The sequence below is a fragment of the Bradyrhizobium sp. SEMIA genome (assembly GCF_014844175.1).
GTDB classification, from domain to species: Bacteria; Pseudomonadota; Alphaproteobacteria; order Rhizobiales; family Xanthobacteraceae; genus Bradyrhizobium; species Bradyrhizobium arachidis.
In genome coordinates this window covers 3,581,473-3,639,143 of sequence record NZ_CP046601.1, presented here as the reverse complement: position 1 = coordinate 3,639,143, position 57,671 = coordinate 3,581,473, and the positions used below count along the sequence as shown (strand labels likewise).

Here is a 57,671-nt window from a genome sequence, read left to right as displayed (position 1 = left end):
CCGAGCGCCTGGATCGCGTCGACATGCAGGAGGCCGCCGGCCTCGTGGACGATCCGCGCCGCTTCAGCGACCGGCTGAACCGCGCCGGTCTCGTTGTTGGCCGCCATGATCGAGACCAGCGCCGGCGGACCGTCGCCCAGCTGTTCCTTCAGATGATCGAGGTCGATCACGCCCGAGCGCGTGACCCGGATTTGACCGATTCTATTGGCCTGGAATCGGCCGCCTGCCAGCACCGAGGCATGCTCGATCGCCGAGACCAGCAGCCGTTCGACAGGACCGCCAGACGGACTCTTCAGGCCCGGCGCGAGCGCCAGCGCGTTGGCTTCGGTTCCAGCGGAGGTGAAGACGACGTTCCGCGGCAGCGCACCGGTGGCCGCTGCAAGCGCGCTCCGTGCCTCCTCGACCAGCCGTCGCGCCTCGCGCCCCTCGGCATGAACCGACGACGGATTGCCGATCAGGTCCCAGGCAGCGAGCATCGCGGCCCGCGCTTCAGTGCGGAGCGGCGTGGTCGCATTCCAGTCGAGATAAACGCGGCGCGGCATTGAGTATTATGTTACCTTGTTTTCCGAGGCCTGGTCGGCTCGCCTCGCCGCCCCGACATGGGCCGCCGCCACGCTCTTGGCAACCGTGATTCCGAAACCGCGGTCGGCGATGACGCCGCCATGACGCGCTAACGTCTTGAGCGCATTGACTGATGTTGAAGATGCTTGCTTTTTGCCCCGCAGCCTATGTTAGAACGCGGCCGTCAAGTCACCGCGCGCCAATCGCGCATCACCGCGAGGCGCACGCCTTCTCATCCTTCATTCGCGCTTCGTCGGCATCAAAGTCGATGAAGCCACAATCGGTTGATTGCCGAGGAACCTCGCTCCAGCACATCAATCAAGAGATCATCGATGCCTGAAGTCATTTTCGCCGGCCCTGCTGGCCGTCTCGAAGGCCGCTATCACCCGGCCAAGCAGAAGAACGCGCCGATCGCGATGATCCTGCATCCGCATCCGCAGTTTCACGGCACGATGAATCATCAGATCGTGTACCAGTGCTACTACGCCTTCGCGCATCGCGGCTTCTCGGTGCTGCGCTTCAACTTTCGCGGCGTCGGCCGCAGCCAGGGCTCGTTCGACCACGGCACCGGCGAATTGTCGGATGCGGCCGCCGCGCTCGACTGGGCGCAGACCATCAATCCCGAGGCACGCGCCTGCTGGGTCGCCGGCTTCTCCTTCGGCGCCTGGATCGGCATGCAGCTCCTGATGCGCCGTCCCGAGGTCGAGGGTTTCATCTCGATCGCGCCGCCGGCCAATCTCTACGACTTCTCGTTCCTCGCACCCTGCCCCTCGTCCGGCCTGATCGTGCATGGCGAGAAGGACGCAGTGGTGCCGCCGAAGGACGTCAACACGCTGGTCGAGAAGCTGAAGACGCAGAAGGGCATCGTGATCGACCAGCAGATCATCCCCGGCGCCAACCACTTCTTCGACGCCAAGCTCGAGCCGCTGATGGAGACCATCACGGCGTATCTCGACATGCGCCTCGCCAACGTCCGATAAGAACGATATGGCCGCGTTCGTAGCCCTGCTGCGCGCGGTCAATGTCGGAGGCACCGGCAAGCTGCCGATGACCGAGCTCAAGGCGATGTACGAAGAGCTCGGTTTTGGAGCCGTGCGCACCTACATCGCCAGCGGCAATGTGGTCTTCACCAGCCGCAAATCGGAATCCGCAATCAAGGCCGCACTGGAAAAGCGCTTGCACGCCTTCGCCGGCGCGCCGGTCGGTGTGCTCGTGCGCAGCGCCGCCGAGATGGCAGAGGTTCTGGCTGGCAACCCGTTTTCCAAAATGGCGCCCAACCGCACGGTCGCGATCTTCCTCGACAAGGCGCCGCCCGCCGATACGCTCGCCGGAATTCGCGGTCAGAAGGACGAAGAGGTCAAGCTCGGCCGCCGCGAGATCTACGTGCATTACGGCGACGGCATGGGGACGTCAAAACTCGCGATCCCCGCCGCCAAGACCGGCACCGCGCGCAACATGAACACCATCGCCACCCTGGCGAAGATGGCCGCGGAGCTTTAGGCCAGCTTGAGCGCGGTAATCCCCATCAGCACCAGCACGATACCTACGAGCTTCATAGCGCTGAGCGTTTCCCCGAACAGCACGACTCCCAACAGGAACGTGCCGGCAGCCCCGATGCCGGTCCACACCGAATAGGCAACGCCGACTTCGAGCACCTTCAGCGCGCGCCCGAGCAGGAACACGAAGGCTGCGAGCAGCACCAGCGAAGCGATGCTCCAGCCGATGCGCGTGTAGCCTTCTGCGTACTTCATCGAGATCGCCCAGCCCACATCGAGCGCGCCGGCGATCACCAGCATCAGCCAGGCCAAAGACTGCGACATCGGCTGTGCTCAGGCAGCAAGCTTGAGCAGATGCGCATCGTGCCGCACGAGGAAAGCGCGGAGCAATTGCGGATAGTCTTCGCCGACGGCAGTGCGTACGCTCGGGCGCTTTGCGAGCTCGGCGCGCCAGGCGCGGACCTTCGGCACATCCCTAAAGATGCCATGCTCGGCCAGCTCGTCGAACAGATCGAAATAGCGAAAGACCGGCGCGAACACCGCATCGACCAGGCTGAACGCTTCGCCAGCGAAATAAGGCCCTGCGCCGAGCGCGGCTTCGACGCGCGCGAACTTCGCGACAAGCGCCTGGCGCTTGCTTTCGAAGGTCGCCGGATCCGTCGTGGTCTCCAGGCCCCAGAGATCACCGAGGATCGCCGAACCGAATTCCATCCAGGCGCGGTGCTCGGCACGCTTCAAGGCATCCGCCGGATGCAGCTTGGCGCCGGCTTGCGTCTCCTCGATGTACTCGCAGATCACGTTGCTCTCGAACAAGGCCACCTCGCCCTTGTCCGTCGTCACCACCAGCACCGGCACCTTGCCGAGCGGCGAGATCCTCAAGAACCAGTCGGGTTTGTTGGCGAGATCGATATCGATCCGCTCGAACGCAATGCCCTTCTCTTTGAGCGCGATCACGGCGCGCTGCACATAGGGGCAAAGCTTGTGGCTGATGAGTTTCAGTGAAGCGGTCATGGCAACGATCCTGGCGGTTAGATGCAACTGCATCTAATATAGATGCATTTGCATATATCCGTCAAGATCAATGCATCTGCATTGAACCAGCTTCGGTTACGGCCGAACCGGGGTCGGATTGATAGCCATTCCGATCGCGATAAAGGCGACGCAGACCGCCAGAATGGCCAGCAGGACGCGGGAACGAAACAGCCCCGGAGCCCTGCGGTGCAGCCAGCCGAAATACAGACTGTTAATCATCCAGATGACCGTCATCCCGGCCAGCAAGACCAGCACAAACAGCCAGACCGGCCGATCCGCCAGGAAGGGAAAATCCGGCGGAAGACGATCATCCAGTTTCATTGTCAGCCCCCAGGTGCCCGGTGCCCAAGATACATGGTCTTGAGCGCTCGCGCGATCAGGGCCGCGCGATCACCCCGCCGGTCATCGGCATCGGCACGCCCGTGGTCGCCGGATAGGACAGCGGCAGGCCCTTGAGGCCGCGCGCGGCGAGGAAGCCGAAGGCCTGCGCCTCGATGGCGTCGGAGGCCCAGCCCAGCGTCTCGGCCGCCTCGACGGTGGCCGAGCCCACTCGCTCGCGCAGCATGCGGAGCATGGTGAGGTTGCGGGCGCCGCCACCGCAGACGATCCAGCTCCGCGGCCGCCGCGGCAGCAGCGGTATGACGCGGGCGATCGCCGCCGCAGTGAAGGCCGTCAGCGTCGCCGCGCCATCGGCCGGCGCGACCTCGCCGAGCTTGAGCGCGGCGAAATCGTTGCGGTCGAGCGATTTCGGCGGGGGGCTTGCGAAGAACGGCAATTCCAGCGCCCGCGCGATCCAGGCGTCGTCCGCCTTGCCGAGCGCGGCGAACTTGCCCTCGGCATCGAACGCCTGGTTCATGGTGCGGTACATGAAATCGTCGAGCAGCGCATTGCCGGGCCCGGTATCGCAAGCGATCAGCGTGTCATTGCCGTCGATATAGGTGATGTTGGAGACGCCGCCGATATTGACCACGACGATCGGCCCTTCGCGCTCCAGCGATTGGCGAGCGCGCGGTGGTAGACCGGCACGAACGGCGCGCCCTGCCCGCCCGCCTCGACGTCGGCGGCGCGGAAATCATGCATCACGGGAATATGGATCGCCCTGGCGAGCGCCGGCCCATCGCCGATCTGGACCGTCATCCGCTTCTCGGGACGGTGCAGCACGGTCTGGCCGTGAAAGCCGACGATGTCGATGTCCTCCGGTCGCATCCGGTTCTGGGCGACGAAGGCGGCGACCGCCTCGGCATGCGCCTGCGTCACCGCGCGCTCGGCCTCGGCCAGGATGCCCGGCCGGGCATCGCGCCGCGGCAGGTGCACGGCCTCGGACAGCGCCTGGCGCAGCAAATTGCGCTCCGCCGGGCCATAGGGCCGGTAGCCGGACGGTCCGAACGCCTTCACCTGTTTTCCATCGGTCTCGATCAGCGCGACATCCACCCCGTCCAGCGAGGTGCCGCTCATCAAGCCGAGTGCCGTCAACATCATCTCAAGCGGGCCTCGACGTCCCCTACCCTGACGCCTGACTTGTATCAAACAAGTACATCTTATAATGCCACAGCGCGCATTTTTGCGGCAGCCCGGCTGGCGCTGGTTCCGCAACTTGCCGCAATGATCGTAAAATAAGAATGATCAGGCACGCCGACAGATGACTGCATTTAAATCGGATTTCCTCAACACCCTGCAAGAGCGTGGATTCATCCACCAATGCTCCGATTTCGAGGGGCTGGACGCGCTCGCCGCCAAGGGCGAGGCGACCACCTATGTCGGCTACGATTGCACGGCCCGCTCGCTGCATATCGGCAACTACCTGACCATGATGATGCTGTACTGGCTCCAGCAGTCCGGCAACAAGCCGATCACGCTGATGGGCGGCGGCACCACGATGGTGGGCGATCCCTCCGGCAAGGACGAGACGCGTGCGATGCGCACCGTCGCCGAGATCGAGGCCAACAAGGAATCGATCCGCGGCGTGTTCGCAAAGGTGCTGCGCTATGGCGAGGGCAAGAGCGACGCCATCATGCTCGACAATGCGGAATGGCTGACCAAGCTGAACTGGATCGAGATGCTGCGCGACGTCGGCCGGCACTTCTCGGTCAACCGCATGCTGACCATGGACTCCGTGCGGCTGCGCCTCGAGCGCGAGCAGGAGATGAGCTTCATCGAATTCAACTACATGGTCTGCCAGGCCTACGACTTCGTCGAACTTGCCAAGCGTACCGGCTGCCGGCTCCAGATGGGTGGCTCGGACCAGTGGGGCAACATCATCATGGGCGTCGATCTCGGCCGCCGCATGGGCACGCACCAGCTGTTCGCGCTGACGACGCCGCTCTTGACCACCGCCTCGGGCGCCAAGATGGGCAAGACCGCGCAAGGCGCGGTGTGGCTCAACGCCGACCAGTTCTCGCCCTATGATTTCTGGCAGTACTGGCGCAACACCGAGGACGCCGACGTCGGCAAGTTCCTGAAGCTGTTCACGACGCTGCCAATGAGCGAGATCAAAAAGCTCGAGGCGCTCGGCGGCTCCGAGATCAACGAGGCCAAGAAGGTGCTCGCGACCGAAGCGACCGCTCTGCTGCACGGCCGCGACGCCGCGAACGAAGCCGCTGAAACCGCGCGCCGCACGTTCGAGGAAGGCGCGCTGGCCGAAAGCCTCCCGACCGTGGAAATTCCGCGCGGCGAATTGGACGCCGGCCTCGGCGTGCTCAACGCTTTCGTCAAGGCGGGCCTTGTTGCCTCCAACGGCGAGGCGCGGCGCCAGATCAAGGGCGGCGGCCTCCGCGTCAACGATGAGCCCGTGACCGACGAGAAGATGGCGCTGTCGGCCGGCAATCTGACGCCGGAAGGCGTGATCAAGCTGTCCTTCGGTAAGAAGAAGCACGTCTTGATCAGGCCTGCATAGGCGTATGAGCTTTTGATGCTTGTCAGGGCGCGCCGAAGCGCGCTCCCTGACGGGCAATGGATCAGAACACGCCCAAGAAAACGACGGCGGAAACGAGCAAGGATAGCACTGCGGGGATGCCGCAGGGCGCCGTTCGCATCGCGCTCACCGTGCTCGCGCTCTGCTTCACGCTCGCGGTTCTCGGCCGCGGGCTCGGCGACAGCTTTACCGTGTTCCTGAAGCCGATCTCCGAAAGCTTCGGCTGGGACCGCGCGCAGATCGTGTCGGTCTATTCCCTCACCTGGCTTGCGAGCGGCCTCACCGCCCCCTTCGTCGGCCGCCTGTTCGACCATTCCGGACCGCGCATCGTCTATGCGCTCGGCCTGCTGCTGCTCGGCGCGGCGTTCCTGATCGCGGCGCATGCGCAGCATCTATGGCAGTTCCAGCTCTCGATCGGCCTCTGCGTCGGCATCGGCGTCGCTTTCATCGGTATCGTGCCGAACTCGATCCTGCTCGGCCGCTGGTTCGGGCCGCGTCTGCCGACCGCGATGTCGGTGGTCTATTCGGCAATGGGCGGCGGCGTGCTGGCGCTGCTGCCGGCCTCGCAGCTCCTGATCGACCACATTGGCTGGCGCGACACCTACCAGCTGTTCGGCTTCGCAGCCTTGGGCCTGCTGGTGCCGCTGTTGCTGCTGCCGTGGCGGCTGTTCGCCGCGGGCTCGCCTCATGTCGTGAAGAAGACCGATCCGAACTTCGTCGACAATGGCTGGACGCTGCTCGGCGCGATGCGTCATCACGCCTTCTGGGCGCTGTTCTCGACCTTCTTCTTCACCGCCGTCGGAATGTATGCGATCGCCGCGCAGATCGTGGCCTATCTGATCGATGCCGGTTTCCCGCCGCTCCAGGCCGCGACCGCCTGGGGTTTTTCTGGCGTCGTGCTGGTGTTTGGAATGCTCGGCGTGTCCGCGCTCGACGGCCTGATCGGGCGCCGACCCTCGGTGCTTTTGAGTTACGCGATCTCGATCCTCGGCATCGTTCTGCTGTGGCTGCTGCAGTACTCGCCCAACATCCTGCTGCTGACCGGCTTCGTCGTCTGCTTCGGCAGCATGATGGGCTCACGCGGCCCTCTGATCAGCGCGACCGCGATGCGGATCTTCCAGGGCAAGCGCGTCGGCACCATCTATGGCACGATCTCGATCGGCAGCGGGCTGGGCTCGGCATTCGGCTCCTGGAGCGGCGGCCTGATCCACGATGCGACGCACGGCTACAACGCGTTGCTCGCCTTCGCACTTGCGAGCGTGGTGCTCGGGATGATCCCGTTCCTGATCGTGCCCGCCTTGCGGCGCTAGGTTTCGCAGGAGTAACCTAAGCGCATTCGCGTCACCGGAAAATTACGGATGGGCACGACGCGAACGCGCGCAAAAATCCGAATCGCAGGCGGCTAAAACCCCGGCATGCGGTGTTTTGTCCAACATGACGAAAATGTCAGCGCGAAAATTATGCCGGGTGGCTTGCGAGGCGGAACCGAATGCGGTCCAAGTCGCGCATTGGATGGAGGGCACAAACCAATGGACTTTCCCTATCTCGTTCGCTTTCAACCGGTTCTCTTGAGCCTGTTTCGCTTCTTCACCGGCTTGCTGCTGTTCCAGTACGGCGTCGCCAAGCTGTTCAAGTTTCCGGTGCTTCCCTACTTCGCGAACATCCCGCCGCTGATCTATGTGGCCGGTACGCTCGAGCTCGTGCTCGGAGCGCTGCTGATGATCGGCCTGTTCACGCGCCTCAGCGCTTTCATCCTCTCGGGTGAGATGGCCTTCGCTTACTTCATGGGCCACATGTTCAAGGGCGAGACGCCGGTGTTCCTGCCGCTGCTCAATGGCGGCACCGCGGCGATCCTGTTCTGCTTCGCGTGCCTCTATCTCTCGGCGGCCGGCGGCGGCTCGGTCAGCGCCGATGCGGCGATGGGCAAGAAATAACGGCTTGATCGGCGGCGCGTTCGCGCGGCGCTGACGCACGCGGTTGACGCGCAAGTAAACGACGGCACCGGCAGTTTCGCCGGTGCCGCCTACCGCGAGCCCAGCACGTTCCAGATCAGAACGAGGGCCGCGACCAGCAGCACGGACATGATGAGGCGGTGAACGAATCGATTCATTGCACGTCCGGCCAAGCCCAATCAGCACTAAAGTCTGAGAACGACGTCCACCCGCAAAAACACGGGTGCGCGGCGATGCATCGCGATTTGCCTGCACACTTGCGCATAAGGCTGCAAATGCCGTGCTGCGCGACGGGCCGTCGCATGCCTACGTTCATGATTGGTAAGAACTTCATGCTACCGATACGAGCAATAACAACCATTCCGTAGAGGCCGCGATGAAGCTGCTCAGTCACCTGAAGATCCGCACCAAGCTGACCAGCATGGTCTGCCTCGCGGCGCTCACGGTCACGGCTATCATCGGCGTATCGGCGGTGCTCAGCAAGAGCCGCATGATGGAGGACCGTGTCCAGCAAATGCGGACCGCGGTGGAACTCCTCTACAACTACGCACAATCGCTTCAGGACGAGGTCACCGCCGGCAAGCTGACGCAGGCCGAGGCGAAGGCCCAGTTCCACCAGAGCGGCCGCCGCATGAGCTTCAACGGCGGCCAGGGCTATCCCGTCGTCTACAATCCCGACACCTCGCTGTTCGTGAACGGCGCCAACCAGCAGCTCGAAGGCAAGATCACAGGCGCCATCGACTCCAATGGCGTCCTGATCGCCGACGCGATCATGAACACCGCCAATCAGAATGCCCAGGGCGGCGTGGCCTCCTACCTGTACCCTCGTCCGGGCCAGACCGAGCCGGTCCGCAAGACCGTTTTCACGCGCAAATTCGCGCCCTGGAACGTCACCATCAGCTATGGCCTCTATGTCGACGACATCGACGCCGACGTTCGCGCGCTTACGCTCGAACTCGCTGCGATCGGCATCGGCCTGATGCTGCTGATGGCGACGCTGTCCTGGCTGATCGCCCGCGACGTGCTCGGTGCGCTCGACCGCCAGAAGAACCGCATGCAGGAGATCGCCGACGGCGCCATCGACAGACCGGTCGAGGAGACCGACCGCGGCGACGAGATCGGCCGCATGGCCGAGACGCTCGAAGTGCTGAGACAGACCGCTTTGACGGCGCGGAACCTGGAGGCCGAGCAGGCCGCCAACAAGACCCGCAGCGAGCAGGAGAAGCGCGAGGCCCTGATCGCGCTCGCCGACCGCTTCGATGCCTCCGTCGGCCAGCTCGTCGGCCTGATGGCTTCGGGCTCCGGCGAGCTCGAGACCACCGCCAAGTCGATGTCGTCGACCGCCGAAGGCACCAACCGACGCGCTGCCGTGGTAGGCTCGGCCGCCACCGAAGCCAGCCAGCGCGTCCAGACCGTCGCGGCCGCCGCCGAGGAGCTCTCCTCCTCCATCACCGAGATCAGCCGTCAGGTCGCGCAGTCCGCCGAAGTGACGGGGCGCGCCGTCGACAGCGCCCGCCGCACCGACACCATCGTGCGCGCGCTCTCCGACGGCGCCCAGCAAATCGAGCACGTCGCCGAGCTGATCTCCAGCATCGCGGCACAGACCAATCTGCTCGCGCTCAACGCCACCATCGAGGCGGCACGCGCCGGTGACGCCGGCCGCGGCTTTGCCGTCGTCGCCTCCGAGGTGAAGTCGCTGGCGAGCCAGACCGCGGAGGCCACCCGCGAGATCGGCGACAAGATCGCGCAGATCCAGGGCGCCACCAGGGAGGCCGTCGACGCCATCGGCGGCATCACCGCCACCATCGAAGAGGTCAGCCGCATCGCCACCTCGATTGGAGCAGCCATCGAGGAGCAAGGCGCCGCCACCGCCGAGATCGCCCGCAGCGTCTCGCAGACCGCGGAGGCGACGAAAGAGGTCACCACCAATATCGGCGGCGTCTCCACGGCAGCGAACGAGACCGGCAACGCCGCCGGCATGGTGCTCGCCGCGGCCAGCAACCTCTCCAAGCAGGCCGAGCAGCTCTCCGGCGAAGTCGGAACGTTCCTCGCAGGCGTGCGCGCGGCGTAAACGCCGCCTACAGCCGTCACGATCGTCGTCATACCCGGGCTTGTCCCGGGCATCCACGTTCTTGGTGCCGTGTGGTGAGGCGTGGATGGCCGGGACAAGCCCGGCCATGACGCCGGAGACAGCCCGCCCGCCTTTACCGCCGCGCCAGGCTGCACCCGTTTGAGAGCTGGCGGGTCGAGCCGGTCGAGCCGTCATTCGATTGCGACGGGAATTCCTCGAACGGCGAGTTCTGCTTCCCGGTGTTGAACTCCATGATCTTCCGCGTCACGCCGGGAAAGATCGCGGAGATCGGATTGACCCGCATCACGGGGGCGGCCGGCGTGCCGACGACCTCGTAGGTCACGCCGATCAGTCCCTCCTTGTCGCCAGCCCCCAGGATCAACCCCAGCACCGGAATCTGTCCGAACATGTTGTTCAATCCGTACATCGGCACGAAGGTGCCGCTCATGCACACCTGGTTGCCGGGATAATCGATCGAGCCCTCGATGGTGGCGCCGATCATCGGACCCTTGACCACACCATCGCGGATTGTCAGCGAGCCGTTCTGCCGGGTGAACTCGGCGCGCAGCGCGCTGAAGGAGACGCCGTTGCCGGTGCCGTTGGGCGCGCCGGCCGCGACGCGCTCGAGCTGCGCCTCGCCCTTCACCGTGAAATCGCGCACATTGATCAGGCCCTCGCGCGAGGCGTTCGGCTCCGACGTCGGCGGCTCCATCGCCACCACCATCTGGCCGCCGACCGCCTTGGTGTAGGTGTCAGTGAAGCGCAGCAGCGCGCCGGCATTGTTGGTCTGGAGGTAGATCACCTCGCGGTTGCCTTGGGCGCGGCCACCGCGCAGGTCGGCCGCGACCGGCGAGTCGTTGCCGATCTTGCCGCTCAGCGCGAACGCCTTGATGGCCCCGCTGCGCTTCGACATCTTGGCATCGAGGCTGCGCATCGCCTCGCCGTTGAACCCCATGACGGCGCCGAGTTTCAGGTCGATGTCGAAATCGACGTTCTTCAGCTTGTTCTTGGAATCGTCCTTGGAATTGCCTGAGATCGCCGATTTCAGGAAGCCGCGGCCGTCGAAGACATCGCCGCGCATCGTGCCCTTGACCACGCCGTCCTGGCTGCGCTCGACCTTCAACGACGCCTTATCGCCGTCGGACGGCGAATAGGTCGGGAAGTTCGCATTCATGAGGTCGCCGTTCGGATCGACCTCGAGCGAGCCCTTGATCGAAGCACCGCCGCCTTCGATGACGATGTCCTCGAAACGGGTCGACTGCGCCGTCGGCACCACCTTGAAGCTGGCCTTGCCCGATTTGCCCGGCAGCTTGACCCAACCGGGCAGGATGTTGTCGAGCTTGACCGAGGTCAGGTCTGCTTCGACGCCGAGCTTGGTGGTCTGGTCGGGACCGCCGGCGATCTTGCCCGACAATTTGATCGGCAGCGAGCCGCTGACGGCGGGGCTGAGATCAAAGCCGAGCGCGCGCGGCTCGCATCGTCCAGCGTCGCCTGCAATCTGACGTCCGCGTCGCCCTCGGCCGGCTTGCGGTAGTCAAGCGAGGCCGCCTGCCCGTTGATCTTGACGTCGCCCTTGACCTGATAGCCCTGGTTGTTCGCGGCGATCTTGAGGTTGTTGGCCTCCAGCTTCTGGTTCATCACCAGCTTGTCGGCTGAGAAGCCGTTGAGGTCGGCGGTGACGGCATAGACGGTGTCGGCCTTGGTCAACTCGCCCTTGACCGGCAAGCCGAGCTGAATGTTCGCCGTGAACGTCCCCTTGCTGGTGTTGGGATCGACGACCGTCGCCGACAGATCGCTGAGGCGATCATTGGCGAGCATTTCGGCCGCCGCCGGTACCGGACCGTCGACGCGGAACCTGGTGCGCGACGGCGACGGCTTGGGCGCCATGTCGGGCACCTCGAAGACGAAATCGGAGATCGTGACCTTGCGGCCCGCAGGCGTGTCGGCAATGCCCTGGCCGATGTTCACGGTCGCGGTGCGCCCGGTGACGCGCGCCTTCAGATCGGCGTCGTGCACGACGGGCATGCCGTCGACGGGGCGGACCGCGACGCCGCTCGCCACGATGTTGACCGAGAGGCCGTCGTCGGGAATCGGCGGGCCCTTGCGCGGCAGGTTCCTGGTCGGCGAATTGATGCCGATCTCGATGCGCTGGAGCGTGCCGCGCTCGATCCGCTCGATCACCCATTCGCGCAGCTCAGGCACGACGAGCGTTGGCCACATCCGCTTCAGCGCCGAGGCCGACATCGGCGTGCCGGCAAAGCCCAGCGTCAGCCGCGGCTCGCCGGAATAATCGATGGCGCCGGTGCCGGCGACGCCGATCTCGCCATTGCTGATGTCGGCCTGCGTCAGCAACATGCGCTTGTGGTCGGTGTCGAAGCGAAAGCCGATCGCGATGCGGTTGAAGACCAGCGGCGGCTCGTTGTCGATGCCGCCGAGCAGGATCGACCCGCCGCTGAAGCCGAGCTGCCAGTCGTTGACGGTGCCGTTCGGCGGCTCGAGATGGGCCAGAAGCGTCAGACGGTTCGCGCCCGAGAGGATCTTGAACGGCGCGACCAGCACCCGCCGATTGGCGTCCCACTCGATGTTGATCTCGGCCTGGTCGATCGCCATCGGGTAATCGGGCGTATCGGTATCGATGATGTTGCCGGCGCCGATCACGATCTTGCCACGGAAGAAAGTCGGCACGCCGTCGCGGCCGAGCTCGCCCTTGAGCTCGCCGGTCAGCGGCAGGTCGGCGGTATAGGTGAGATCCTTGACCCGCAGCGCCAGCAGGATGTTGGAGGTCGAGACCTTGTCGGCCTTGATGTCGACCGAGCGCACGCCGTTCTCGGCGGGGCCGATCGTGGCCCGCAGCATCCACGGACGCGCGCCCTCCTCGCCGAGGCTGAGCGTGACGCCGCCACGGCTCGGCCGGCGCAGGCTGAGCGTGATGTTCTCAAAGGTCCATTTGCTGCCGCGCTGCTGATCGTCGACGATCAGGTTGCCGTTCTTCAGACCGATCTCGTTGAGGTTCTGGCCGTCGAGGCCGGTCATGCTCAGGCTGTCGAGCCAGTCGAGGCCCTGAAGGATGCCGCTCTGTGCGGTCGCCTGCGGTGCCGCTTGCGATGCGGCTTGGGATGGGTCTTGGCCCGCGGGCGCGGTCGCAAAGGGCGGCGGCGGGACGCCATTGCGCGGGAACGTCGGCGGCAGGCCCGCGTCCTTCTTGGACGCAACACCTGTTGCCAGCGGTTTGGCGGTGTCGCCGGCGGAGACGGTGACGGTGCCGTCCGGCGCGATGCGGATCGCAAGCTCGGCGTCGACGAGATTGAGGCTCTCGGCGCGCAAATGGCCCATCAGGAGGCCGGCGCCCGACAACTTCACCTCGGCCTTCGGCGCGGTGGCGACGACGACATGATCGTGGTCGCGGACGACGATGTCGCGGATGCGGACGGCGATGCGGACCCGGCCGGCCCGCTCGATCTGGGTGCCGCCGACCTCGACCGTATTGCCGTGGCCGATATTGTCCTCGATCGCCGCGGCGAGCCAGGGCGTTGCGATGTCGAGATTGATGGGACCGGCGCCAAGGCGCCACCACAGCGCGCCGAAGCAGCCGACGAAGATGACGACGAGAGTGCCTACGACGACGGCGATCCGGCGAAGCCAGCGTCCGCTCGGCAGCGCCCGCCGAAACGACGAGAAGCTATCACCGAACCGAAAGCGCGAACCGGAGCGCGACAGCAGGCGGCGCGCCCGATGGCCCGCCTCCTCCTCCTGATCCTGATCCCAATCGGCCTCGTCCCAATCCGGCGGCTCTTGATAGCCGCCGCGCCGATCGAAATCCCGATTGTGATCCTGGGGCGACGTATTCCTTGCCATTGCCTCTCGATACAGGCGCCCATCATGGGTTTGAGCACCGCCGGGACCGCAGCCGTCGACAGGGATGGAAGCACCCCGCCCCGGCATTGCCGCCATACCTCGAATATTCCTGCTGTTCGTCATTTCGCCCCGGGAGCGCGTTCAACGAGCAGTGGGGTGGTGCGTGGAAATCCTTGTAACCATATCCCGGCGCCGCCAGACTTGCCCAGCCAAGGGCGCGAATCCGGCGTGCCGGACGAGAGCTGCAATACCGCTTTGGTTGACCCGCCGAAAGCGTCGAAAGGAAGGCGTATGTCCAAGAAATCCCGAAAGAAATCGTCCAAAACGCCCTCCGGCAGTCCGACGGCTAAAAAGAAGACCCTGAAAACGCGGGCATCCAGTCAAACAAAACTCGCCAAAACCCGGCGGGCACCGGCCAGCAAATCAGCCGCGAGCATAGCAAAGACAGCATCGCATGGGGCCGCATCGAAACAGTTAAATTCTTCCAAATCGGCCGCGGCGGCGAAGGTGGCCTTGGCCGAGGGCGAGAAGGCCCCCGCCTTCCGCCTGCCCCGCGACGGCGGCAATGTCGTCACGCTGTCCGACTATGCCGGCCGCAAGCTCGTCCTGTTCTTCTATCCCCGCGCCGACACGCCCGGCTGCACCAGGGAGGCGATCGACTTCACCCGGCTTGCCGACGACTTCGCCAAAGCCGGCACGGCTGTGCTCGGCATCTCCGCCGATCCGTTAAAGGCCCAGGAGAAGTTCCGCGACAAGCACAAGCTCGGCGTTCCTCTCATTTCGGATGAGCAGCACGAGATGCTCGAGGCCTATGGAGCCTGGGGCGAAAAATCCATGTACGGCAAGAGCTTCCTCGGGATTCTTCGGACCACGATTTTGGTCGGGAGTGATGGCAAGATCGCCAGGGTCTGGCGCAATGTCCGGGTCGACGGCCACGCCGATCAGGTGCTCGAAGCGGCAAGAAGTCTTTAACCAGCCCGTTAAGTTCTAACGGTTCCATTTCCGGAAAATTAACCATGACCAGCCCAGATTGCTGCGGCAATTGAGCCGCAAGGAACCCATCCGACCGGCGCGGGAGTGCCGATGTCGAAAAGTTCTGCCCAATACTCGCAGTACCCCCAGCATCATCCTCACGACCACGGACGGGCCTTCCAGCGGCGTCCTGCCGCCACGGCAGCGGCCGCGATTCCGCTGCCCGCGACCGACGACGCCTACACCATCGTGCATCACGGCAAGCAGGTTCGCCTCGGGCCCGTGGTGTTCTGGATTGTCGTCGGCACCGTCGTGCTGCTCGGCCTGTGGTCGGCGGCAACCGCCACCTATTTTGCGTTCCGCGACGACGTCCTGACCCGCCTGATCGCCCGTCAGGCCGAGATGCAATACGCCTATGAGGACCGCATCGCCGAGCTGCGCGCCAAGGTCGACCGCACCACCAGCCGCCAATTGCTCGACCAGGAACAGTTCGACCAGAAGCTCGACCAGATCATGAAGCGCCAGACGGCGCTCGAGTCCCGGGCGACGGCGCTCGGCGCCATGCCCGACGTGACCGGATCGATCCCGCGCTCGGCTCCGCAGCGCGGCGATGCCGGCCAGAGCACGACGCAGGGCACGCCCAAACCCTCGCCGATCAGCGACACCGTGATCTTCGTGGCGCCGCCGGATCGCGAGGCGCGGCTCGAGTCGCGCACACCGACCGTGGCGGCTCCGCCGACCAGCCAGTTCGCCAAGAACCAGGGTTTTGACAACGTCCTGGTCCGGCTCACGAGCTCTCTCGACCAGGTCGAGCGTCGCCAGATGGCGGCGCTCAGCGCCGTCGAGGACGGCATGGATTCGCGGATGCGCCGGATGCGCGGCGTCGTCAGCGATCTCGGTTTGAACCTCGCCAATCTCGAAGCCGCCGTGCCGCGCAGCGCCATGGGCGGCCCGTTCGTGCCGGTCAAGCTCTCCGCCAATGCCGGACCGTTCGAGAAGCAGCTCAACCGCATCAACATCACCCGCGCCGAGATGGATCGGCTCAATCGCACGCTGGCGCTGGTGCCCTATCGCAAGCCCGTCATCGGCGAGGTCGAGTTCACCTCCGGCTTCGGCGTGCGCAGCGATCCCTTCCTCGGCCGCCCTGCGATGCATACTGGGCTCGACTTCCGCGCCGCAACGGGCGACCCGGTCCGCGCCACCGCCTATGGCAAGGTGGTCTCGGCCGGCTGGTCCGGCGGCTACGGCCGCATGGTCGAGGTCGATCACGGCAACGGGCTTTCGACCCGCTACGGCCATCTCTCCGAAATCATCGTCAAGGTCGGCGAGATCGTGAAGATCGGCCAGGTCGTCGGCCTCGTCGGCTCGACCGGACGTTCCACCGGTCCGCATCTGCACTACGAAACCCGCATCGACGGCGAAGCGGTCGATCCGCAGAAATTCCTGCGTGCCGGCGTGCGCCTCAGCGCAGGCTAGGCCCGCGCTTGCTTCCGGCGTGCGCGGCCTCTTAGCGCCGCCCGCCGCCCATCCCGCCTCCGGGACCGCCGAAGCCGCCACCACCCATTCCATCCACCCGGACCCATGGGGCGCCCGACCGCGCGCGCCGAATCGAGCTGGAGGCCGCGCGAGCGGTCGAACGCGCCGTTGACCACCATTCGCGCTTCGCCGGCCGCAGGGCCAAAGCGCGAGCTGTCACGGGCAATCAGCCCGGAGCCGAGCTGGAGGTTTGCGCCCGACCGCTGCACATAGGCCTCGATCGACAGCCGGCTGGCGCCGACGAGATCGGAGAAATCGTCGATCCGCGTGCGCGCGGCCTGCATCATCCCCTGGGTCGCGCTGCCCTCGATCTGGACGCGCTGGCCGACCAGCAAGGGATCGACGCCGCTCAGCTTCAGCCCGCCGATATGCAGACCGTCCGCCCCGCGCTCGACGAGGCCCGTGACGCGCGCAGCCGCCTCGCGCCGCGGCTCGACCAGGCTGGCGACGATGACGCCGTCGGTCCGGCGCAGGCCGAACACGGCAACGTGCGCGCCGGCGCGGAGCTTGGTCTCCTTGCCGCTCGCCACGATCTTCTGGCCGAGCACGGTCAGCTCGTTGCCCTTCACCGATTCGATGGGACCTGCGACCTCGCTCGCAATCGTGATGTTGCGCGTGACCAGCGTGCCGTCGGCCTGACGGGTTGCGACCACGCGCGCGAGTTGGCCGATACGCAGCGCCTTGGTGCTCGCCGCCTCGCCGTCGATCCGGACCGGAACGTCGTTCGCGTAAGTGATGCGCTCGCCGTTGACGTAGATGCTGCCGAAACGCTGGATCACACCGACGATGCCGGTGCCGCCGATGCCGTGATCATCGCCGCGCGTGAGCCCGGTGCCGCCGATGCCCTGGTCGGTGCCGCGCCCGCTCTGCGCACGGGCGATCGCCGTGCCGGCGAGCCAGAGTCCCGTCAGCAGAAGGCGGCGCGAGATCAGCGGCGGCCGGCTCATGAGGAGCTGCCCTCTTTGCCAGCCTGTTTGCCGCGATCAGTCGCCTCGCCCTCCTCGTCGGCATCTTCGCTGTAGATGTAGATGCCGAAATTCCAGCGGGCGTCACCGCCCTTGTCCTTGGCGAGCGCGCGGTTGGCCTCGCGGTTGGCGGTCTTGAGCGCGTCCATGGCGAGCTCGCGCGAGCGCGCCTCGAGGCGCTTCGCCAGCTTCGGCGAGATGTTGTTGTAGTGCACCGCGCGTTCGAGGAAGCGCGGCCCGTCCGAGACGTTCTGCGCAGCCGCCGCGATATGGTCGTGCAGATTGCGGCCGAGATAGTGCCATTTGCTGTCGTCCTCGCCTGATGGGACGAAGGCGGCCTCGACCAGCTCGATCTCGTCGTTCCCGTTGATGGTGACGAGCTTGCGGTCGACCCATTCGTCGAGCACCGCGCGCGGGCGCACGTCCTTCGTGACGGAGGCGACGAGCTGCTCGAACGAGGGCTGATCGCCTTCGGCCGTGCGCGGTCACGGCGCTGGTCAGCGACACCGCCGCCGCGCTTCGTGCACGGGTGCGCCTGCGCCACGCAGCCGCGCCACCTCCTTGCGATGGATCCCGGTGAGCAGGCTGACGCGGCTGTCGGTCTGCTCCTTTCCTTCCAGCGCGAAATCGTGCTCGGCGACGTTGACGAACAGCTCGCGCAGCAATTGCGCCAGCGCCGGAAAGGTCATGCCGCTGCGGATGCAGAGCCGCACGAGCGGGCGCAGCAGCCGCGCCAGCGGCGCGTGCAGCTTCGCGGCGGCATTCGGCTGCGGAGCCGCTGCTTTGGACCCGGGCTTGGCATTCATGTCTGAATTGTACCAATGCCTCACGTGGGACACAATCCCACATTTTCCCGCTTTGCGATTGACGTGGTAAATTTTCCCACATATACGGAACGCCACTGAGGGCGCGATTTAAAGGGACATTGACCATGGCCGACCGCTTGGCCCGCATTTCCAGTGCACCGTGTACCGTTCCGATGTTCGAGGGCCGCCACGGCCTGATCGAGCCGATGCTGCCGGCACTGATGCGGGGCGTGATCTTCATCTCGGTGCTGGCCGCACCGTTCGTCGCCGCGCTGCTCGCAGGCTGACCGCCATCATGCATCACACCCAAGACAACTTGCACGAAACCCCGCGCCGCCCGTCGGTGCTGCACATCTTCAAGATCTATTATCCCGACCTGTTCGGCGGCACCCTCACGGTGATCCGCGACATCTGCGCGAGCCTGAAGGACGTCTTCGCCTCCGCCGTGCTGGTCTGCTCGCAATCGGCCGAGCGGCGCGACATCGTCGTCGACGATGTGCCGGTCGAGCGCGTCCGCTCGTTCGGCAATGTCCTGTCGCTCCCTGCCGCCCCGACCTATCCCTGGCGTCTCTGGCGCAAGATGGCTGAGCACGATCTGCTCGCCCTGCACGCCCCCTTTCCGCTCGCCGACCTCGTCTTCGCGTTCGGATTCGGCGCCAAGCGGCCGCTGGTGGTGCACTGGCATGCCGACATCGTCAGCCATGCCGGCCTGCGCTGGTTCATCGAACCCTTGATGCGGCGGACGCTGCGGCGCGCCAAGGCGATCGTCGTGTCCGACCACGTGCTGGTCGACAACACGCCCCTGCTGCGCGAGTTCGAGGACAAGTGCCACGTCGTGCCATTCGGCATTGACACTTCGGGCTATGACTGGGCGAAGATCGAGCCGCACCACGTCAATGATCGCGGCCGGCTCGTGCTCGCCTGCGGCCGGCTCGTGCCCTACAAGGGTTTCGACGTGCTGATCCGCGCCGCGGCTTTGCACAATTTCGAGGCCTGGATCATCGGCGAGGGCGTGGAGCGGCCGCGGCTCGAGCAGCTGATCGCCGAGCTTGGCGTCGGCGACCGAGTCCGCCTGCTCGGCTCGGTCAATGATTGCGAGCGCATCAAGCTGATGTGCCTTTCCGACGTCTTCGTGATGCCCTCGGTCACCAATGCCGAGACTTTCGGCCTCGTGCAGCTCGAGGCCATGGCTGCCGGCCGTCCGGTGGTGAACACTGCACTCGACACCGCGGTGCCGCGCGTCGCCCGCCACGGCATGGAGGCGATCACGGTGCCGCCCGGCGATGCCGAGAAGCTGGGTGAGGCCATCGACACCCTGATCCGCGATCCCGAGCGGCGGCGCCGCATGGGACTGTCGGCGCGGACGCGCGCGCTCAGCCGCTATTCCGCCACCGCCTTCAAGCAAGGCATGGAGACCGTCTACCGCGAAGCCGTCGCCGCCCCCAGCGAGCAGCGATCGGCGCGGCCCGAGCCGCCGCAGGCAACCGGCTGGGTGGACACCGTCCGGATCGCGGCGGCGCTGGCCTGGTCCGACATGCGCCACCGCTATGTGCGCTCGCTGCTCGGCCCGTTCTGGATGTCGCTCCAGATGGCGATCGTGGTCGCGGTGCTCGGCTCGGTGATCGGGCAGATGTCGAACGCCGGCGTGGTATCGCGCCTGCCCATGCTGGCGCTGTCGATGACGGCCTGGACCTTCCTCAACAGCGTGGTGCTCGACGCCACCACGGCGCTGCAAAACTCCGCGAGCATGATCCGCGACCGGGCGCTGCCGCCGATCATCTTCCTGCTGCAATGCACGTTCCGGCATGCGCTGTTCGCGCTCCATAACGCCTGCGTGCCGCTGGTGCTGTGGCTCATCCTGTCGCCCCACGACCTCTCGCACGCCCTGGCGGCGCTGCCCGGCCTCCTGGTCTTCGTGGCCTGCACCTTCGCCCTAAGCCTCGTCCTCGGCGCGATGGCAACGCGCTATCGCGACCTCAAGCCCATCATCGAATCCACGCTGATGCTCGCCTTTCTCGCCTCGCCCGTGATCTGGTCGTCGGACATCATCAACCACCGCTCGACAGTGATGCGGCTCAATCCGCTGACGCATCTGTTCGCGGTCTGGCGCGAGCCGCTGGCGGGCGGCCATGTCGATCCCGTCAGCATCGCCTACGTGCTCGTCGCGCTGGCGCTTCTGATTGGTGCGAGCCTGCTGACGCTGGTTCACCTGCGCAAAGCGGCATTCTGGATTTGACGCATGGTCTCGATCAACTTGCGCAACGTCTGTCTCGACTATCCGCTTTACGGCGCTTACGATCATTCGCTGAAGCGGCGGCTGCTCGGCCATCTCATCCGCGAGCCCAGCGAGATGCGGATCATCCGCGCCGTCGACGATGTCACGATCGAAGCCGAAGCAGGCGCCCGCATCGGGCTTGCCGGTCCCAACGGCTCCGGCAAATCCACGCTGCTGCGGCTGATCGCCGGCGTCTATCCGCCGAGCAGCGGCAGCGTCGATATCCGCGGCAACGTGATGCCCCTGCTCGGCCTGAATGCCGGCGTCAACGTCGACTTCGTCGCCGAGGACAATATCGCGCTGCTGCTGCGGATCAGCGGCCGCAAGCCGACCCGCAGCGTGATCGACGAGATCTGGGCCTTCACCGAGCTCGAGACGCGCATGCAGCGGCTGCCGTTACGGATGTTCTCCTCAGGCATGCTGATGCGCGTGCTGTTCGCGACCGCCACCGCCTTCCCGGCCGACATCCTGCTGCTCGACGAATGGCTGAGCGTGGTCGACGAGCACTTTGCCGAGAAGGCGCAGGAACGCCTTCTGAACCTCGTGTCGCAGGCGGCGATCGTGATCATCGCCTCGCACGACCAGCCGCTGCTGCGCCGCACCTGCTCCAGCATCATCAACCTCGATCACGGCCGCATCGCCTCGACCGTGACGGTCGAGCCGCCGGCCACGCACGCCTTCGAGCTCCGCGAGAAACGCGCATGAAACAGAACATCCTCTTCGTGTCCGAGTCGCTCGGACAACCCAATCACAAGCGCGGCATCTTCCACTTCACCCGGGAGCTGGCCCGTTCGCTCGCCTCGGAGGGCCACGAGCTCACGCTGCTGGTCGAGACCTCCAAGCGCCACCGCAAGCTGTGCCGGCGTGAGCGACGCACCAAGCTGTTTCCGGCGCAGTCGCGCAACATCGAGCTGCTCGCTCTTTATCGCTTCCTCGACGAAGTCAATGTGAGCGGGCCGGTGACGCTCAGCGGCACGCGCCGCAAGTTCGACTGGCTCCGCCAGCGGGCCGGCCTGTTGCTGTCGCGGGACAACTTGCTCTGCCTGCTGCGCGCGATCGGCCTGCGTGGCCTGCACGCGCGGCTGATCGAGAACCGCACCGCCGCGCTCGAATATATTCCGCCGGATCTGAGCCACCTCGAACTGTTCCGCGACTTCCAGCTCGAGCCCGGATTCTTCAACTATCAGGACTCCTCGGCCTTCTTCCTGCTGCCGCCGCCGCGGATCGATGCGCGCGACTACGACGTCATCGTCGTGGACACCCCGACTCGCGTCGCGATCAGGCGCAGGCCGGACGCCAAGGTGATCTGCGTCGTCCACGATCTGTTGCCGCTCACCGACCTCAAGCTCAGCGACATCGCCACGCGGCAGTTCCTGGCGCGAATTCGCACCAGCCTGCGCCAGGCCGACGAGCTCGCCTTCGTTTCAAACTACAGCATGATGCGGTTCAGGGAACTGTTGCCGCAATTTGCGCACCTGCCGGCGCGGGTCGTGTATCCCCGCACCCGGTTCGACGCCCCGGATGTCCTGCACCTCCCAGCCCCGTCGGGGCGTCCGGGGCGGCCGAACTTCGTCATCATCGTGTCGAACGAGCCGCGCAAGAACGTCGCCACCGTCATTCGCGCCTTCCGCAACATCCCCCAGGCCGATCTCGTGGTGATCGGCTATGCCGGCCAGATCAGCCGGATGCGCGATCTTCCGAACAACGTCCGTTTCGCCGGCTATGTCGACGAGCATGAAAAGGCCGCGCTGATCGCGGAGGCACACGGCGTGATCATGCCGAGCCTTGCCGAAGGCTTCGGCATCCCGATCATCGAAGCGCTCGCGGCCAGCACGCCGGTGCTGTGCTCCGACATCGCGGTGTTCCGCGAGGTCGCGGGCGAGCTCGCCGACTATTTCGACCCGTTCTCGACCGAGGCGATCGCCGCCTCCGTCACGCGCGTGCTGACGCGGCAGGAGGAGTGCCGCGGCAGGATCCGCGCAAGGCGCCACGAGCTTGCAAAGCGCTTCGGCTACGAGACCCAGGCCCGCGACTTCCTCGGCCATGAGCTGACGAGGGAACGGCTGGTCGCCGCACAGTAGGCGCCGTCCGCATGACCGCCGAATCCGCGCTATGGTCTGGCCCGGCCGGTCCGCAGATCCGGCGCAGCCGATGGCAGGCGCTGGGCCGTTCAGCAGCGCTGGGCCGGGCCGCGGACGTGCTCGTCGTCCTGATCGCAGCGTCGCTGCCATGGTCGACCACGGCGCCTTCAATCTTCGTCGGGTTCTGGCTGCTGGCTGTCACTCCGACCATCGACTGGCGCGACTATGCGCGCGAGTTCGCACGGCCTGCCTTTGCGCTGCCCTTTGCCTTCCTGCTGCTCGCGCTTGTGGGCATGCCGTGGTCGGACGGCGCCTGGCCGGACCGGCTGCACGCGGTCAAGCCGGTCGCAAAGCTCGTGCTCATTCCGCCGCTGATCTACCATTCGGCCGGTCGGAACGCGGCCTCCAGGTCTGTCTCGCCTTTCTCGGCTCCTGCGCGCTGCTTGCGGTCTACTCCTGGATCGTGCTGCTCGATCCCGCCTGGAAGATCACCGCGACGGCGTCATCAGGCGTCCCGGTCAAGAACTACATCGATCAGAGCCAGGAATTCACGCTTTGCGCCTTCGCTCTCGCGCTGCCGGCGATGACGTTCTGGCGCGGCGGACGCGCGGTCGCGACCGCCGCTTGCATCGCCTTGATCCTGCTGTTCGCCACCAACATGGTGTTCGTCGCCGCGGCCCGCACCGCCCTGCTCTGCATCGCGGTGCTGCTCGGCCTGTTCGCGTGGAAACACCTCAGCCGGCGCGCGGCGCTGATCCTGCTCGCGGGCACGATCGCCGCGAGCAGCCTCGCCTGGACGACGTCGCCCTATCTGCGCCAGCGCGTCACCGACATTGCCGTCGAATACCGCCACGGCCACGAGGACATCAGCCACGCATCGACCGCACAGCGGCTGACCTATTGGCGTAAGGCGCTTCACGCCTTCACGGAGGCGCCTCTGATCGGCCACGGTACCGGCTCGATCAAGCGCCAGTTCGAGCACGCCGCCACGGACGGCAGCAGCCTCGATGCGGAGGTCGTCAGCAATCCGCACAACCAGACCCTGAACGTCGCGATGCAATGGGGCGTGCTCGGCATCGTCCTGCTCTACGCGAATGTGGCTCGCGCACCTCCGCCTGTTCCTCGGCGAGGGTCTTGCGGCCTGGATCGGGCTCGTCGCCGTCGTGCAGAACATCGCGAGCTCACTTCTGAACTCGCATCTGTTCGATTTCCACGAGGGCTGGATGTATGTGCTCGGCGTCGGCGTCGCGGGCGGCATGGCGCTGAAGGCCAAAGCCTGCAGCCGACCGTGACTACTGGCTGCGCTCGTGGCCGACCTCGCCGGTGATGACCTCGCCGAACAGCTCCCAGGCCTGCCCGTTGAAGCGCATCAGCTGCATCTGCTCGATCGGGAAATAATCATCCGGCGAGGTGTTGACCATGATCCCCGGCAGCATCAGGTCGGTATGAAACTCCTTCAGGTTCGCGGCCTGCTTCATGACGTTCTCGCGCGTGAGATTGTCGCCGCACTGCTTGAGGACCTGCGCCATCGCCTCGGCCTGCACATAGCCATAGACGTTGTTGGCATTGGCCTTGTCGCCATCAGGGTAATACTTGTCCATGAATTCGCGCCATTTCACCACGGCCGGATCCTTGTCCCAGGTCGGATCGGTCGGATCCTTCAGATAGACCGTCGAGATGATGTCCTTGGAATATTCGAGCCCGGCGGGCTTGAGCACCGAGGCAACCGAGGTCGCGGTGTTGGCCAGAAAGAATTTTGGCTTCCAGCCGAGCTCGCCCACTTTCCGGATCGCCTGTGCCGAACCTTTCGGCGCCGCCCATGAGAAGAAGATGTCGGCGCCGGAATCGTGCAGGGCCACGATCTGCGAGTCGATCGAAGGATCGCTGACCTCGTAGGATTTGTCGGCGATGATCATATTGGCCTTGTCGCCAAGCCCGTCCTTCAGGCCCTTGAACTGGTCCTTGCCAGCGTCGTCGTTCTGCCAGAACACGGCGATCTTGCTGTTCGGAAAATGATCGCGGATGTATTTTGCGTAGATCCGGCCCTCGCTCTGGTAGTTGGGCTGGAAGCCCATGGTCCAGGGGAAGTTCTTGGGATCGCCGAACTTGGTGCCGCCCGAGGCGACGAACAGCTGCGGCACTTTCTTCGCATTCATGTATTTCATGATCGCGGAGTTCGAGGGCGTGCCGAGCGGCTGGAAGATCAGGAGCACCTCGTCGCTCTCGACCAGCTTGCGCGCCTGCTCGATCGCCTTCGGCGGCGAATAGGCATCGTCATAGCTGATGAAATTGATCTTGCGGCCGTTGATGCCGCCCTGGTCGTTGATCATCTTGAAGAACGCGGCCTCGGTCTTGCCGATCACGCCATAGGACGACGCCGGCCCGCTATAGGGCATGATGTTGCCGATCTTGATTTCGGCGTCGCTAGCGCCGGGGTCGTATTTCTTCTGCGCCGAGGCCGGCGTCGCGGCGAGCACGCCGGCGACAAGCATGGCGAGGGCAGCAAGGTTTTCGCGACGACCCGGCATCGTTCTCTCCCTGTTTTGTAGTCTTGTTTTGTGGAGAGTGTCGCAAGGAGACTCGTCGCTGGCAAGCTCGACGATTTTCCGCGAGATGAAACGGCGACCCGGAACTTACGTGACGCGCCGCAGCAGATTCACAACGCGTCCGTCGATCACCAGCAACGCGCTGCTGATGACGAGCGCGCCCGCGATCTCCCGCGCAGAGATCGGCTCGCCCAGTAGCAGCCATCCCAGCAGGATGGCCGTGACGGGAATGAGCAGCGTCACCAGCATCACATTGGTCGCGCCCGAGCGCCGGATGATCTGAAAGAAGACGATGTAGGCGAGCGCCGTCGACAGCGCGGCAAGCCCGAGCACCGCGAGCCAGGTCGCAAGACCCGGCATCGGCAGATGCCACGGCTGTTCCATCGCGCCGGCGACGATGGCCATCATCACCGTTGACGCCATCAGCTGAAACGTCGCGGTGCCAAGTGGAGCGGAGTCCTTCAGCAGCCGCCGCGCCGCCAGCGCCGCAAGGCCATAGCTGAATGCGCCGCCGAGGCAAAGCAGGATTCCGAGGCCCTGCCCCGACCTCGTCTCGATGCCCCATCCGCGCAGGATGACCACGCCGACGACGCCCAGCGCCACGCCGGCCACACGCCGTATCTGCAGAGCCTCTTCGCCGGCCGCCGCCATCACCATTACCGTGAACAGCGGCGTCGTGGCATTCAGGATCGAGGCCAGCCCGCTCGGAACGAAGGTCTGACCGATCACGATCAGCGAGAACGGGATGACGTTGTTGAGCAGTCCGATTGCGACGAACGGCTTCCAGCCTGCCATATCCTTGGGAAGACTGATGCCCTGCATCCGGAGCAACGGCAAGAGCATGGCCGCCCCGAGCGCAACGCGCAGGAGCACAAGCGTCAGCGGCGGCAACTCCCGCAACGCCGCGCCATTGAAAAAGAACGAGCCGCCCCAGAGGATCGAGAGCACCGCAAGCAGCGACCAGTCTCGCGCATCAATCCGGTTGTCGTTCGGGGGCATGCGTCTCGCCTCAGCGGCCAAACCTGTCGCCTAGGACGGCTCAGCCAACTTTCCCACCCGATTTCCGACAATGTCATGAGGACCGTCGTGTCTGGGCATCGCCGGCGATGTCGGCGACCACCGCGCCGATCACCAACGCCCCGCCAACGAGCGCATGAACGGCGGGCACTTCGCGGAAGGCAACCCAGATCCAGAACGGCATCAGCGGCGTCTCCAGCGTCGCGATCAACGAGGCTTGGCCTGACGGCAAGAGGCGCGAGCCGAGCATGTAGAAGGTCAGGCCGAGCGCGACCTGGAGGCATCCGAACATCGCGAGGATCGCAAGGCCGTTGCCGCCGACATGGGCGATGTCGTGGGCGAACGGCAGGCTGACGAGGCTTCCCAGGAAGTTCGAAAGCGCAGCCGCTGCCACCATCGACGTCTCGCGGTGGCGCCGGACCACCACCGTCATGGCGGAGATGGCGAGCACCATCAGGCAGCTCAAGGCAAGACCGCCGAGGTCGGCGCCGGCCTGCACGCCGCCGACCGTGACGACGACGCCGGCAAAGGCGATCAGGCTCGCAATTAGCGTGCGCCACGTCGCGGCTTCGCCGAGCCACAGCCACGCCAGCGCCGCGGCAACAAAGGGCTGGGTTGCGATCAGCACCGCGACATTCATCACCTTGGTCATCTGAAGCGCGGGGATGAACGAGACCATGCCGATGGTGGACAAGGAGGCGACGAGCAAACCTCCCCTTCCCGGCACCACCAATTGCCGCAGGGCCGCACGGCCCTGCATCACGACGAGAAACACGCTGATCAGACTGCCCGCGAACACGCCGCGCCAGAACAGGATGGTCCAGGGATCGAACGGCAGCAGGCGGGTGAAGAACGGCGCCGTGCTCCAGGCAACCGCAGCGGCGATGACGAGGGCAATGCCGAGACCGCGATCCGATCGAGGCTGCCCCATGTCGAATTCCGGTTAAGACGGCTTCTTCGGCCGCGATACGAGTTCGATCATCCTGCCTTCATCGTCATCCGGCATCGCGGCCTTGGCCTGCGCGTAGGACTCGACCGCGGCGCGCGACACCAGCGGCTTGTCGGCGAGCAGGCTTTCCGCGAGCCTCACGGCGTAAGCAGCATCCTTGTGCCGCAGCGCTGCGGTGAACGTCGCGCCGGAAAAATCGCGGGCGACCATGCGCTTGGAGTGGCGCTGCACCTGCGGACTTGCGGCAACGCCCGCCTGGATCGAGGCCAGCACGAGGTTCATGTCGAGCCCGGCCTGCTCGGCAATCGCGAGGCCCTCGGCGAGCCCGGCGATCTGGATCGCGCCCATCAGATTGTTGATGAGCTTGTAGACGGTGCCGGAGCCGACCGCGCCGAAATGCCGGATGGTCGAGCCGATCGGTTCGAGAAACGGCCGCGCGCGTTCCAGATCGGCGGCATTGGCGCCGACCAGCAGCGTCAGCTTTCCGGCCGCTGCTGCATCCGGCAAGCCCGTCACGGGGCAATCGATATAGATCAGCCCGCGCGCGTTGAGCTCACGGCCCATCTCGCGGGCATGGTCATAGGAGACGGTGGAGCATTCGATCGCGATGGTGCCTGATTTCGCCGTCTTGGCCGCGCCGTCCGATCCGAGCCAGACTGCGCGCGAGGCCTCGTCGTCGGCGACCATGGTCACGACTGCGTCGGCATCGATCGCGGCATCCTCCGGCGAGGTCGCCCACAGCGCGCCGCGCGCGATCAGGTCTTCGGCTTTTGCCTTGCTGCGATTCCAAAGCGTCACCGTGAAGCCGGCATCGAGATAGCGGCCGGCCATGCCATGGCCCATCCGACCAAGCCCGATGAAGGCGACCCGCGTCATCGCTAATCCACGTCCTCGATGTCGCCGCTCGTGGTGCCGAAGGCACGCTGTGCCAGCGTGGCGGCCATGAACTCGTCGAGATCGCCGCCGAGCACGCCTGATGTGTCGGAGGTCTGCACGCCCGTGCGCAGGTCCTTCACCATCTGGTAGGGCTGCAGCACGTAGGAGCGGATCTGGTGACCCCAGCCGATATCGGTCTTGGCGGCCTGGTCGGCGGCGGCCTTCTCCTCGCGCTTCTTCAGCTCGATCTCGTAGAGGCGCGCGCGCAGCATGTCCCACGCCTGCGCGCGGTTCTTGTGCTGGGAGCGGCCGGCCTGGCAGACCACCGCGACGCCGGTCGGAATATGCGTCAGCCGCACCGCGGATTCGGTCTTGTTGACGTGCTGGCCGCCGGCGCCGCCGGAGCGCATGGTGTCGACGCGGACGTCGGATTCCTTGATGTCGATCTTGATACTGTCGTCGATGACGGGAAACACCTGCACGCTCGAAAACGAGGTGTGTCGCCGCGCGTTGGAATCGAACGGCGAGATGCGCACGAGGCGATGCACGCCGGCCTCCGTCTTCAGCCAGCCATAGGCGTTGTGGCCGGAGACCTGAATGGTCGCGGACTTGATGCCGGCCTCTTCGCCCTCGGATTCCTCTAACACCTCGACCTTGAAGCCGTGGGTGTCGGCCCAGCGCGTGTACATGCGCAGCAGCATCTGCGCCCAGTCCTGGCTCTCGGTGCCGCCGGCGCCGGCATGGACCTCGAGATAGGAATCGAACCGATCGGCCTCGCCCGAGAGCAGCGCCTCGAGCTCGCGCCGCGCGACTTCCTTCTTCAGGTTCTTCAGCGCAGCTTCGGCCTCGGCCACGACGCCGTCATCGCCCTCAGCCTCGCCGAGCTCGATCATGCCGATATCGTCTTCGAGCTCCTGCTCGACCTTGCCGATGCCGGAGAGCGCGTCCTCAAGCGAGGTTCGCTCCTGCATCAGCTTCTGGGCTTTCTGGGGATCGTTCCAGAGGTTGGGATCTTCTGCGAGCTTGTTCAGCTCAGCGAGGCGCGCCGTCGATTTCTCGACGTCAAAGATGCCTCCTCAGCAGCCCGACTGACTGCTTGATCTCTTCTACCAACCGTTCGATTTCGGCGCGCATGTCGTTCTCTGGTCTCGCGGAATCCCGCGTGGGCGCATGATCCGGGAAAGTGTGAAGCGGTTTCCCGAAAGATCATGCGCAAACAAGAAATAAAGCGCGATGACTCATCGCGCAGATGGGGATGTAGCGGCGGCGGCTGCAAAGCGCAACCGCCGCTGCGACAGATGTCTGTCCTGTCCTGCGCCTTAGTACAGCCCGCCGGTACCCGGCCGCATGAAGAAGCCGGAATCCGGCTGCTGCTGCTGCGAGGCCGGCACGCCGCCGCGCCCGTCAGCGTCAGCAACGCCGATGACCGAATAATTGTCCGGCGGCGCCGTGCCCGGCTTGAACGCCTCCAGAATGGTTCCGCCGGTCTCGCCGGGGCCGGCGCGCATGCCGGTCTTGGCGACGACGCGGACGAGCTTGATGCCGGCCGGCACCTTGAACGGAACGGCAGGCTTGTCGGCGAGCGCGAGCTTGAGGAAATCGCGCGCGATGGGGGCTGCCAGATGGCCGCCGGTCGCGGCGTTGCCCTTACCGAGCGCACGCGGCTTGTCGTAGCCCATGTAGATGGCGACGGCGACATCGGGCGAGAAGCCGACGAACCAGGCGTCCTTGGCCTCGTTGGTGGTGCCGGTCTTGCCGGCGATCGGCTTGCCGACCTCCTTGACCACGGTCGCGGTGCCGGCCTGCACCACGCCTTCCATCAGCTCGGTGATCTGATAGGCGGTCATGGAGTCCAGCACCTGCTCGCGGCGGTCGATCAGCTGCGGTTCGGGCTGGTTCTTCCAGCCGCCCGGCGCGTCACAGCCGCGGCATTCGCGCTGGTCGTGCTTGAAGATGGTGTGGCCGTAGCGATCCTGGATACGGTCGATCAAAGTCGGCTTCACGCGGCGGCCGCCGTTGGCGAGCATCGAATAGGCGGTGACCATGCGCATCGCCGTGGTCTCGCCGGCGCCGAGCGCGTAGGACAGATAGTTCGGCAGCTCGTCATAGACGCCGAAGCGTCGGGCATATTCGCCGATCAGGGGCATGCCGATGTCCTGCGCGAGGCGCACCGTCACGGTGTTGAGTGACTGCCGCAGCGCGTTGCGCAGCGTCACCGGTCCCTGGAACTTGCCCGAGGAGAAGTTTTCCGGCCGCCACACGCCGGCGCCCTGGCCCTGGTCGATTTCGATGGGCGCGTCGAGGACGACGGTCGAGGGCGTGTAGCCGTTGTCGAGCGCGGCCGAATAGACGATCGGCTTGAACGACGAACCCGGCTGCCGGTAGGCCTGCGTGGCCCGGTTGAACTGGCTCTGGTCGAACGAGAAGCCGCCGACCATCGCGAGCACGCGGCCGGTCCAGGGATCCATCACCACCATCGCGCCGGAGACCTCGGGGATCTGGCGCAAACGATACTGGCCTTCGACCGGCTGTCCTTCCTTGCTGTAGAGGGGGTCGGCGTAAATCACATCGCCGGGCGCCAGCACTTGCGCCACGGACGTCGGGGTCTTGCCCTTGGCATTGCCCTGGGCCGCCCTCGCCCAGCGTATGCCGTCGAGTGTGACGAGGCCGGTCTCGCGCTGCTTGCTGACGGCGCCGCCGAGCTCTCGGCTCGGCTGGAAGCCGATGCGCGCCGACTGGTCGCTGGTCTCCAGCACCACCGCCATGCGCCACGGCGAGATGTCCGACAGCGACTTGATCTCGGCGAGCTTCACGCCCCAATCGCCGGAGATATCGAGCTTGCTCATGGCGCCGCGATAGCCCTGCTGCTCGTCATAGTTCACGAGGCCCGAGACCATGGTCTTGCGCGCCATGACCTGGATCTTGGGATCGAGCGTGGTGCGGACAGAGAGACCGCCTTCATACAGCTTCTTCTCGCCGTAACGCTCGAAGATGTCGCGGCGGACTTCCTCGGCGAAATATTCGCCGGCGAAGGTGTGGGCGCCGTTGGAGCGGTTGGTGACGGCGAGCGGCTCCTTGCGTGCCTTGTCGGCGTCGGCCTGCTTGATCCAGCCGTTCTCCAAGAGACGGTCGATGACGTAGTTGCGGCGCTCGACGGCGCGGTCGCGGTTACGGACCGGATGCAGCGTCGCCGGCATCTTCGGCAGCGCGGCGAGGTAGGAGGCTTCCGCCACGGTCAGCTCGTTCACCGACTTGTCGAAATAGACCAGCGAAGCAGCCGCGATGCCGTAAGCGCCGAGACCGAGATAGATCTCGTTCAGATACAGCTCGAGGATCTTGTCCTTCGAGTAGGTCTTCTCGATGCGCATCGCCAGCAAGGCTTCCTTGATCTTGCGGGCAAAGGAGACCTCGTTGGTCAGCAGGAAGTTCTTGGCGACCTGCTGGGTGATCGTGGACGCACCCTGCGGCCGGCGGTTGGAGCCGTAGTTCTGCAGATAGAGCAGTCCGGCGCGCGCCATGCCGGTGTAGTCGATGCCGCCATGCTCGTAGAAATTCTTGTCCTCGGCCGCGAGGAAGGCGTTGATCACGAGCTTCGGCACCGCCTGGATCGGCAGATACAGCCGCCGCTCCTTGGCGTATTCGCCGAGCAGCGAACCGTCGACCGCGTGCACGCGGGTCATCACCGGCGGCTCGTAATCCTGGAGCTGAGAGTAGTCGGGCAAGTCCTTGGAGAAATGCCAGATCAGGCCTGCCACGGCGCCGACGCCGACAAGGAACACCACCGTTCCCGCGGCGAACAGGAAGCCCATGAACCGCACAAGCAAGCGCATTATGTGTTTATCCGTTCAAACTCTGGATCAGCCCAGTATCAGCCCCTTGGCACCCAAAACTGGTGCCAACCTCACGTCGCGAATTCACCGGCCTACGCAATCACATCAAGACCAGGCCTAGAGACGCTTGCCGAGCGGGATTCTCTCCGATTCCGGAACCCCCTGCGGCATTTTTATAAAGCGTCCGCTGTGGCCAAACTAGGGCCTTTGCGGCGGGACGAAAAAACCCTTTCAATTCGAAGGACCTGCCGTGGCCAGTCGCTTGGCCAGGAACCCGTCAATGGCCTGTGCCATCGAGCCCACGGCCTTGGACCGCCAGCCCTCCGATACCAGGTGCCCGAGGTCGCCTTTGTTCGAGACGTAGCCGATCTCGACCAGGACCGACGGGACGTCGGGTGCCTTCAGGACCCGGAAGCCGGCCGATTTCAGGGGATGCTTGTGCATCCGCACGCTCGCCTTCATTTCAGCCATCAATAGCCGGGCGAAACGGTTTGAAAACGTACGCGTTTCGCGCTGGGTGAGGTCGATCAGGATGTCGGCGACGTCGGTCGGCTCCTCCGCCAGATTGAACCCCGCGATGGCGTCCGCCCGGTTTTCCGCGTCCGCCAACCGCTGCGCCTCGGCGTCGGAGGCCTTGTCGGACAGCGTGTAGATCGTGGCGCCCTGCGCATCGCCCTCGGCCTTGGGCAGCGCGTCGGCGTGAATCGAGACGAACAAGGCCGCCTTGAGGTTACGGGCGATCTTGGTCCGGTCATTGAGCGGGATGAAGGTGTCGTCGTCCCGCGTCATCACCACCCGGTATTTGCCGGCCTTTTCGAGCCTGTCGCGGAGGGCCAGGCCGAAGGCCAGCACCAGATTCTTCTCGCTCTCGCCGCTCGACTGGGTGCCGTTGTCGATGCCGCCATGGCCCGGATCGATCACGACCACCGGGCGGCCATCAGCCTTCTGCTGCGCCGCTTCCGGCGCCGGCGCGGCCGGAACCGTGGCCGGCGGCGCATCGGCGATCGCGGGCCGCAGCTCCGGGCGGTTCTCCGGAGGAATCGTCGGCACGAACGCGGTGCGATCGACTTCCTCCAGCTCGAGCACGAGCCGCGCCGGCTGGCCATTGGCCGCCTCCAGCACGTAGGAATTGGCGATCTTGGCGGGTCCCGTCAGGTCGAACACGATTCGCGAGCCGCCGGGCATGACGAGGCCGTAACGGAACGCCTTGACCAGCCCCCGCCCCCCAATTCCGGTGCCGGCGGGCAGCTGAAAATTGAGCTGGGGCACGTCGACCACCACCCGATAGGGGTCGGCCAGGGTCACGGTGCGGAAGGTGACGGTCTGGTCGAGGTCGAGGACGAAGCGGGTCTGCTTGGCATCGCCGGCGAGGCGCGCGGCCGAGGCGATTGGAAAATTCGCCGCTGATACAGCGGCTTGCGGCTGGCTTTCCGCCGCGCTCAGGCGCCAGGAATCAGCGCCCGCCAATAGTGCAGTGCACAGCAGCGCGCCACCCAGTAAAACCCTTTGATTTGTGCGGCTCGCCACCGATTCCGTGCCTCCGAGCAGCCCTTTTAACGCAATAGAACCACAGGGTTAATCGATCCCTAATGACAGAAATGCGAAACTCGCCGACTGTGACCGCCGTGCGACGCTCCCTTGCACGGTTGGCCCATTCCACGTATGTACGGAATGCTGACGGCCGATATTTCCGGTTGTGTCGCATTCAGCCTCCCGGTGCAGCGCCGGAGCTCCCAAGATTTGGGAATTCCAGCGTTTTCCGTTCCCCTCTAAGGCCAGCGCGGTGCGCGGCAGCGAGGTGGAGCGGGGCAAAGCCCCGGTGGCGGACGGTCCCTGGTTACCTTAGCGTGTCCGGGACGGTTCTGACAGCGGCGTGACCATTTACCCGGTCCCTTAATCCCAAGGGAGCGGTTCGTAATCCCCAAGGCGAGCGCGCTCGCGCCATGCCTGGCCAGCAGCAACTGATTGAGGGGCGGCCTCGCCGCCCAATGCTTCATACGGGCCGACGCTTGATGCGCCAGACTGTGCCGACGAATTCTGAAGGACCATTCGCGACGCTGCGGAGTGACAATCCCGCGCGCCGCTTCGGTTCTGAAGCTTCCGGTTCGGCAAGGCGCGAGAGACGGCGTTTCGGCCTTCCCCTCACCCCCGAATCAGGTGGACCGTCGCGTCACCCGGCAGCGCAATTCGCGCCCACGGTCGAGCGCGCCCGCCGCCGCCAAGAGTTAAGACATGCCCAACAAGATGTTGATCGATGCCACTCACCCGGAAGAGACCCGGGTCGTCGTGGTCCGCGGCAATCGCGTCGAAGAGTTTGATTTCGAGACCGCGCAACGCAAGCAACTGCGCGGGAATATCTACCTCGCCAAGGTCACAAGGGTCGAACCCTCGCTCCAGGCCGCCTTCGTCGAATATGGCGGCAACCGCCACGGCTTCCTCGCCTTCAGCGAAATCCATCCCGACTACTATCAGATCCCGGTCGCCGACCGGCAGGCGCTGATCGAGGCCGAGGAGCAGGCCCATCGCGAGGCCGAGGAAGAGAGCGAGAACCGCTCCCACGGCCGCCGCCGCTCGCGCCACCGCAATGCCCGCCGCCGCGGTCAAGGCGAGCGCGTCCGCAGCGACATCGTCGAAGGTCTCGAGGCCGGCGCCGATCCCGCGGCCCAGCCGGTCGAGGGCGAAGCCCTGCACGCCGAGGGCGCATCGCACGAGGGCGAGCACCTGCTCGCCGATGCGGAGCATCACGACGGCCACGAGCATCACGACCACGACCATGGCGATCATGATCACCACGATCATGACCATGAAGCGCATGGCCACGACGACCACCATCATGCCCATGATGACGATCACGCGCACGATCATGACGATCATCATCATGACGACGAGCACGATCATGATCATGCCGCCGAGACGCCCGCGCCTGTCGCAGCGATCGGCGCCGAGCCCGTGGTCGCGACCGAAACCGCTCCCGAGCCGCAGGAAGCCCAGACCTTCGAAGCCCACACCTCCGAAGCACATGCCGAGGCTCTGGCTGAAGCCGTGACGGCCGCCGCCGAGCCGGCTGATGCGGTCTATGCCGCCGGCGATGTCGCCGAGGCGCCCCATGCCGAGGCCGCGGACGCGGCCGGTGAAGACGACGAGGACGAGGACGGCGAGGAAGCCGAAGAGGAAGTCGTCGAATCCGTCGGCGGTGACGACGTGCTGGAGGAAGTGCCGGAGCGCACTTTCCGCCCGCGCCGCCAGTACAAGATCCAGGAAGTCATCAAGCGCCGCCAGGTGATGCTGGTGCAGGTGGTCAAGGAAGAGCGCGGCAACAAGGGTGCGGCGCTCACGACCTATCTCTCGCTCGCCGGCCGCTATGCCGTGCTGATGCCCAACACCGCGCGCGGCGGCGGCATCAGCCGCAAGATCACCAGCGCCCAGGACCGCTCGCGCCTGAAGGAAGTGGTGCAGGATCTCGACGTGCCCGAGGGCATGGGTATCATCCTGCGCACCGCCGGCGCCTCCCGCACCAAGCCGGAGATCAAGCGCGACTTCGAATACCTGATCCGGATGTGGGAGACGGTGCGCGACCTGACGCTGAAGTCGCAGGCCCCGACCCTCGTCTACGAGGAAGGCTCGCTGATCAAGCGCTCGCTGCGCGACCTCTACAACAAGGAGATCGACGAGATTCAGGTCGCCGGCGAATCCGGCTACCGCGAAGCGCGCGACTTCATGAAGATGCTGATGCCCGCCAATGTCAGCGCGGTGAAGCAGTATCGCGACGGCCAGCCGCTGTTCTCGCGCATGGGCGTCGAAAGCCAGCTCGACGCGATGTTCTCGCCGACCGTGCAGCTTCGCTCCGGCGGCTATGTCGTGATCAACCAGACCGAGGCGCTGGTCTCGATCGACGTCAACTCGGGGCGATCGACCCGCGAGCACCATATCGAGGACACCGCGCTCAAGACCAATCTGGAGGCGGCCGAAGAGGTCGCCCGCCAGCTCCGCCTGCGCGACCTCGCCGGCCTGATCGTCATCGACTTCATCGACATGGACGAGAAGCGCAACAACCGTGCGGTCGAGCGCAAGCTGTCCGATTGCCTGAGGCAGGATCGCGCCCGCATCCAGGTCGGCCGCATCTCGCATTTCGGCCTGCTCGAGATGTCGCGCCAGCGCATCCGCGCCAGCGTGTTGGAATCCTCGACCGATCCGTGCCCGCATTGCGGCGGCACCGGCCACGTCCGCTCGGTGTCCTCGGTGGCGCTCCAGCTGCTGCGCGGCCTCGAAGAGATCCTGATGAAGGGCGCGACCCACAATCTCGTGGTCCGCACCCGCACCGACGTCGCGCTCTACGTGCTGAACCACAAGCGCGGCCATCTGCGCGACCTCGAGAACAGCTTCAAGGTCACGCTGTCGGTCATCGCCGACCCCAGCGTCAGCGGCCCGCAGGCCTATCTGATCGACCGCGGCGAGCAGGTGCATACGCTCGAAGCCGCCAAGGCGCTGCTGGCAGCGCAGGCCGCCGCAAGCCCGCCGCCGCTGGCTGAAGAGGCCTATGACGACGAGGAATTCGATCCGGAGCTGGAATCCGAGGTCGAGACCGGAGGAGACCGAAGGTCTCGCTGAAGAACAGGCGGCCGGCGAGGCCGGCCCCGAGCAGGACGGCCAGCGCCGCAAGCGCCGCCGTCGCCGGCCCGTCGGCGTGGCGGTGGCGAGGATGGTCTCGCCGGCTCCATCGGCGACGAGCTCGCGGCCAATGCGCCGCCGGAAGCGAGCGACGCGGTCGCCGATTTCGACAGCATCGGCAACGAAGCCGCGCCCCCGATCGCGCAGGCCGAGCTCTTCGCCGAGCCGCAAGCTGCTCTGCCTGAGGTGCGTGCTGAGGTGCCGACCGAGGCGCCGGCCCAGCCGGAGCCCGCTCCCAGCGCAGAGGCCGAAGAGCCCGCCGACGACAAGGCCGCGCGACGCCGCTCCACGGTCCGGGAAAAGGTGAGCTTCCTGTCGAGCAGCCCGAGCGAGCCCGCGACACCGGTTGCGCAGGCGAGCGAACCGATTGCTCCGCCCGTGCCGGCCCCCGAGCCCGCACCGGAAGCAGCAAGCGAAATCCCAGCCGCGCCGCGTCGCGCCGGATGGTGGTCACGGCGCTTCGGCGGCGGCGAGTAACAGCAACATCCAGATGAAACCGCCCGGCCAAACCGGGCGGTTTTTGATTTGGCGAGGTCAGTGTCGATGCAAAGTGCGATCGTTCTCGGCGGCGGCATGATTGGAGTCAGCGCCGCGCTGCACCTGCGGCAGCGCGGCTGGGCCGTCACGCTCGTCGACCGCAGGGAGCCGGGCCGCGAGACCAGCTACGGCAATGCCGGGATGATCCAGGCCGAAGCGGTGCGCCCCTATCCGATGCCGCGCGACCTTGCCTCGCTGCTCAAGATCGCGACCGGCCGCACCAATGACGTGCACTACAGCCTGTCCTCGCTTCATCTCCATATCGAGCCCCTGCTCCGCTACTGGTGGCATTCGGCGCCGAAGCGGCATCGCGAGGCGATCGACGCCTGGGCGCGGCTGATCGCCTACGCGACAAGCGAGCACGACATCCTCATTCGCGAGGCGCATGCGGACAATCTGATCCGCCGCGCCGGATACCGGCATCTGCATCGCGACCCAGCCTCGTTCGATCAGGCCGTCAAGGCCGCGGAGGACGACGAGCGGGAGTTTGGCGTGAGGTTTCGCGCGCTCTCCGGGGCCGAGCTCGCCAAGGCCGAGCCGATCTTGCGCGACGATCTCCCCGGCGCAATCCACTGGCTCGACACCTGGACAGTGTCCGATCCCGGCGCGCTGGTCACCGCCTATGCCGAGCTGCTCGAGCGCCTCGGCGGCAGCATTGTGCTCGGGGACGCCCAGAGCCTGCAGCAGACCGCGACCGGCTGGTCGGTCAACACCGACAAGGGACGCATCGACGCCCCCCACGCCGTCGTGACGCTCGGACCATGGTCGCCCGATCTGCTCACCAAATTCGGCTACCGCATTCCGCTGGTGCGCAAGCGCGGCTACCACATGCACTATGCCGGCGGCGCGTCGCTCGATTTGCCTCTCGTCGACAAGGGCAACGGCTACGCGATGGGCCCGATGGCCAAGGGCATCCGCATCACCACCGGCGCGGAGTTGACCGGCATGGATGCGCTCGCAACGCCGGTGCAGCTCGCCAGCGCCGAGGCCTCTGCGCGCGAGCTGATCGATCTCGGCCAGCGCGTCGAGCCGGATCCGTGGTTCGGCACGCGGCCCTGCACGCCCGACATGCTGCCGGTGCTCGGGCAGGCCCCGCGCCATCCCGGCCTCTGGATGAACTTTGGCCACGGCCACCAGGGCTTTACGCTGGGGCCCGCGACCGGGCGCTTGCTCGCCGAGATCATGAGCGGCGAGACGCCGGCGATCGACCCGGCACCGTACCGGCCGGAGCGGTTCTAGCCCTCCGCGTTCGCGGCGAGCACCGCGAGCGCGGCCGAAATCCGCATCAGCGGGTCATCCCATTCGCGGGGGCTGCGCTGCCGAAACAGCCGCATGGTCGGATACCACGGACTGTCCTCGCGATCGCGCAGCCAGCGCCAGTCGAGCGCGTATGGCGTCAGCATCCACACCGGCCGGCCAAGCGCGCCGGCGAGATGCGCAACCGATGTATCGACGGCGATGACGAGATCGAGCGCCGCGACCGCCGCGGCGGTGTCGGCGAAATCGCCGAGCGCAGGTGCAAGGTCGATGACGTCCTTGCCGAGCGCCGCGAGCACCTCGCCGTCCTCGGGGCGCGGCTCCTTTTGCAGGGAGTAGAGCTGAACGCCCTGCATCACGAGACGCGGCAGCACGGCTTCGGCCGGCAGCGAGCGCTGCTTGTCACCCTTGTGCCTGGCATTGCCGGCCCAGACCACGCCGACCTTCAGCGCCGTCACATCCGCGAGCGCCGCGCGCCAGCGCGACAGTCTTGCGGGATCGGGATGCAGATACGGCACGTCGGCCGGAATGGTGCCGAGCGTGGTGCCGAATATCCGCGGCAGGCTCATCAGCGGCAGTTGCAGGTCGAAATGCGGCAGCGCTTCGCCGCGCGCGATCACGGTGACGTCAGGGAGCTGCCGCAGCAACCCGGCGAGCGCAGGCTGAACCTGGAGAATGATTTTGGCGCCCATCGCCGTCACCATCGGCAGATAACGCACGAAATGCAGGGCATCGCCGAGCCCATATTCGGCGAAGAGAAGCAACGTACGGCCGTCCAGCGGCTCGCCCTGCCACTCCGGCTCGCTGAAGGTTGGGTCGCCGTCCGACAGTGTCTTGCATTTGCGCCGCCAGCGATAGGCTTCGAAGCCATTCACGAAATCGCCGTTCATCAGCAGGAAATGCGCATGGTTGTACTGCGCGAGCGGCTGCTCCGGATCGAGCGCGATCGCGCGATGCGAGACCGCGAGCGCCTCGTCGATGTCGCCGGCATTGCGCAGCGCGACCGCGAGATTGGCGTGGCCCTTGGCATAGCCGGGGTCGGCGACGACCGCGCAGCGATGCGCGGCGACCGCATCGCCTGCGCGCTCCTGCTTCTCGAAGATGATGCCGAGATTGGTCCAGGCCGCCGCGTAGTCGGGCTTGAGCAGCAGCGCGTGCTCGCAGGAAGCAATCGCCTCGTCGAGCAGGCCGAGCTCGGAGAGACAGGCGCCGAGATTGCTTGCGATCACATGATCAGACGCGTCGAGCGCAAGGGAGCGCCGGTAGATCTCGGCGGCCTCCACGAGGTGACCGGCCTCGTGCAGCACGAGGCCGAGCAGGCGCAGCGCCGGAGCATTGTCCGGCGCGCAGGCGATGGCGCGGTGGTACGCGGCAATGGCGGCTTCGAGCAATCCTTGCCGGTAGAGCACGGCGCCGAGACTGCACAGCAGACCGGGATCATCCGGATCGGCGTCGAGGGCGCGGCGATAGGCGGCCCCTGCCTCGCTGAGCCTCATCTGATCCGCAAGGAGATTGCCGAGATTGAGCCAGACGCCGTGATAGGAAGGCTCCCGCGCGATGACCGCGCGATAGGCTTCCTCCGCTTCCATCAATCGCCCCTGCTCCGCGAGCACGATGGCGAGATTGAAGCAGGCGCGCGTGAGATGGGCATCGAGCGCCAGCGCGCGGCGATAGGCGGCTTCGGCCTCGCCGAAACGCGAAAGCTCGCCCAGCGCCACGCCGATCTTGTTGTGCAGGCCGGCATCGTCCGCCGCCGCACCAGCGCACGGCGGAACGCCGCCACCGCGCCCTCCTGCTCGCCCTTCACCGCAAGCGCATCGCCGAGCGTGACGAGCGCCGGCGCATGGTCCGGATCGATGTTGAAGACACGGCCGAGCAGCGCGGCACCGTCGGCCGCGCGATCGGTGACGAACGCAGCCACCGCCGCAAGATGCAGCGCCGGCAAATGATCGGGCGCGATCCTCAGCGCCTCCGCACAGAGCGCCTCAGCGTGATCCGGCCGTCCCGCCGAAAAATGCTCCGCCGCCTGCAACACAATCCGATCGACCGCCTTGCCCACGATGCCACCCGCCCCTTGGAAGCCAGATGCGGGTTAAACGCGCGAGGTCGCAAAATCCGTCAGTCGGCGCGCGCGGTGAGCAGCTTTTTGATCCGTTCGGCGTCCTCGGCCGTCGCCGGGTTGTAGACGATCATGCTGAGATCGGAGCGGCCCTCGACGTTGAAGCTCGAATATTCGAACGACATCATGCCGTGAAGGGGATGTCGCAGCCGCTTGGTGCCGTCGCCGTGGTGGCGCACGTCGTTGTCGCGCCACAACGCCGCGAATTCCGGGCTGGCGTGGCAGAGCTCGTCGACAAAATCGGCGACATGCGAGACCGCGCCCGCGCGCGCGGCATCCGCCCTGAACGCTGCCACCACGAAGCGCGCGACGCTGTCCCAATCATACTGTGCGGCGCGCACGCGCGGATCGCAGAAGATGAAGCGCAGGATGTTGCGCTGGCCCGGCGGGATCGCGCCATAGTCCGTCAGCACGACGCTTGCGGCGCGATTCCAGGCGACGACGTCCCAGGTTGCGGTCCGCACCAAGGCCGGGCTGAATTCGAGCGCGTCGAGCACGTGCTGTAACCGTGGCGAGACGCCTTCGGTGGCCTGGTAACGCACCTCGGGCGGCCGGCCGAGCCCGATCAGGAACAGATGCTCGCGCTCGACATCCGTCAGCATCAAGGCGCGGGCGATGCGGTCGAGCACGTCGGCCGACGGCGCCCCGCCCCGGCCCTGCTCCAGCCAGGTGTACCAGGTCGGGCTGATATTGGCGCGCTGCGCCACTTCCTCGCGGCGCAGCCCGGGCGTGCGCCTGCGGCTGCCGGAAAAGCCGAACGCTGTGGCATCGAGCCGGGTGCGGCGGTCCTTGAGGTAGGCGCCGAGCAGGTTTTCAGCGGTGGCGGTCTCGCTCATCCTGTTAGCTATTATACCCTGATAAGGTCACTACTTTACCCGGATAATCCTAGCGCAGATGGTCGTCTCCACCAACGCCCTCGATCGATCCCTGGAGATACCTCATGCGTGTTTTCGTCACCGGCGCCACCGGCTTTGTCGGCTCCGCCGTCGTTCGTGACCTGATCGCCGCCGGCCACCGTGTCACCGGTCTTGCCCGGACCGATGCAGGCGCGGCCGCCGTCGCCGCGATGGGCGCGGAGGTCCATCGCGGCTCGCTGGAGGACCACGCCTCCTTGCGCAGCGGCGCGGCTGCTTCCGACGGCGTGCTTCACCTCGCCTTCAACCACGACTTCTCGAAATTCACTGAGAATTGCGAACTCGACCGCCGCGCCATCCTCGCGCTCGGCGAGGGGCTGAAGGGCTCGAACCGTCCGCTCATCGTCACCTCGGGCGTGGCGCTGCTCGCGCCCGGACGCCTTGCGACCGAGGACGATGCGGCGGCGCGCCACTTCCCGCGCGTGTCGGAGGCCACCGCCGAAGACCTGATGCAGCAAGGGTGCCGGCATCGTGCGGCTGCCGCCCACCACCCATGGCGAAGGCGACCACGGCTTTGTGCCGCGCCTGATCGCGATCGCGCGCGAGAAAGGAGCCGCCGCATACCTCGGCGATGGCAGCAACCGCTGGCCGGCCGCGCACCGCTTCGATGCCGCACGCGTCTACCGCCTCGCGCTGGAGCAAGGCGCATCTAACCGCCGCTATCACGCCATCGCCGAGGAAGGCGTGCCGTTCAAGGCGATTGCAGAGGTGATCGGCAAAAGGCTCGGCGTGCCCGTGGTTGCGAAGACGCCGGATGAAGCGGAGGCCCATTTCGGCTGGTTCGCGCGATTTGCGGCCGTCGACGTTCCGACCTCCAGCGCGAAGACCCGCGCCGCGCTCGGCTGGGAGCCGAAAGAAAAAGGGCTGATCGAGGATCTCGACCAGCCCTATTACTTCAAGGTTTGACAGCGCGGCTCGCGCTGTCAAATCCGCATCAGTCCGTCGTGATGGCCGTTTCCATGTCGGTCGGATCGATCTGCTGGTTCAGCCGCGCGTTGAGCTTGTCGCGGTCGAGCTCGCCCTCCCACCAGGCGACGATCACGCAGGCGACGCCGTTGCCGCACAGATTGGTCAGCGCGCGGCATTCGCTCATGAACTTGTCGATGCCGAGCACGATCGCCATGCCCGGCACGAGGCGCGGATCGACCACGGCCAGCGTCGCCGCCAGCGTGATGAAGCCCGCACCGGTGATGCCGGAGGCACCCTTCGAGGTCAGCATCGCCACCACCAGGATGGTGAGCTGCTGGCCGAAGGAGAGATCGAAGCCGAGCGCCTGCGCGATGAAGAGCGTCGCCAGCGTCATGTAGATGTTGGTGCCGTCGAGGTTGAACGAATAGCCCGTGGGCACCACCAGACCCACCACCGACTTCGAGCAGCCGAGCCGTTCCAGCTTCTCCATCAAGGACGGCAGCGCGCTTTCCGACGACGAGGTGCCGAGCACGATCAAGAGCTCGTCCTTGATATAGGCGAGGAACTTGAAGATCGAGAAGCCCGCCAGCCGCGCGATGATGCCGAGCACCACGAACACGAACAGCGCCGCGGTCAGGTAGAACGTCGCGATCAGGCCGACCAGGTTGAGGATCGCGCCGGTGCCGAACTTGCCGATGGTGTAGGCCATCGCGCCGAACGCGCCGATGGGAGCAGCGCGCATCACGATGGAGATGACGCCGAACACGGCATGCGCGGCATCGTCGATGAAGTTGCGGATGGTGTGGCCGCGCTCCCCCAAGCTCATGATGGCGAAGCCGAACAGCACCGAGAACAGCAGCACCTGGAGGATCTCGCCCTGCGCGAAGGCGCCGACCACGGTGTCGGGAATGATGTGCAGGACAAAGTCGACCGACCTCTGCGCCTCGGCCTGCTTGGCGTAGCTGGCAACCGCCTGCGCATTGGCGGCGGCATTGCCGAAGCCCGCGCCCGGCCTGACGACATTGCCGACGATGAGGCCGATCACCAGCGCGAAGGTCGAGACCACCTCGAAATAGACCAGCGCCTTGACGCCGATGCGGCCGACCTTCTTGGCGTCCTGGATGTGCGCAATGCCGGATACGACGGTGCAGAAGATGATCGGCGCAATCACCATCTTGATCAGCTTGATGAAGCCGTCGCCCATCGCCTTGATCCACTCATTGGTGGCGAGCGACGGCCACAACCAGCCGACGATGGCGCCGAGCACGATGGCGATCAGCACCTGGACGTAGAGAACTCTGTACCACGGCTTTGCTGCGGCTGGCGCTGCCGGCGCCGCCGCTATCGTTGTCGTCGTCATCGTTTCACTCCCCCTCAAAAATCAGAGCCAGCCAAGATCAACTTGGCCGGCCCTGTCAATTGGAACTGCTCGGAATGGTGCGCTTTACCCGCGGCGATCGACGAGCCGGCGTGCCGCCGGCATCAGCGTCGCGCCAAGCGCGTTCTTGACCAGCGAGGCCGCGATGAACGGCGCAAGGCCGACCTGCCAGGCCTTCGCGGCGCCGAGCCCGAGGCCAAAGGCGAGCCAACCGAACCCGGCCGCCAGTATGACGATATGACCGACCGCCATTGCCGCAAACAGCAGCACGACGCTGCGATCCCAGCCGCGCTCGGCGAGCCAGCCGGTGACGAAGGCGGCGCCGACGAAGCCGAACAGATAGCCGGCGGTCGGGCCGACCAGTGGTGCGATCCCACCGACCGGGCCGGCGAACACCGGCAGTCCCATCGCGCCTTCAGCGAGGTAGGCAATCATGGTTGCGCTGCCAAGGCGCCAGCCATAGGTGGCGCCGATCATCAGCACCACCAGCGTCTGCAGGGTCATGGGCACGTAGGGCAGCGGCAGGTTCACCTTGGCTGACAGCGCCATCAAGGCGGTGCCGAGCGCGATCAGCACGACGGCGCGCAGTGCGCCGACGCTTTCGCCCGGCCGGGTCGGCCACATCAAGGCGGCAAGAGGAGAATGCGTGGCGGTGGACGGGACGGAACGGTCAGACAAGTTGAACTCCGGAAGGCTGGCGAAAACTGGCGGCTATTTAAGCCAGTGAGCGATCCGGTCAACTGCCTCGCGCATCTCGTCCGGCGAGCGCGCATAGGAAAAGCGAATGAACGAGCGGCCGTGAACGGGATCGAAATCGAGCCCTGGCGTCGCTGCGACGTTCGCCTGCTCGAGCATTTGCTTCGCAAACTCGAAACTGTCGGAGGTGAAATCCGAGACGTCGGCATAGAGATAAAATGCACCATCGGCCGGCAGGAACTTGCGCAGGCCCGCCTTGGGCAATCCCTCGATCAGGATGCGCCGGTTTTCCTGATAACCGTGCTTGATCTCCTCCATCTCGGCCGCGCCGTCGAAGGCGGCTTCGGCCGCGATCTGCGACAGCGCCGGCACCGAGATCGACAGGTTCTGCTGCAGCCGCTCGATCGGACGCACCAGGATCTCGGGCACGACCATCCAGCCGACGCGCCATCCGGTCATGCAAAAATACTTCGAGAACGAGTTGATCACGAGTGCGTGCTCCGACAGCGCCGCCGCCGTCACCGCCGGAAACGCGTAGTCGAGCCCGTGATAGATCTCGTCGGAGATGAAACGGATGCCGGCGTCTTCCGCCGCCGCGATCAGCCCTGCGAGCGCCTCGCGGGACATCATCGTGCCCGTCGGATTGGCGGGACTGCCGACCAGCACACCCTTCAGCGGCGCCTTGCGATGGGCGGCGAGCAGCGCTTCGCCGGTCAGCGATGGCGGGTCTCGTCCGTGGTCTCGATCAGCACCGGCTCGCAGCCGAGCGCGGTGAGGATGTGGCGGTATGGCGGATAGCCCGGCACTGTCACCGCGACGCGGTCGCCCGGCTCGAACATTGACAGGAACGCCAGGATGAAGCCGCCGGACGAGCCCGTCGTCACCACGATCCTGTCAGGGCTGACGTCACAGCCATGGGCGTCGCGGTAATGCCGCGCGATGCGCTCGCGCAACGAGGGGATACCGAGCGCCGAGGTATAGTCGATCCGTCCCGCCTCGAGCGCCGCCATGGGCGGCCGCGATCGCCGTCTTCGGCGCGCCGGCCGCGGGCTGGCCGACCTCCATGTGGATGACATGACCGCCGGCGGCCTCGATTCGGGCCGCCGCGGCCATCACGTCCATCACCATGAAGGGGGGAACATCGCTGCGGCGGGAGGGCTCGAGCCACTGCCCCAACCGGTTCCTCAATGTCGCGTCGTGCATCGATTTCTGCTATTCGCTGGCGGGCCGGTCCGTCCGGTCCGGGAAACGGGGCGCTTGCGCCCCAGACTGGCCGCATTGTACGGCTCATAAGGGGTACGGCTCACAAGGGCATATCGCGTATCCGGTCCGCCGCCAATCGCCAAAAACCAATCACCAAACTGCTTTGCCAGACCGTTTGACCCAGACCGCCTGATGTTGCTCCAGATCGCATTGCGCAGGAAGGCCTCCGCCCTCACCGCCCTCGTCACGGCCGCAGCGATCGCGCTGTTGCCGGTCCCGGCCGCGCATGCGCAGGCCAAGGGGCCGCCGGTCCTGCGCGACACCGAGACCGAGCAGCTGCTGCGCGAATACACCCGCCCGATCCTGCGCGTCGCCGGCCTGGAGAAGCAGAACATCCAGATGGTGATCCTCAACGACGCCTCGTTCAACGCGTTCGTCGCGGATGGCCGCCGCATCTTTGTCAATTACGGCGCGATCCTCCAGTCCGAGACGCCGAACCAGATCATCGGCGTGCTCGCGCACGAGACCGGGCATCTGGCCGGCGGCCATCTGTCCAAGCTGCGTGAGCAGCTCGCCACCGCCCAGACCCAGATGATCATCGCGATGCTGCTCGGCGCCGGTGCAATCGCCGCGGGCAGCACTCGCGGCAGCAGCAGCGCCGGCAATAACGGGCTTGCCAATGCCGGCGCGGCCGCGATCGCCGGCCCCCAGGAGATGATCCGCCGGACGCTGCTGTCCTACCAGCGCCAGCAGGAGGAGAACGCCGACCGTGCCGGCGTGAAGTTCCTGACCGCGACGCAGCAGTCGCCGAAGGGTATGTACGAGACCTTCAAGCGCTTCACCAGCGAGAGCCTGTTCGCCGCGCGCGGCGCCGATCCCTACCTCCAGTCGCACCCGATGCCGACCGAGCGCGTCGCTGCGCTCCAGGAGTTCGCCAGCTCCAGCCCCTATTGGGACAAGAAGGACGATCCGGCGCTCCAGCTCCGCCACGACATGGTGCGCGCCAAGATCTCCGCCTTCATGGAGCGGCCGGAGACGGTGTATCGCCGCTATCCGCAGACCAATGACAGCCTGCCGGCGCGCTATGCCCGCGCCATCAGCACCTATCTGCACGGCGACCTGCGCAGCGCGCTGGCCCAGATCGACGCCCTGATCCAGGTCCAGCCCAACAACCCGTACTTCTACGAGGTGCGCGGCCAGGCCCTGCTGGAGAGCGGCAAGCCGGCCGACGCCATCGCGCCCCTGCGCAAGGCTGTCGCACTCTCCAACAACGCCCCCCTCATCGAGATGTTACTTGGGCAGGCTCTGGTTGGAACCGATAATAAGGCCTACACGGACGATGCTGTTCGGATTCTCCGTGCCGCGGTGGCACGGGAGCCCGAGGCGCCGCTCGGCTACACCCAGCTCGCGATGGCCTATGGCCGGAAGGGCGACTATGCCGAGGCCGATCTCGCCTCGGCGCAGGCCGCTTACCTGCGCGGCGACAACAAGACCGCCCGCGAGCTTGCCACGCGCGCGAAAACCCGTTTCGCCGTCGGCACGCCCGGATGGGTCAAGGCCGACGACATCGTGGCGTCAAAGCCGCCGCGCAACTAAGTCAAACTCAAACTAAGTAAGACGACGCCTGATACCCACGACGTCACGACACCAGAACCAGTCCGCCGGGACGTTTTCCGAAACCTGCTTTGGATAAGAGGATTTGCCTATGCCTTCGCTGCGCCTGCTTGCCCCCGCGCTGTTTGCGCTCGCCATGTTCGGCGCGGCCGCGCCCGCGTCGGCCGACAGCTTTTCCGATGCCCAGCGCACCGACATCGAGGCAATCATCAAGAACTACCTCGTCACCCATCCCGAGGTGCTCGAGGAGGCGATGACCGAGCTCAGCAAGCGCCAGGCCGATGCCGAAACCAAGAAGCACGAGGCCAGCATCGCGCAGAACTCGGATGCGATCTTCAACTCGCCGCGCCAGGTCGTGCTCGGCAACAAGGACGGCGACGTCACCTTCGTCGAGTTCTTCGACTACAATTGCGGCTACTGCAAGCGCGCCATGGGCGACATGCTCGACCTCATGAAGAGCGATCCGAAGCTGAAGGTCGTGCTGAAGGAGTTTCCGGTGCTGAGCCAGGGCTCGGTCGAAGCGGCGCAGGTCGCGGTCGCCGTGCGCATGCAGGATCCCACCGGCAAGAAATATCTCGACTTCCACCAGAAGCTGCTCGGCGGCCGCGGCGCCGCCGACAAGGCGCGCGCCCTGCAAGCGGCCAAGGAAGCCGGCCTCGACACCGCGAAGATCGAGAAGGACATCGCCAGCCCCGAGGTGCGCGCCACCATCGAGGAGAACTTCAAGCTTGCGGAGGCGATGGGCATGAACGGCACGCCGAGCTACGTGATCGGCAAGCAGATCGTGATCGGCGCCGTCGGCCTCGAAGGCCTCAAGGAGAAGATCGGCGTCGCCCGCTGCGGCAAGGCGACTTGCTGACAGAGCGATCGCGCAGCTCACAACTCAAGCATGCATCGAGGCCGGCTGAAAAGCCGGCCTTTTTCGTCGGCCAAAGCTGGCGCGAATCCGGCGCGCGCATTCATCTCGCGTTTAGGAAACAAATACCCCGGAACCGGCGATGTTCCGGAACAACTCAAATCTCCTTTCGTTGTCGGCGCGGGCAATGACGCAAATGGACACGTGAGGAGAATTCGATGTTGAACCGCTTTATGATCTCGGTTGCCGCACTCGCGCTGGTGGCGGGCACCGGTCTGGCGAACGCACAGGACAAGGGCCGCGACACTGGCGGCGCTGGTTCGCAGCAGCAGATGCAGCATTCGCAGCCTTCCGGCGGCGCCGCAGAGCGCGGCTCGATGGGCAAGGAGTCCTCGGGCGCCGAGAAGGGCACCGTCGGCCAGGCCGGCGGCTCGATGGAGAAATCCGGCGCCGCGGAGAAGTCCGGTGGGATGGAAAAGTCCGGCACGATGAACAAGAACGCGGCTGACGAGAAGGCCGGCGCGAAGGGCGAGCACGCCCAGGGTGCACAGGACAAGTCGAAGAGCATGAGCTCGGACTCGACCAAGTCTGACTCCACTAAGTCCGGCGCCAAGGACATGAAGGCCGAGGACAACAAGGCCGGCGGCGCCGCCAAGAGCAACAATGCCGAAAACCGTCCGGGCGCGACCGACAGCAAGTCTCAGACCACGACGGGCAACGCCTCCGCGACTGCCGCGGCGCCGCCCGCCGAGAAGCGGACTGAAATCTCAACGGCGATCAAGTCGACCAAGATCGAGGAGACCACCAACGTCAACTTCAACGTCTCGGTCGGCACCGCGGTCCCGGCGTCCGTCCACTTCCACCCGCTGCCGCCCCGGATTGTCGAGATCTACCCGCAGTGGCGTGGCTATGAGGTGATCTACGTCCGCGGCCAGTATGTGATCGTCCGTCCGCAGACGCGCGAGATCGTGTACATCATCGAAGGCTAAGCCGCTTCGGTGAAGACCAGACGAGCCCCTGCCGAGAGATCGGCGGGGGCTTTTGGCCTGTTGGCCGGCTTGTCCCGCCTGTCCCGGGCGGCAGCCATGCTTCGGACTGGTTAACAAGCAATTTCCGTAGTTTCCGCACAGGTTTTTGCGCAACGGATGAGGTGCCTGAACCCGCCTTGGAGGTCCTTCAAGGCTTCCCCTCACGCGCTTTGTTACCTATAACCCCCGCCACGCCGAAGCACCTCTTTTCCGGGATTGGAATGGCTCAACCTGCAACCGACACGATCCTCGTCCTGAACGGGCCGAACCTCAACATGCTGGGGACGCGCGAGCCCGAGAAGTATGGCCATGCGACGCTGGCAGACGTCGAGGCGCTGTGCCGGGAGACGGCAGCACATTTCGGCCTCACGGCCGACTGCCGCCAGTCCAACCGCGAAGGCGAGCTGATCGACTTCATCCACGAGGCGCATGCGCGCAAGATGAAGGGCATCATCATCAATGCCGGCGGCTATTCGCACACCTCGATCGCGCTGCACGACGCGCTGCTCGCGGTGCAGATCCCGACGGTCGAGGTTCACGTGACCAACATCCACGCCCGCGAGAGCTTCCGTCACCACTCCTACACCGCGCGCGCGGCCTTCGCCTCGCTGTGCGGTTTCGGCATCGAGGGCTACCGCCTCGCCATCCAGGGCCTTGCCGCCAAGCTCGACATCAAGCCCAAAGCCTGACGCACCCTCCTCACACAGAACATTCGGATCAAACAACATGGCGCGCCAGCCAGACGACAAAGCAGCCGCAAAGTTTTCCAGCGAGGATTCCGCGCTCGTCCGCGAGCTCGCTCTTCTGCTCGATGAGACCAGCCTCACCGAGATCGAGATCGAACGCGCGGGCCTGCGCCTGCGCGTCGCCCGCAACATCAGCGTCGCCGCGACCATCTGGTCGAGACCATGCCCGGGAGATAGGTGACGTTGCCCACCCGCGACGTTGATCAACCCGAACCGGACGCGTAATCACGCTGCGGTTGGTGGTCGCGCCGTCCGTTGCGGTCTGGTCCGTTTGCGCTGCGGCCGCCGCCGACCTGTCGAAGCATCCCGGCGCGGTGACCTCGCCGATGGTCGGCACCGCCTATTGGGCGCCGGAGCCCGGCGCAAAGCCGTTCATCGAAGTCGGCAACAAAGTCTCGGTCGGCCAGACCCTGCTGATCATCGAAGCCATGAAGACCATGAACCAGATTCCCTCGCCGCGCGCCGGCACGGTGACGCAGATCCTGGTCGAGGACGGCCAGCCGGTCGAGTACGGCGAGCCGCTGGTCATTATTGAGTGACGCGAATGGGGAATAGCGAATAGCGAATGGCGTCAGCCTTCCCTACTCGCCATTCGCCAGTCGCCATTCGCTGCAGGACAACATGTTCGACAAGATCCTCATAGCCAATCGCGGCGAGATCGCCCTTCGCATCCTGCGCGCCTGCAAGGAGCTCGGGATCGCGACCGTCGCCGTGCACTCCACCGCCGACGCCGATGCAATGCATGTGCGCCTGTCGGACGAGAGCGTCTGCATCGGACCGCCGCCGTCCAAGGACAGCTATCTCAACGTGCCCGCGCTGCTCGCGGCCTGCGAGATCACCGGCGCCGATGCCGTGCATCCCGGCTACGGCTTCCTGTCGGAGAACGCGCGCTTCGCGGAAATCCTCGCCGAGCACAATCTGCAGTTCATCGGCCCCAAGGCCGAGCACATCCGCCTGATGGGCGACAAGATCGAGGCCAAGAAGACCGCCAAGCGGCTCGGCATCCCCGTGGTGCCCGGCTCCGACGGCGCGGTCGGCCCTGATGACGACGCGATGGCGATCGCGAAGAAGATCGGCTTCCCGGTGCTGGTGAAGGCCGCCGCCGGCGGCGGCGGACGCGGCATGAAGGTCGCGCACAGCGAGGCCGATCTCCAGGTCGCACTGTCGACGGCAGCCAATGAGGCCAAATCCGCCTTCGGCGATGCCTCCGTCTACCTCGAAAAATACCTCCAGAGGCCGCGCCATATCGAGATCCAGATCCTCGGCGACGGCCGCGGCGGCGCGATCCATCTCGGCGAGCGCGACTGCTCGCTGCAGCGCCGCCACCAGAAGGTCTGGGAAGAAGGCCCCTCGCCGGTGCTGGCCGCCGCCGCGCGCGCCAGGATCGGCGAGACCTGCGCCAAGGCGATGCGCGAGATGAAATATCTCGGCGTCGGCACCATCGAGTTCCTGTTCGAGGACGGCGAGTTCTACTTCATCGAGATGAACACGCGCATCCAGGTCGAGCATCCCGTCACCGAGAGCATCACCGACATCGACCTCGTGCTGGAGCAGATCCGCATCGCCGCCGGCGGCGACCTGCCCGCGAAGCAGGAAGAGGTGCAGATCATCGGCCACGCCATCGAGTGCCGCATCAACGCTGAGAATCCGCAGACCTTCCGGCCCTCGCCGGGCCGCATCACGCAGTACCACCCGCCCGGCGGGCTCGGCGTGCGGATCGATTCCGCGGTCTACCAGGGCTACCAGATCCCGCCCTATTACGACTCGCTCGTCGGCAAGCTGATCGTCCACGGCAAGACCCGCACCGAATGCCTGATGCGCTTGCGCCGCGCGCTGGACGAGATGGTCGTGGACGGCATCGAGACCACCCTGCCGCTGTTCCGCGACCTGGTGCGCCAGGACGACATCATCAACGGCGACTACCACATCCACTGGCTGGAACAATATCTCGCCGGCAAGGCGGAACCGGGCACGAAATAATCCTCTCTCCCCACGGAACCCATTGGCCCCAATCGAGTTCTCGACGGTGGGGCAAGTTCCCGAGGGGGCGTTTTGAATTCCGTTGAACCTGAGCGAGTGAAACCGTCGTGACGGCCGAGGGCCAACGACGGCGGGCATTCTGGCAGATCCTGCTGTTCGCGGCGGGCCTTCTGGTGCTGACCGTGATCAGTGCCGGCTCGGTCTACCTCGTCAACAAGGCGCGCGACGACGCCAAATGGGTGCTTCACACCATCGAGGCGGAGAACCAGATCAACACCCTGCTGCTCGAGATCCGGCGCGCCGAAAGCGGCGCCCGCGGCTTTCTCCTGACGCAGGGACCGGATTTCCAGTCGGATCACCAGAAAGCCGTCGCAGCGATCATTCCCGCGCTCGACAAGCTCACGCGCCAGATCGGCGACAATCCGGCGCAACGCGAGAGCCTCGAGAAGCTGCGCGCGGCGATCGAGACCCGGCTCGACCAGTTCTCACGCGAGATGAATTTCGTGAAGCAGGGCCGCCCCGACGATGCCACCGCGCTCGTCCGCGAGGCCGCTGCCGGCAATACCACGACCACGATCACCAACCTCGCCAACGCGATGATCCGCGAGGAGGAACGGCTGTTCCAGATCCGCAGCGCCAACTCCGACCGGAGCCAGACGCTGGCGGCGTCGATGACCGGCATCGGCTCCGGCCTCGTCGTGCTGCTGGCCCTGATCTCGATCTGGCTGGTGCAGCGCTCGGCCCGCGCCCGTGACGAGGCGGAAGCGCGCCTGCGCGATGCCAACGTCAATCTGGAGGCCGTGGTCGACGAGCGCACGGCGGACCTGCGCGAAGCCAATGACGAGATCCAGCGCTTCGCCTATATCGTGAGCCACGATCTGCGCCCGCCCCTCGTCAACATCATGGGCTTCACCAGCGAGCTCGAGGAGCTCGGCGGCGACATTTTCCGCCGCATCAGCGGCCTTGCCCACGTCCCCGCCGACGGGCCGCCGCTGCCGGCCGGCGAGATCGCGCTCGAAGGCCCCGACAAGCAATTGTCGACGGATTTTGCCGAGGCGCTCGGGTTCATCAAATCGTCGATCGCCAAGATGGACCGGCTGATCTCGGCCATCCTCAACCTCACCCGCGAGGGCCGCCGCGAGTTCCAGCCGGAGAAGATCGACACGCGCGAGCTGATCGAGGCGATCGTCTCGACCCTGGCCCACCAGGCCGCCGAGGCGCAGGCGGAGATTCATGTCGCGCCCTTGCCGAATCTCATCAGCGACCGCCTTGCGCTGGAGCAGATTTTCTCCAATCTGATCGATAACGCGATCAAATATTTGAAGACTGGCGTTCCCGGCGAGATCAGAATCCGCGGGCGCACCAAGCTCGGCTACGCTATCTTCGAAATCAGCGATAACGGCCGCGGTATTGACCCTAGGGATCACCAGCGGATCTTCGACCTGTTCCGCCGTGCGGGAACCCAGGACAAGCCCGGCCAGGGCATAGGTCTTGCACATGTGCGTGCACTTGTGCGCCGCCTCGGGGGCACGATGTCGGTATCATCGGAACTAAACGCGGGCAGCACCTTCACGATCACGCTGCCCATCACCTGGAACGTCAGCAACCGGAACGCAGATCGATGACCCAGCCTGTCACCATCATCATGATCGAGGACGACGAGGGACACGCCCGGCTGATCGAGCGCAACATCCGCCGCTCCGGGGTCAACAACGAGATCGTCTCGTTCCCGAACGGCACCGACGCGATGAAGCACCTGTTCGGCGCGGACGGATCCGGTCTCGTGCAGAAGGGCAACGCGCTCCTGATCCTGCTCGATCTCAACCTGCCCGACATGACCGGGATCGACATCCTGAAGCAGATCAAGGAGAACAAATATCTGAAGGCCTCGCCCGTTGTGGTGCTGACCACCACCGACGATTCCCAGGAGATCAAGCGCTGCTACGAGCTCGGCTGCAACGTCTACATCACCAAGCCCGTCAATTACGAGAATTTCGCCAATGCCATCCGGCAGCTCGGCCTGTTCTTCTCGGTCATTCAGGTCCCGCCTGCCGCCACATGAACCAACAGCGCACGCCAACACTGCTCTATATTGACGACGACGACGCGCTGGCGCGTCTGGTCGATCGCGGCCTGACGCGGCGCGGCTTCAAGGTCGTTCTTGCCGCAAGCGGCGAGGAAGGCCTCGAGCGCATCCGCCGCGCGGAGACCGAGGGCGGCATCGACGTCGTGGCGCTCGACCAGTACATGCCCGGCCTCGATGGCCTCGAGACGCTCGAGCAGATCATGGCGATAGCGGGCGCGCCGCCGGTGGTGTTCGTCACAGCCTCGCAGGATTCCACCATCGCGGTGACAGCTCTGAAGGCGGGCGCGGCCGACTACCTCGTCAAGGACGTCAAGGGCGACTTCATCCCCCTGCTCCACGTCGCGGCCGAGGGCGCGCTGCGCCAGGCCGAGATGCAGCGGGCGCGCGAGGAAGCCGAGGCCGAGATCCACGCCTCGCGCGACCGCTATGCCGCGCTCGCCGCCGAGCGCGAGCTGCTGCTGCGCGAGGTCAACCACCGCGTCGGCAACTCGCTCCAGATCATCGCCTCGCTGCTGCACCTGCAGGCGAGCTCGGCCGCGCAGGAAGAGGTCAAGGCGGCGCTGACCAATGCGATGGGCCGCGTCGCTGCGGTCGCGCAGGTGCACCGCCGCCTCTACACCTCGCAGGACCTCAAGAGCGTGGTGCTGAACCAGTACCTGGACTCGCTGCTCGAGGATCTCCGCCGCTCGGCCGAAGGTAACCGGATGTCGCGCCTGACGCTGAAGGCCGAGCCGATCGAGATCGACCCGGACCGTGCCGTCGCCGTCGGCATCATCGTCAACGAGCTGGTGATGAACGCGGTGAAATACGCCTATCCAGATGGCGCCGGCCCGATCCATGTCGAGCTGAGCTCGAAAGGAGACGATCTGCTGCTCGCGATCAGCGACGACGGCGTCGGCGACAACGTCAAGGCCGATCCGCGTTCGACCGGCATGGGCCAGCGCATCGTCGCGGCGATGGCCTCCAAGCTGGATGCGACCGTCGAGCGCGATCCCGCGCATTCCGGAACCCGTATCGTGTTGCGGTTCCGCCGCGTGCCTGACGTGCCCGGCAAGACCAGCAGCGCCGCCGCGAGCTGACCTGCGCGCCACCCATCGCAACCGAATTGCGATCCTGCTATTGTTGCCTCATGACTTCGCGCGACTCCGCCTCGTCTGAAATCACGCCGGCCGTGCTGCTGCGCGCCTATGCCTGCGGCATCTTTCCGATGGCGGAAAGCGCCGACGATCCGACCCTGTTCTGGGTCGAGCCGGAATTGCGCGGCGTGATCCCGCTCGACGGTTTTCGCGTGGCCTCGCGCCTTGCGCGCACCGTGCGCTCGGATGGGTTGCGCGTTACCGTCAACACCGCGTTCAAGGCGACAATCGCCGGCTGCGCCGCGCCGCAGACCGGCCGCGAGGACACGTGGATCAACAAGCGCATCCGCGACCTCTATGGCGGCCTCTACGAGCTCGGCCATTGCCACAGCGTCGAGGCCTGGCAGGGCGACGAGCTCGTCGGCGGTCTTTACGGCGTCAGCCTCGGGCGCGCCTTCTTCGGCGAGAGCATGTTCCACACCGCGCGCGATGCCTCCAAGGTGGCGCTGGTGCATCTGGTGGCGCGGCTGATCCATGGCGGCTTCGAGCTGCTCGACACGCAATATGTCACCGATCATCTGAAGAGCTTTGGCGCGGTGGAGATCTCGCGGCGGCGCTACACCGCGCTGCTCGACAAGGCGCTCGCCGGCGAGCCCGGCGATTTCCTGCGGCTGTCGCCGGGTGACGCAATCCCCGGCGCACGCGCGCTCGAGATCATCGCCTCGCGGCAATAACCGATAGCTGGCCTAGCGGCCAAACCCCGGGATACCGAACAGGCCTGGCCGCTGCTCCGGCGGCGGAGGCGGTGCCGGTTGCTGCTGCTGCATCGGCGGCAGAGGCTGCGGCGGACGCTGCTGCACCTGCTTGGGTGCGGCTTTCTTCTGCGCGGGCGGCGGCGGTGGCGGGGCCGGCTTGCTCGCGGGATCGGGCGCCGCCGTTGCGATGGTCTGCTGCGGCTCTTTGCAGTCGGTCAGCCAGATGTCGTAGATCGGATGCTCGACGCCGTGCAGGCCGGGGCTTGCCGCGTACATCCAGCCCGAGAAGATGCGCTTCACCTCGCCCTGCAAGGTGATCTCGTCGACCTCGACGAAGGCGTCGGTGTTGGCGGCTTCCGTCGCCGGCCGCGTGTAGCAGGCGTCGGTCTTGACCCTGAGCGCGCCGAACTGGACGGTCTCGCCGATATCCTCGTCGAAATTAATGATGCGTCCGGTGATCTTGTCGAGGCCGGAGAAGGTGGCCTTCTTGTTCACGATCTTCTGGGCCGGCGGCTCGGTCACGACCTCGTCGCCCGGCTGGAGGCTCGCCGGCGTCTGCGGCACGGCGCCACCAGGCGCGCCCTTCTGCTGCGGCTGGCGCTGACCGGGCGGGCCGCGCGGAATCGCCCCCGGCGGCCGCGGCGGCGGATCGGAGAAGATCGTGCCGATCTGCGCCTGGGCAGGCGTCGCAACCGTCAGCGCGGTGGCAGCCAGCAGCGCCGCAAGGCCTGTCAGGGTAAAGGTTTTGAACATCTTGCGCGGCTTCAACAGCGAATCGGGCTTGTTGGACATTCTACAGGGGATACCGCCGCTCGCAGGCTATCGGGTTAACACGCCGAATACGGCGGGGAAAGGGCGGCATCCCTGCCCTGCCCGCCGCCCGCTGGCCAGACCCGCCACCGGATGGGATAGTTCGGTGCGCCTCTCCCCGGGGCCAATGCGGGCAATCCCCCGATACCGACGTCCAACCAGAATCCCCTGAGGCCGCTCCCATGCCCGTCGTACTCGATCCCGATGCCGCCGCCGTCTACCGGGCTTTTCGGGAGGCCGGGCGCCCCGCCTACGAGACCCTGACCGCGCCGGAGGCCCGCGCCTATTATTCGCAAGCCCGCTTTGCCACCAATCCCGAGCCGCCCGAGCTTGCGCGCGTCACGCAACTCGCGATCCCGGCGCCGCACGGCGCCATCCCGGCCCGCCTCTACTTGCCAAAGGAGCCGCGCCGGACTGAGGGAGTGTCGCCGGCGCTGGTGTTCTTCCACGGCGGCGGCTGGGTGATCGGCGATCTCGAGTCCCACGACGTCGTCTGCCGCCAGCTTGCTGAGGCCGGCGCCCTTATCGTCATCTCGGTCGACTACCGCCTCGCGCCCGAGCACAAGTTTCCCGCCGCCGTCGATGACGCCATCGCCGCGACCTGGTGGATCGCCGCGAATGCGCGCGAGCTCGGCATCGACGCCGCGCGCCTCCGCGATCGGCGGCGACCAGCGCCGGTGGCAACCTCGCCGCCGTCGTCGCACTTGCCGCGCGCGACGCTGGCGGCCCGGCGATCGCGGGCCAGGTGCTGATCTACCCCGCGACCGATTTCGCCATGTCTCACGGCTCGCACAACGAGCCCGAGACCAGCGTGCTGCTGACCCATTCGGTGATCCGCTGGTTCCGCGATCATTATCTGAACGGCACAGCCGACATCCACGACTGGCGCGCTTCCCCGGCGCGCGCACAAAACCTTGCCGGCTTGCCGTCCACATATGTGCTGACCGCCGGCGCCGATCCCCTGCGCGACGAAGGCGACGAATATGCCGAGCGGCTGAAGCAAGCGGGCGTGCCCGTCGCTTACAAGCACTATTCCGGCCAGTTCCACGGCTTCTTCACGATGGGAAAACTGCTGCCGCAGGCCGATGTCGCCGTGAGCGAGATCGGCGCGTGGCTGAAGGGGTTGTAGCTTCCGTAGCACGACGCACCAACGACGCCGATGTCCTCCCTCCTCAAATCTCTCTTCGCCGTTCCCCTGCGCGCCCTCACCTGGATCGGCGACCAGGGCACGCGCGCCGTGGCGGCTGTGGTGTTCATCGCGGTCGCGGTGCCGCCGATCGGCGCGCTGCTGCGTCCCTATCTCACCTG

At 65.9% G+C, this 57,671-nt stretch carries 39 protein-coding genes and 10 pseudogenes (2 of these 49 only partly in view); 28 read left to right on the top strand and 21 right to left on the bottom strand.

The window, feature by feature from the left end; all coding sequences use genetic code 11:
* On the bottom strand, positions 1-542 hold the start of the coding sequence (locus FOM02_RS17795; RefSeq protein WP_027557836.1) for a cysteine desulfurase family protein. The gene continues 598 nt to the left of window position 1, outside the view; the window shows 542 of its 1,140 coding nt (coding positions 1-542); its start codon is at positions 540-542; the stop codon falls past the left edge of the window.
* Positions 543-893: 351 nt separating this feature from the next.
* On the opposite strand from FOM02_RS17795, the gene FOM02_RS17790 reads away from it, so the two are divergent.
* Entirely contained in the window at positions 894-1,541 is a 648-nt protein-coding gene (locus FOM02_RS17790) for an alpha/beta hydrolase (RefSeq protein ID WP_018641706.1), read from the top strand.
* Positions 1,542-1,548: 7 nt separating this feature from the next.
* The gene (locus FOM02_RS17785) at positions 1,549-2,061 is read left to right on the top strand and encodes a DUF1697 domain-containing protein (RefSeq protein ID WP_027557835.1); all 513 of its coding nucleotides are present in this window, start codon (positions 1,549-1,551) and stop codon (positions 2,059-2,061) included.
* On the opposite strand, the gene FOM02_RS17780 is transcribed toward FOM02_RS17785, so the two are convergent.
* From FOM02_RS17780 to FOM02_RS17765, 4 genes and pseudogenes are all read right to left on the bottom strand, one after another.
* Positions 2,058-2,381 carry a DMT family transporter gene (locus FOM02_RS17780; protein WP_027557834.1) on the bottom strand — a complete coding sequence of 108 codons (324 nt, stop codon included), beginning with the start codon at positions 2,379-2,381 and terminating at the stop codon, positions 2,058-2,060. The two genes, FOM02_RS17785 and FOM02_RS17780, sit on opposite strands and share 4 nt — an antisense overlap.
* Positions 2,382-2,390: 9 nt before the next feature.
* The gene (locus FOM02_RS17775) at positions 2,391-3,068 is read right to left on the bottom strand and encodes a glutathione S-transferase family protein (protein ID WP_027557833.1); all 678 of its coding nucleotides are present in this window, start codon (positions 3,066-3,068) and stop codon (positions 2,391-2,393) included.
* A gap of 96 nt (positions 3,069-3,164) precedes the next feature.
* Positions 3,165-3,410, bottom strand: a complete 246-nt coding sequence (locus FOM02_RS17770; RefSeq protein WP_027557832.1) for a hypothetical protein — start codon at positions 3,408-3,410, stop codon at positions 3,165-3,167.
* A gap of 55 nt (positions 3,411-3,465) precedes the next feature.
* Positions 3,466-4,568: pseudogene (locus tag FOM02_RS17765) on the bottom strand (anhydro-N-acetylmuramic acid kinase).
* 160 nt (positions 4,569-4,728) lie between these two features.
* Here FOM02_RS17765 and tyrS point away from each other — a divergent pair.
* From tyrS to FOM02_RS17745, 4 genes are all read left to right on the top strand, one after another.
* Entirely contained in the window at positions 4,729-5,982 is a 1,254-nt protein-coding gene (gene tyrS, locus FOM02_RS17760) for a tyrosine--tRNA ligase (protein WP_027557830.1), read from the top strand.
* 116 nt (positions 5,983-6,098) lie between these two features.
* Positions 6,099-7,310 (top strand): MFS transporter, encoded by a 1,212-nt coding sequence (locus FOM02_RS17755; RefSeq protein WP_416207773.1) that lies wholly within the window; start codon positions 6,099-6,101, stop codon positions 7,308-7,310.
* A gap of 219 nt (positions 7,311-7,529) precedes the next feature.
* Positions 7,530-7,934, top strand: a complete 405-nt coding sequence (locus FOM02_RS17750; protein WP_027557828.1) for a DoxX family protein — start codon at positions 7,530-7,532, stop codon at positions 7,932-7,934.
* Between the two features lie 394 nt (positions 7,935-8,328).
* A complete protein-coding gene (locus FOM02_RS17745; protein WP_027557827.1) occupies positions 8,329-10,023 on the top strand; it encodes a methyl-accepting chemotaxis protein in 1,695 nt (564 codons plus the stop codon).
* A gap of 133 nt (positions 10,024-10,156) precedes the next feature.
* On the opposite strand, the pseudogene FOM02_RS17740 reads toward FOM02_RS17745, so the two are convergent.
* Positions 10,157-13,965, bottom strand: a pseudogene (locus FOM02_RS17740) (DUF3971 domain-containing protein).
* Positions 13,966-14,169: 204 nt separating this feature from the next.
* Here FOM02_RS17740 and FOM02_RS17735 point away from each other — a divergent pair.
* Both FOM02_RS17735 and FOM02_RS17730 read left to right on the top strand, forming a co-directional pair.
* A complete protein-coding gene (locus FOM02_RS17735; protein ID WP_084334134.1) occupies positions 14,170-14,850 on the top strand; it encodes a peroxiredoxin in 681 nt (226 codons plus the stop codon).
* A 111-nt stretch (positions 14,851-14,961) separates the two neighbouring features.
* A complete protein-coding gene (locus tag FOM02_RS17730) occupies positions 14,962-16,326 on the top strand; it encodes a M23 family metallopeptidase (protein ID WP_027557824.1) in 1,365 nt (454 codons plus the stop codon).
* Here FOM02_RS17730 and FOM02_RS17725 read toward each other — a convergent pair.
* Positions 16,323-17,333 (bottom strand): DUF5666 domain-containing protein, encoded by a 1,011-nt coding sequence (locus tag FOM02_RS17725; RefSeq protein WP_265441928.1) that lies wholly within the window; start codon positions 17,331-17,333, stop codon positions 16,323-16,325. The two genes, FOM02_RS17730 and FOM02_RS17725, sit on opposite strands and share 4 nt — an antisense overlap.
* Positions 17,330-18,157: pseudogene (locus tag FOM02_RS17720) on the bottom strand (DUF6502 family protein). Before FOM02_RS17720 ends, FOM02_RS17725 begins: the two are co-directional and overlap by 4 nt.
* A 125-nt stretch (positions 18,158-18,282) precedes the next feature.
* Here FOM02_RS17720 and FOM02_RS17715 point away from each other — a divergent pair.
* From FOM02_RS17715 to FOM02_RS17695, 5 genes and pseudogenes are all read left to right on the top strand, one after another.
* Entirely contained in the window at positions 18,283-18,444 is a 162-nt protein-coding gene (locus FOM02_RS17715) for a hypothetical protein (protein ID WP_167336510.1), read from the top strand.
* A gap of 8 nt (positions 18,445-18,452) precedes the next feature.
* The gene (locus FOM02_RS17710; RefSeq protein WP_027557821.1) at positions 18,453-20,393 is read left to right on the top strand and encodes a glycosyltransferase; all 1,941 of its coding nucleotides are present in this window, start codon (positions 18,453-18,455) and stop codon (positions 20,391-20,393) included.
* Between the two features lie 3 nt (positions 20,394-20,396).
* Positions 20,397-21,137: an ABC transporter ATP-binding protein gene (locus FOM02_RS17705; RefSeq protein ID WP_027557820.1), complete on the top strand. Its 741-nt coding sequence runs from the start codon at positions 20,397-20,399 to the stop codon at positions 21,135-21,137.
* A complete protein-coding gene (locus tag FOM02_RS17700) occupies positions 21,134-22,513 on the top strand; it encodes a glycosyltransferase family 4 protein (protein WP_027557819.1) in 1,380 nt (459 codons plus the stop codon). Before FOM02_RS17705 ends, FOM02_RS17700 begins: the two co-directional genes overlap by 4 nt.
* Positions 22,514-22,524: 11 nt before the next feature.
* Positions 22,525-23,805 (top strand): annotated as a pseudogene (locus FOM02_RS17695) (O-antigen ligase family protein).
* Here the strand turns inward: FOM02_RS17695 and FOM02_RS17690 are convergent.
* The 7 genes from FOM02_RS17690 to FOM02_RS17660 form a co-directional block, all read right to left on the bottom strand.
* Positions 23,806-25,041: an ABC transporter substrate-binding protein gene (locus FOM02_RS17690; protein ID WP_027557817.1), complete on the bottom strand. Its 1,236-nt coding sequence runs from the start codon at positions 25,039-25,041 to the stop codon at positions 23,806-23,808. It abuts the pseudogene before it with no gap.
* Between the two features lie 105 nt (positions 25,042-25,146).
* Positions 25,147-26,058, bottom strand: a complete 912-nt coding sequence (locus FOM02_RS17685; RefSeq protein WP_265441927.1) for a DMT family transporter — start codon at positions 26,056-26,058, stop codon at positions 25,147-25,149.
* Between the two features lie 73 nt (positions 26,059-26,131).
* Complete coding sequence (locus FOM02_RS17680) at positions 26,132-27,007, bottom strand: DMT family transporter (RefSeq protein ID WP_027557815.1); 876 nt, start codon at positions 27,005-27,007, stop codon at positions 26,132-26,134.
* Between the two features lie 12 nt (positions 27,008-27,019).
* Complete coding sequence (locus FOM02_RS17675) at positions 27,020-28,003, bottom strand: NAD(P)-dependent oxidoreductase (RefSeq protein ID WP_231164380.1); 984 nt, start codon at positions 28,001-28,003, stop codon at positions 27,020-27,022.
* A protein-coding gene (gene prfB / locus FOM02_RS17670) for a peptide chain release factor 2 (RefSeq protein WP_108914303.1) occupies positions 27,904-29,035 on the bottom strand; the annotation gives its coding sequence in 2 pieces (ribosomal slippage) (positions 27,904-28,965 and positions 28,967-29,035; 1,131 coding nt in all). Before prfB ends, FOM02_RS17675 begins: the two co-directional genes overlap by 100 nt.
* A 185-nt stretch (positions 29,036-29,220) precedes the next feature.
* On the bottom strand, positions 29,221-31,731 hold the full coding sequence (locus FOM02_RS17665; RefSeq protein ID WP_027557812.1) for a penicillin-binding protein 1A: 2,511 nt from the start codon (positions 31,729-31,731) through the stop codon (positions 29,221-29,223).
* 231 nt (positions 31,732-31,962) lie between these two features.
* The gene (locus FOM02_RS17660) at positions 31,963-33,258 is read right to left on the bottom strand and encodes an N-acetylmuramoyl-L-alanine amidase (protein ID WP_027557811.1); all 1,296 of its coding nucleotides are present in this window, start codon (positions 33,256-33,258) and stop codon (positions 31,963-31,965) included.
* Positions 33,259-33,963: 705 nt separating this feature from the next.
* Between FOM02_RS17660 and FOM02_RS17655 the strand changes: the two are divergent.
* A pseudogene (locus tag FOM02_RS17655) lies at positions 33,964-36,876 on the top strand (Rne/Rng family ribonuclease).
* Between the two features lie 66 nt (positions 36,877-36,942).
* Complete coding sequence (locus FOM02_RS17650) at positions 36,943-38,175, top strand: NAD(P)/FAD-dependent oxidoreductase (protein WP_027557809.1); 1,233 nt, start codon at positions 36,943-36,945, stop codon at positions 38,173-38,175.
* Here FOM02_RS17650 and FOM02_RS17645 read toward each other — a convergent pair.
* Together FOM02_RS17645 and FOM02_RS17640 are read right to left on the bottom strand one after the other, a co-directional pair.
* Positions 38,172-40,255 (bottom strand): annotated as a pseudogene (locus FOM02_RS17645) (tetratricopeptide repeat protein). The gene FOM02_RS17650 and the pseudogene FOM02_RS17645 overlap by 4 nt on opposite strands.
* 56 nt (positions 40,256-40,311) lie before the next feature.
* Positions 40,312-41,148 (bottom strand): helix-turn-helix transcriptional regulator, encoded by an 837-nt coding sequence (locus FOM02_RS17640; protein ID WP_027557807.1) that lies wholly within the window; start codon positions 41,146-41,148, stop codon positions 40,312-40,314.
* 104 nt (positions 41,149-41,252) lie between these two features.
* Here FOM02_RS17640 and FOM02_RS17635 point away from each other — a divergent pair.
* Positions 41,253-42,132: pseudogene (locus FOM02_RS17635) on the top strand (SDR family oxidoreductase).
* A gap of 28 nt (positions 42,133-42,160) precedes the next feature.
* Here the strand turns inward: FOM02_RS17635 and FOM02_RS17630 are convergent.
* The 3 genes and pseudogenes from FOM02_RS17630 to FOM02_RS17620 form a co-directional block, all read right to left on the bottom strand.
* Positions 42,161-43,495: a dicarboxylate/amino acid:cation symporter gene (locus tag FOM02_RS17630; protein WP_027557805.1), complete on the bottom strand. Its 1,335-nt coding sequence runs from the start codon at positions 43,493-43,495 to the stop codon at positions 42,161-42,163.
* Between the two features lie 84 nt (positions 43,496-43,579).
* Positions 43,580-44,137, bottom strand: coding sequence for a biotin transporter BioY (locus FOM02_RS17625; protein WP_027557804.1), 558 nt, complete (start codon positions 44,135-44,137; stop codon positions 43,580-43,582).
* 87 nt (positions 44,138-44,224) lie between these two features.
* A pseudogene (locus FOM02_RS17620) lies at positions 44,225-45,412 on the bottom strand (pyridoxal phosphate-dependent aminotransferase).
* 192 nt (positions 45,413-45,604) lie between these two features.
* On the opposite strand from FOM02_RS17620, the gene FOM02_RS17615 reads away from it, so the two are divergent.
* From FOM02_RS17615 to aat, 10 genes and pseudogenes are all read left to right on the top strand, one after another.
* Entirely contained in the window at positions 45,605-47,008 is a 1,404-nt protein-coding gene (locus FOM02_RS17615; protein WP_027557802.1) for a M48 family metalloprotease, read from the top strand.
* A gap of 109 nt (positions 47,009-47,117) precedes the next feature.
* On the top strand, positions 47,118-47,885 hold the full coding sequence (locus tag FOM02_RS17610) for a DsbA family protein (RefSeq protein WP_027557801.1): 768 nt from the start codon (positions 47,118-47,120) through the stop codon (positions 47,883-47,885).
* Between the two features lie 215 nt (positions 47,886-48,100).
* The gene (locus FOM02_RS17605; protein ID WP_027557800.1) at positions 48,101-48,871 is read left to right on the top strand and encodes a DUF1236 domain-containing protein; all 771 of its coding nucleotides are present in this window, start codon (positions 48,101-48,103) and stop codon (positions 48,869-48,871) included.
* 260 nt (positions 48,872-49,131) lie between these two features.
* Positions 49,132-49,599, top strand: coding sequence for a type II 3-dehydroquinate dehydratase (gene aroQ / locus FOM02_RS17600; RefSeq protein ID WP_027557799.1), 468 nt, complete (start codon positions 49,132-49,134; stop codon positions 49,597-49,599).
* A gap of 37 nt (positions 49,600-49,636) precedes the next feature.
* A pseudogene (accB, locus tag FOM02_RS17595) lies at positions 49,637-50,195 on the top strand (acetyl-CoA carboxylase biotin carboxyl carrier protein).
* An 82-nt stretch (positions 50,196-50,277) separates the two neighbouring features.
* Positions 50,278-51,636, top strand: coding sequence for an acetyl-CoA carboxylase biotin carboxylase subunit (gene accC, locus FOM02_RS17590; protein WP_027557797.1), 1,359 nt, complete (start codon positions 50,278-50,280; stop codon positions 51,634-51,636).
* 107 nt (positions 51,637-51,743) lie between these two features.
* The gene (locus FOM02_RS17585) at positions 51,744-53,261 is read left to right on the top strand and encodes a sensor histidine kinase (protein WP_265441926.1); all 1,518 of its coding nucleotides are present in this window, start codon (positions 51,744-51,746) and stop codon (positions 53,259-53,261) included.
* A complete protein-coding gene (locus FOM02_RS17580; protein WP_027557795.1) occupies positions 53,258-53,698 on the top strand; it encodes a response regulator in 441 nt (146 codons plus the stop codon). Before FOM02_RS17585 ends, FOM02_RS17580 begins: the two co-directional genes overlap by 4 nt.
* Positions 53,695-54,801: a sensor histidine kinase gene (locus FOM02_RS17575; RefSeq protein WP_027557794.1), complete on the top strand. Its 1,107-nt coding sequence runs from the start codon at positions 53,695-53,697 to the stop codon at positions 54,799-54,801. The genes FOM02_RS17580 and FOM02_RS17575 overlap by 4 nt, the downstream gene beginning before the upstream one ends.
* A 50-nt stretch (positions 54,802-54,851) precedes the next feature.
* Positions 54,852-55,532 (top strand): leucyl/phenylalanyl-tRNA--protein transferase, encoded by a 681-nt coding sequence (gene aat, locus FOM02_RS17570; RefSeq protein ID WP_027557793.1) that lies wholly within the window; start codon positions 54,852-54,854, stop codon positions 55,530-55,532.
* 12 nt (positions 55,533-55,544) lie between these two features.
* Here the strand turns inward: aat and FOM02_RS17565 are convergent, their stop codons facing one another.
* Positions 55,545-56,345 (bottom strand): DUF2155 domain-containing protein, encoded by an 801-nt coding sequence (locus tag FOM02_RS17565; RefSeq protein ID WP_265441925.1) that lies wholly within the window; start codon positions 56,343-56,345, stop codon positions 55,545-55,547.
* 200 nt (positions 56,346-56,545) lie between these two features.
* On the opposite strand from FOM02_RS17565, the pseudogene FOM02_RS17560 reads away from it, so the two are divergent.
* Positions 56,546-57,492: pseudogene (locus FOM02_RS17560) on the top strand (alpha/beta hydrolase).
* A 30-nt stretch (positions 57,493-57,522) separates the two neighbouring features.
* Positions 57,523-57,671: the 5' end (the start) of a hypothetical protein gene (locus FOM02_RS17555; protein WP_027557790.1), read on the top strand. The gene runs 859 nt beyond the window's last position; only the first 149 of its 1,008 coding nucleotides appear in the window; its start codon is at positions 57,523-57,525; its stop codon lies off the right edge, out of view.

Excerpts from the sequence above, each read along its gene's own strand:
- FOM02_RS17605 (WP_027557800.1), top strand. The coding sequence starts at position 48,101 with ATGTTGAACCGCTTTATGATCTCGGTTGCCGCACTCGCGCTGGTGGCG.
- FOM02_RS17785 (WP_027557835.1), top strand. The coding sequence starts at position 1,549 with ATGGCCGCGTTCGTAGCCCTGCTGCGCGCGGTCAATGTCGGAGGCACC.
- tyrS (WP_027557830.1), top strand. The coding sequence starts at position 4,729 with ATGACTGCATTTAAATCGGATTTCCTCAACACCCTGCAAGAGCGTGGA.
- FOM02_RS17650 (WP_027557809.1), top strand. The coding sequence starts at position 36,943 with ATGCAAAGTGCGATCGTTCTCGGCGGCGGCATGATTGGAGTCAGCGCC.
- FOM02_RS17690 (WP_027557817.1), bottom strand. The coding sequence starts at position 25,041 with ATGCCGGGTCGTCGCGAAAACCTTGCTGCCCTCGCCATGCTTGTCGCC.
- aat (WP_027557793.1), top strand. The coding sequence starts at position 54,852 with ATGACTTCGCGCGACTCCGCCTCGTCTGAAATCACGCCGGCCGTGCTG.
- FOM02_RS17780 (WP_027557834.1), bottom strand. The coding sequence starts at position 2,381 with ATGTCGCAGTCTTTGGCCTGGCTGATGCTGGTGATCGCCGGCGCGCTC.
- FOM02_RS17775 (WP_027557833.1), bottom strand. The coding sequence starts at position 3,068 with ATGACCGCTTCACTGAAACTCATCAGCCACAAGCTTTGCCCCTATGTG.
- FOM02_RS17755 (WP_416207773.1), top strand. The coding sequence starts at position 6,099 with ATGCCGCAGGGCGCCGTTCGCATCGCGCTCACCGTGCTCGCGCTCTGC.
- FOM02_RS17750 (WP_027557828.1), top strand. The coding sequence starts at position 7,530 with ATGGACTTTCCCTATCTCGTTCGCTTTCAACCGGTTCTCTTGAGCCTG.
- FOM02_RS17730 (WP_027557824.1), top strand. The coding sequence starts at position 14,962 with ATGTCGAAAAGTTCTGCCCAATACTCGCAGTACCCCCAGCATCATCCT.
- FOM02_RS17735 (WP_084334134.1), top strand. The coding sequence starts at position 14,170 with ATGTCCAAGAAATCCCGAAAGAAATCGTCCAAAACGCCCTCCGGCAGT.
- FOM02_RS17745 (WP_027557827.1), top strand. The coding sequence starts at position 8,329 with ATGAAGCTGCTCAGTCACCTGAAGATCCGCACCAAGCTGACCAGCATG.
- FOM02_RS17580 (WP_027557795.1), top strand. The coding sequence starts at position 53,258 with ATGACCCAGCCTGTCACCATCATCATGATCGAGGACGACGAGGGACAC.
- FOM02_RS17710 (WP_027557821.1), top strand. The coding sequence starts at position 18,453 with ATGCATCACACCCAAGACAACTTGCACGAAACCCCGCGCCGCCCGTCG.
- FOM02_RS17565 (WP_265441925.1), bottom strand. The coding sequence starts at position 56,345 with ATGTCCAACAAGCCCGATTCGCTGTTGAAGCCGCGCAAGATGTTCAAA.
- FOM02_RS17705 (WP_027557820.1), top strand. The coding sequence starts at position 20,397 with ATGGTCTCGATCAACTTGCGCAACGTCTGTCTCGACTATCCGCTTTAC.
- FOM02_RS17575 (WP_027557794.1), top strand. The coding sequence starts at position 53,695 with ATGAACCAACAGCGCACGCCAACACTGCTCTATATTGACGACGACGAC.
- FOM02_RS17665 (WP_027557812.1), bottom strand. The coding sequence starts at position 31,731 with ATGCGCTTGCTTGTGCGGTTCATGGGCTTCCTGTTCGCCGCGGGAACG.
- FOM02_RS17625 (WP_027557804.1), bottom strand. The coding sequence starts at position 44,137 with ATGTGGCCGACCCGGCCGGGCGAAAGCGTCGGCGCACTGCGCGCCGTC.
- FOM02_RS17790 (WP_018641706.1), top strand. The coding sequence starts at position 894 with ATGCCTGAAGTCATTTTCGCCGGCCCTGCTGGCCGTCTCGAAGGCCGC.
- aroQ (WP_027557799.1), top strand. The coding sequence starts at position 49,132 with ATGGCTCAACCTGCAACCGACACGATCCTCGTCCTGAACGGGCCGAAC.
- FOM02_RS17680 (WP_027557815.1), bottom strand. The coding sequence starts at position 27,007 with ATGGGGCAGCCTCGATCGGATCGCGGTCTCGGCATTGCCCTCGTCATC.
- FOM02_RS17630 (WP_027557805.1), bottom strand. The coding sequence starts at position 43,495 with ATGACGACGACAACGATAGCGGCGGCGCCGGCAGCGCCAGCCGCAGCA.
- accC (WP_027557797.1), top strand. The coding sequence starts at position 50,278 with ATGTTCGACAAGATCCTCATAGCCAATCGCGGCGAGATCGCCCTTCGC.
- FOM02_RS17700 (WP_027557819.1), top strand. The coding sequence starts at position 21,134 with ATGAAACAGAACATCCTCTTCGTGTCCGAGTCGCTCGGACAACCCAAT.
- FOM02_RS17685 (WP_265441927.1), bottom strand. The coding sequence starts at position 26,058 with ATGCCCCCGAACGACAACCGGATTGATGCGCGAGACTGGTCGCTGCTT.
- FOM02_RS17640 (WP_027557807.1), bottom strand. The coding sequence starts at position 41,148 with ATGAGCGAGACCGCCACCGCTGAAAACCTGCTCGGCGCCTACCTCAAG.
- FOM02_RS17610 (WP_027557801.1), top strand. The coding sequence starts at position 47,118 with ATGCCTTCGCTGCGCCTGCTTGCCCCCGCGCTGTTTGCGCTCGCCATG.
- FOM02_RS17615 (WP_027557802.1), top strand. The coding sequence starts at position 45,605 with ATGTTGCTCCAGATCGCATTGCGCAGGAAGGCCTCCGCCCTCACCGCC.
- FOM02_RS17715 (WP_167336510.1), top strand. The coding sequence starts at position 18,283 with ATGGCCGACCGCTTGGCCCGCATTTCCAGTGCACCGTGTACCGTTCCG.
- FOM02_RS17725 (WP_265441928.1), bottom strand. The coding sequence starts at position 17,333 with ATGAGCCGGCCGCCGCTGATCTCGCGCCGCCTTCTGCTGACGGGACTC.
- FOM02_RS17770 (WP_027557832.1), bottom strand. The coding sequence starts at position 3,410 with ATGAAACTGGATGATCGTCTTCCGCCGGATTTTCCCTTCCTGGCGGAT.